At 62.7% G+C, this 56,429-nt stretch carries 53 protein-coding genes, 1 tRNA gene and 5 pseudogenes (2 of these 59 cut by a window edge); 19 read left to right on the forward strand and 40 right to left on the reverse strand.

Annotated features, from left to right (window positions below; all coding sequences use genetic code 11):
- From PD885_RS18915 to PD885_RS18925, 3 genes are all read right to left on the reverse strand, one after another.
- Positions 1-50, reverse strand: partial view of a DUF494 family protein gene (locus PD885_RS18915; RefSeq protein ID WP_002809362.1) — the 5' portion only. 424 nt of this gene lie to the left of the window's left edge; 50 of the gene's 474 nt are visible here — the first part of the coding sequence; its start codon is at positions 48-50; its stop codon lies beyond the left edge, outside the window.
- Between the two features lie 43 nt (positions 51-93).
- Complete coding sequence (gene dprA / locus PD885_RS18920; RefSeq protein ID WP_002809360.1) at positions 94-1,230, reverse strand: DNA-processing protein DprA; 1,137 nt, start codon at positions 1,228-1,230, stop codon at positions 94-96.
- A 74-nt stretch (positions 1,231-1,304) separates the two neighbouring features.
- Positions 1,305-2,441: a LysM peptidoglycan-binding domain-containing protein gene (locus PD885_RS18925; RefSeq protein ID WP_002809358.1), complete on the reverse strand. Its 1,137-nt coding sequence runs from the start codon at positions 2,439-2,441 to the stop codon at positions 1,305-1,307.
- Between the two features lie 131 nt (positions 2,442-2,572).
- On the opposite strand from PD885_RS18925, the gene def reads away from it, so the two are divergent.
- From def to PD885_RS18950, 5 genes are all read left to right on the forward strand, one after another.
- Positions 2,573-3,085, forward strand: a complete 513-nt coding sequence (gene def, locus PD885_RS18930; protein ID WP_002809356.1) for a peptide deformylase — start codon at positions 2,573-2,575, stop codon at positions 3,083-3,085.
- Between the two features lie 375 nt (positions 3,086-3,460).
- Positions 3,461-4,384, forward strand: coding sequence for a methionyl-tRNA formyltransferase (gene fmt / locus PD885_RS18935; protein WP_002809354.1), 924 nt, complete (start codon positions 3,461-3,463; stop codon positions 4,382-4,384).
- Entirely contained in the window at positions 4,384-5,694 is a 1,311-nt protein-coding gene (rsmB, locus tag PD885_RS18940; RefSeq protein ID WP_088057060.1) for a 16S rRNA (cytosine(967)-C(5))-methyltransferase RsmB, read from the forward strand. Before fmt ends, rsmB begins: the two co-directional genes overlap by 1 nt.
- A gap of 49 nt (positions 5,695-5,743) precedes the next feature.
- The gene (locus PD885_RS18945) at positions 5,744-7,465 is read left to right on the forward strand and encodes an ArnT family glycosyltransferase (protein WP_002809350.1); all 1,722 of its coding nucleotides are present in this window, start codon (positions 5,744-5,746) and stop codon (positions 7,463-7,465) included.
- 163 nt (positions 7,466-7,628) lie between these two features.
- Positions 7,629-8,906, forward strand: a complete 1,278-nt coding sequence (locus PD885_RS18950) for an O-antigen ligase family protein (RefSeq protein ID WP_002809348.1) — start codon at positions 7,629-7,631, stop codon at positions 8,904-8,906.
- Between the two features lie 109 nt (positions 8,907-9,015).
- Here the strand turns inward: PD885_RS18950 and PD885_RS18955 are convergent, their stop codons facing one another.
- Positions 9,016-9,840: a glycosyltransferase family 2 protein gene (locus PD885_RS18955; RefSeq protein ID WP_002809346.1), complete on the reverse strand. Its 825-nt coding sequence runs from the start codon at positions 9,838-9,840 to the stop codon at positions 9,016-9,018.
- Here PD885_RS18955 and PD885_RS18960 point away from each other — a divergent pair, their 5' ends adjacent.
- On the forward strand, positions 9,841-10,899 hold the full coding sequence (locus PD885_RS18960; RefSeq protein WP_087946464.1) for a CDP-glycerol glycerophosphotransferase family protein: 1,059 nt from the start codon (positions 9,841-9,843) through the stop codon (positions 10,897-10,899). It abuts the gene before it with no gap.
- Between the two features lie 72 nt (positions 10,900-10,971).
- On the opposite strand, the gene PD885_RS18965 is transcribed toward PD885_RS18960, so the two are convergent.
- From PD885_RS18965 to ribA, 3 genes are all read right to left on the reverse strand, one after another.
- Positions 10,972-12,474 (reverse strand): PH domain-containing protein, encoded by a 1,503-nt coding sequence (locus PD885_RS18965; protein WP_002809341.1) that lies wholly within the window; start codon positions 12,472-12,474, stop codon positions 10,972-10,974.
- Positions 12,471-12,947, reverse strand: coding sequence for a PH domain-containing protein (locus PD885_RS18970; protein ID WP_002809340.1), 477 nt, complete (start codon positions 12,945-12,947; stop codon positions 12,471-12,473). The genes PD885_RS18965 and PD885_RS18970 overlap by 4 nt, the downstream gene beginning before the upstream one ends.
- Before the next feature lie 371 nt (positions 12,948-13,318).
- Positions 13,319-14,452 (reverse strand): GTP cyclohydrolase II RibA, encoded by a 1,134-nt coding sequence (gene ribA, locus PD885_RS18975; RefSeq protein ID WP_002809338.1) that lies wholly within the window; start codon positions 14,450-14,452, stop codon positions 13,319-13,321.
- A gap of 233 nt (positions 14,453-14,685) precedes the next feature.
- Between ribA and PD885_RS18985 the strand changes: the two genes are divergently transcribed.
- Positions 14,686-15,207, forward strand: a complete 522-nt coding sequence (locus PD885_RS18985; RefSeq protein ID WP_002809337.1) for a GNAT family N-acetyltransferase — start codon at positions 14,686-14,688, stop codon at positions 15,205-15,207.
- A gap of 66 nt (positions 15,208-15,273) precedes the next feature.
- Here PD885_RS18985 and PD885_RS18990 read toward each other — a convergent pair whose 3' ends face one another.
- Positions 15,274-16,290 (reverse strand): lauroyl acyltransferase, encoded by a 1,017-nt coding sequence (locus PD885_RS18990; RefSeq protein ID WP_172404492.1) that lies wholly within the window; start codon positions 16,288-16,290, stop codon positions 15,274-15,276.
- Here PD885_RS18990 and dtd point away from each other — a divergent pair.
- The 3 genes and pseudogenes from dtd to PD885_RS19005 all read left to right on the forward strand — a co-directional run bounded on the left by dtd (position 16,289) and on the right by PD885_RS19005 (position 19,221).
- Positions 16,289-16,729 (forward strand): D-aminoacyl-tRNA deacylase, encoded by a 441-nt coding sequence (dtd, locus tag PD885_RS18995; RefSeq protein ID WP_002809334.1) that lies wholly within the window; start codon positions 16,289-16,291, stop codon positions 16,727-16,729. The two genes, PD885_RS18990 and dtd, sit on opposite strands and share 2 nt — an antisense overlap.
- Before the next feature lie 105 nt (positions 16,730-16,834).
- Positions 16,835-18,712, forward strand: a complete 1,878-nt coding sequence (rpoD, locus tag PD885_RS19000) for an RNA polymerase sigma factor RpoD (protein ID WP_002809332.1) — start codon at positions 16,835-16,837, stop codon at positions 18,710-18,712.
- A gap of 178 nt (positions 18,713-18,890) precedes the next feature.
- Positions 18,891-19,221 (forward strand): annotated as a pseudogene (locus PD885_RS19005) (DUF6566 family protein).
- A 353-nt stretch (positions 19,222-19,574) separates the two neighbouring features.
- Here the strand turns inward: PD885_RS19005 and PD885_RS19010 are convergent.
- Positions 19,575-20,285, reverse strand: a pseudogene (locus PD885_RS19010) (transposase domain-containing protein); the annotation flags it as partial.
- A gap of 228 nt (positions 20,286-20,513) precedes the next feature.
- On the opposite strand from PD885_RS19010, the gene PD885_RS19015 reads away from it, so the two are divergent.
- A tRNA-Ile gene (locus tag PD885_RS19015) sits at positions 20,514-20,589 on the forward strand.
- A 123-nt stretch (positions 20,590-20,712) separates the two neighbouring features.
- Positions 20,713-22,080 carry an IS5 family transposase gene (locus PD885_RS19020; RefSeq protein WP_088057061.1) on the forward strand — a complete coding sequence of 456 codons (1,368 nt, stop codon included), beginning with the start codon at positions 20,713-20,715 and terminating at the stop codon, positions 22,078-22,080.
- A gap of 134 nt (positions 22,081-22,214) precedes the next feature.
- On the opposite strand, the pseudogene PD885_RS19025 reads toward PD885_RS19020, so the two are convergent.
- From PD885_RS19025 to PD885_RS19155, 28 genes and pseudogenes are all read right to left on the reverse strand, one after another.
- Positions 22,215-23,495 (reverse strand): annotated as a pseudogene (locus PD885_RS19025) (IS5 family transposase); the annotation flags it as partial.
- 418 nt (positions 23,496-23,913) lie between these two features.
- Positions 23,914-24,852 carry a hypothetical protein gene (locus PD885_RS21130; RefSeq protein WP_145954035.1) on the reverse strand — a complete coding sequence of 313 codons (939 nt, stop codon included), beginning with the start codon at positions 24,850-24,852 and terminating at the stop codon, positions 23,914-23,916.
- Between the two features lie 550 nt (positions 24,853-25,402).
- Positions 25,403-26,371, reverse strand: a pseudogene (locus PD885_RS19035) (phage late control D family protein); the annotation flags it as partial.
- Positions 26,368-26,766 carry a phage tail protein gene (locus PD885_RS19040; RefSeq protein ID WP_002809207.1) on the reverse strand — a complete coding sequence of 133 codons (399 nt, stop codon included), beginning with the start codon at positions 26,764-26,766 and terminating at the stop codon, positions 26,368-26,370. The gene PD885_RS19040 and the pseudogene PD885_RS19035, both read right to left, overlap by 4 nt.
- A 12-nt stretch (positions 26,767-26,778) precedes the next feature.
- Positions 26,779-29,649: a phage tail tape measure protein gene (locus PD885_RS19045; RefSeq protein WP_088057063.1), complete on the reverse strand. Its 2,871-nt coding sequence runs from the start codon at positions 29,647-29,649 to the stop codon at positions 26,779-26,781.
- Between the two features lie 29 nt (positions 29,650-29,678).
- A complete protein-coding gene (locus tag PD885_RS19050) occupies positions 29,679-29,792 on the reverse strand; it encodes a GpE family phage tail protein (protein ID WP_002809201.1) in 114 nt (37 codons plus the stop codon).
- An 8-nt stretch (positions 29,793-29,800) separates the two neighbouring features.
- On the reverse strand, positions 29,801-30,103 hold the full coding sequence (locus tag PD885_RS19055) for a phage tail assembly protein (RefSeq protein WP_002809198.1): 303 nt from the start codon (positions 30,101-30,103) through the stop codon (positions 29,801-29,803).
- A 45-nt stretch (positions 30,104-30,148) separates the two neighbouring features.
- Positions 30,149-30,658 carry a phage major tail tube protein gene (locus tag PD885_RS19060; protein WP_002809195.1) on the reverse strand — a complete coding sequence of 170 codons (510 nt, stop codon included), beginning with the start codon at positions 30,656-30,658 and terminating at the stop codon, positions 30,149-30,151.
- A gap of 30 nt (positions 30,659-30,688) precedes the next feature.
- Complete coding sequence (locus PD885_RS19065) at positions 30,689-31,855, reverse strand: phage tail sheath protein (protein ID WP_002809193.1); 1,167 nt, start codon at positions 31,853-31,855, stop codon at positions 30,689-30,691.
- An 11-nt stretch (positions 31,856-31,866) separates the two neighbouring features.
- Positions 31,867-32,226, reverse strand: a complete 360-nt coding sequence (locus tag PD885_RS19070) for a GPW/gp25 family protein (protein ID WP_002809191.1) — start codon at positions 32,224-32,226, stop codon at positions 31,867-31,869.
- A complete protein-coding gene (locus tag PD885_RS19075; protein ID WP_002809189.1) occupies positions 32,223-32,786 on the reverse strand; it encodes a phage baseplate assembly protein V in 564 nt (187 codons plus the stop codon). The genes PD885_RS19070 and PD885_RS19075 overlap by 4 nt, the downstream gene beginning before the upstream one ends.
- A gap of 78 nt (positions 32,787-32,864) precedes the next feature.
- A complete protein-coding gene (locus tag PD885_RS19080) occupies positions 32,865-33,092 on the reverse strand; it encodes a hypothetical protein (RefSeq protein WP_002809187.1) in 228 nt (75 codons plus the stop codon).
- Between the two features lies 1 nt (position 33,093).
- Complete coding sequence (locus PD885_RS19085; RefSeq protein ID WP_231895757.1) at positions 33,094-34,218, reverse strand: glycine-rich domain-containing protein; 1,125 nt, start codon at positions 34,216-34,218, stop codon at positions 33,094-33,096.
- An 84-nt stretch (positions 34,219-34,302) separates the two neighbouring features.
- Positions 34,303-34,851 carry a phage tail protein I gene (locus tag PD885_RS19090; protein ID WP_082244268.1) on the reverse strand — a complete coding sequence of 183 codons (549 nt, stop codon included), beginning with the start codon at positions 34,849-34,851 and terminating at the stop codon, positions 34,303-34,305.
- The gene (locus tag PD885_RS19095; RefSeq protein ID WP_040762711.1) at positions 34,844-35,734 is read right to left on the reverse strand and encodes a baseplate assembly protein; all 891 of its coding nucleotides are present in this window, start codon (positions 35,732-35,734) and stop codon (positions 34,844-34,846) included. The genes PD885_RS19090 and PD885_RS19095 overlap by 8 nt, the downstream gene beginning before the upstream one ends.
- 157 nt (positions 35,735-35,891) lie before the next feature.
- Positions 35,892-36,578 (reverse strand): hypothetical protein, encoded by a 687-nt coding sequence (locus PD885_RS21135; RefSeq protein ID WP_145954034.1) that lies wholly within the window; start codon positions 36,576-36,578, stop codon positions 35,892-35,894.
- A 35-nt stretch (positions 36,579-36,613) separates the two neighbouring features.
- Positions 36,614-36,826 carry a hypothetical protein gene (locus PD885_RS19100; RefSeq protein WP_002809178.1) on the reverse strand — a complete coding sequence of 71 codons (213 nt, stop codon included), beginning with the start codon at positions 36,824-36,826 and terminating at the stop codon, positions 36,614-36,616.
- 39 nt (positions 36,827-36,865) lie between these two features.
- Positions 36,866-37,324: a phage virion morphogenesis protein gene (locus tag PD885_RS19105; protein WP_002809177.1), complete on the reverse strand. Its 459-nt coding sequence runs from the start codon at positions 37,322-37,324 to the stop codon at positions 36,866-36,868.
- The gene (locus PD885_RS19110; RefSeq protein ID WP_002809175.1) at positions 37,312-37,731 is read right to left on the reverse strand and encodes a phage tail protein; all 420 of its coding nucleotides are present in this window, start codon (positions 37,729-37,731) and stop codon (positions 37,312-37,314) included. The genes PD885_RS19105 and PD885_RS19110 overlap by 13 nt, the downstream gene beginning before the upstream one ends.
- Entirely contained in the window at positions 37,728-38,204 is a 477-nt protein-coding gene (locus tag PD885_RS19115; RefSeq protein ID WP_088057064.1) for a hypothetical protein, read from the reverse strand. Before PD885_RS19115 ends, PD885_RS19110 begins: the two co-directional genes overlap by 4 nt.
- A complete protein-coding gene (locus PD885_RS19120) occupies positions 38,204-38,842 on the reverse strand; it encodes a glycoside hydrolase family 19 protein (RefSeq protein ID WP_172404519.1) in 639 nt (212 codons plus the stop codon). The genes PD885_RS19115 and PD885_RS19120 overlap by 1 nt, the downstream gene beginning before the upstream one ends.
- Positions 38,842-39,117, reverse strand: coding sequence for a phage holin family protein (locus PD885_RS19125; RefSeq protein WP_002809171.1), 276 nt, complete (start codon positions 39,115-39,117; stop codon positions 38,842-38,844). Before PD885_RS19125 ends, PD885_RS19120 begins: the two co-directional genes overlap by 1 nt.
- Positions 39,110-39,466 (reverse strand): phage holin family protein, encoded by a 357-nt coding sequence (locus tag PD885_RS19130; RefSeq protein ID WP_002809170.1) that lies wholly within the window; start codon positions 39,464-39,466, stop codon positions 39,110-39,112. Before PD885_RS19130 ends, PD885_RS19125 begins: the two co-directional genes overlap by 8 nt.
- A 4-nt stretch (positions 39,467-39,470) precedes the next feature.
- Positions 39,471-39,680, reverse strand: coding sequence for a tail protein X (locus PD885_RS19135; RefSeq protein ID WP_088057066.1), 210 nt, complete (start codon positions 39,678-39,680; stop codon positions 39,471-39,473).
- On the reverse strand, positions 39,680-40,147 hold the full coding sequence (locus tag PD885_RS19140; protein ID WP_088057067.1) for a head completion/stabilization protein: 468 nt from the start codon (positions 40,145-40,147) through the stop codon (positions 39,680-39,682). The genes PD885_RS19135 and PD885_RS19140 overlap by 1 nt, the downstream gene beginning before the upstream one ends.
- A gap of 95 nt (positions 40,148-40,242) precedes the next feature.
- On the reverse strand, positions 40,243-40,962 hold the full coding sequence (gene gpM / locus PD885_RS19145) for a phage terminase small subunit (protein WP_002809148.1): 720 nt from the start codon (positions 40,960-40,962) through the stop codon (positions 40,243-40,245).
- A 3-nt stretch (positions 40,963-40,965) separates the two neighbouring features.
- A pseudogene (locus tag PD885_RS19150) lies at positions 40,966-41,983 on the reverse strand (phage major capsid protein, P2 family).
- Between the two features lie 58 nt (positions 41,984-42,041).
- Entirely contained in the window at positions 42,042-42,884 is an 843-nt protein-coding gene (locus tag PD885_RS19155) for a GPO family capsid scaffolding protein (protein ID WP_088057068.1), read from the reverse strand.
- Between the two features lie 142 nt (positions 42,885-43,026).
- On the opposite strand from PD885_RS19155, the gene PD885_RS19160 reads away from it, so the two are divergent.
- The 4 genes from PD885_RS19160 to PD885_RS19175 are packed head-to-tail and all read left to right on the forward strand — an operon-like array spanning position 43,027 to position 46,705.
- The gene (locus tag PD885_RS19160; RefSeq protein ID WP_172404491.1) at positions 43,027-44,790 is read left to right on the forward strand and encodes a terminase ATPase subunit family protein; all 1,764 of its coding nucleotides are present in this window, start codon (positions 43,027-43,029) and stop codon (positions 44,788-44,790) included.
- Positions 44,790-45,803, forward strand: coding sequence for a phage portal protein (locus tag PD885_RS19165; RefSeq protein ID WP_002809136.1), 1,014 nt, complete (start codon positions 44,790-44,792; stop codon positions 45,801-45,803). Before PD885_RS19160 ends, PD885_RS19165 begins: the two co-directional genes overlap by 1 nt.
- 25 nt (positions 45,804-45,828) lie before the next feature.
- The gene (locus PD885_RS19170; RefSeq protein WP_088057069.1) at positions 45,829-46,074 is read left to right on the forward strand and encodes a Com family DNA-binding transcriptional regulator; all 246 of its coding nucleotides are present in this window, start codon (positions 45,829-45,831) and stop codon (positions 46,072-46,074) included.
- Positions 45,992-46,705, forward strand: coding sequence for a DNA-methyltransferase (locus PD885_RS19175; RefSeq protein WP_088057070.1), 714 nt, complete (start codon positions 45,992-45,994; stop codon positions 46,703-46,705). The genes PD885_RS19170 and PD885_RS19175 overlap by 83 nt, the downstream gene beginning before the upstream one ends.
- A gap of 51 nt (positions 46,706-46,756) precedes the next feature.
- On the opposite strand, the gene PD885_RS21140 is transcribed toward PD885_RS19175, so the two are convergent.
- The 3 genes from PD885_RS21140 to PD885_RS19185 all read right to left on the reverse strand — a co-directional run bounded on the left by PD885_RS21140 (position 46,757) and on the right by PD885_RS19185 (position 50,323).
- Positions 46,757-47,743, reverse strand: a complete 987-nt coding sequence (locus tag PD885_RS21140) for a phosphoribosyltransferase (RefSeq protein ID WP_145954112.1) — start codon at positions 47,741-47,743, stop codon at positions 46,757-46,759.
- A gap of 237 nt (positions 47,744-47,980) precedes the next feature.
- A complete protein-coding gene (locus PD885_RS19180) occupies positions 47,981-48,910 on the reverse strand; it encodes a DNA-processing protein DprA (protein WP_088057071.1) in 930 nt (309 codons plus the stop codon).
- Between the two features lie 45 nt (positions 48,911-48,955).
- Positions 48,956-50,323, reverse strand: coding sequence for an IS5 family transposase (locus PD885_RS19185; protein WP_088057118.1), 1,368 nt, complete (start codon positions 50,321-50,323; stop codon positions 48,956-48,958).
- 766 nt (positions 50,324-51,089) lie between these two features.
- Between PD885_RS19185 and PD885_RS19190 the strand changes: the two genes are divergently transcribed.
- The 3 genes in view from PD885_RS19190 to PD885_RS19200 are tightly spaced (at most 5 nt apart) and all read left to right on the forward strand, a layout consistent with a single transcriptional unit that may run on beyond the window.
- Positions 51,090-53,831, forward strand: coding sequence for a type VI secretion system Vgr family protein (locus PD885_RS19190; protein WP_088057072.1), 2,742 nt, complete (start codon positions 51,090-51,092; stop codon positions 53,829-53,831).
- 5 nt (positions 53,832-53,836) lie between these two features.
- A complete protein-coding gene (locus PD885_RS19195) occupies positions 53,837-54,688 on the forward strand; it encodes a DUF4123 domain-containing protein (RefSeq protein ID WP_088057073.1) in 852 nt (283 codons plus the stop codon).
- Positions 54,678-56,429: the 5' portion of a T6SS effector BTH_I2691 family protein gene (locus PD885_RS19200; protein ID WP_172404520.1), read on the forward strand. The gene runs 957 nt beyond the window's last position; 1,752 of the gene's 2,709 nt are visible here — the first part of the coding sequence; the start codon lies at positions 54,678-54,680; its stop codon lies beyond the right edge, outside the window. Before PD885_RS19195 ends, PD885_RS19200 begins: the two co-directional genes overlap by 11 nt.

Here is a 56,429-nt window from a genome sequence, read left to right on the forward strand (position 1 = left end):
AAATAATGTTCAAACAGGTACAACAGTACATCGAGAATGCTCTCTTTCATTGCTCCTCGGCCTGCGTCGCGCGACGCTGTGGAGGTGAAGAAACTAGGGATTGCGGGTATAGCGACCGTGCTCGGTGACCACGTCTCCCTCCAGTTCCATGATCAGTAGCATGGAGGACAGCGCGGCAACCGTCAATCCGGTGCGTTGCACCAATGTATCCATAGGGATTGGGTCATAGCCCAGTGCCTGCCACAAGCGATGGTAGTCGGGGTCCGAACGCGAAGAAGTGGCTTTCGGCGTTGTTCTGGTCAACTCGGCGGGGGCGGCCAGGCGCTCGCGCAAGGCGGCGGCCAATTCGCCTGACAGCAGGCCCAGGCCGTCGATGATTTGGGCAGGTTCCTGTGCGAGGGTGGCGCCTTGCCGGATCAAGTGATGGCAGCCGCGCGCGAGCGGATTGTGCAGCGAACCGGGCAAGGCGAATACCTCGCGCCCAGCCTCGGCCGCCAGACGCGCGGTGATCAGCGCACCCGAGCGCATCGCCGCTTCGACTACCAAGGTGCCCAAGGCCAGCCCGGCGATGATCCGGTTGCGGGCCGGGAAGTGCGCCGCAACCGGCTTGGTCCCGGGCAGGTACTCGCTAACCACTACGCCGCGTGCAGCGATGCGGTCGCGCAAGCGGTGATGGTTAGGGGGATAGGCCACGTCGGCGCCGGTGCCGACCACCGCCACGGTGATGCCGTCAGGGCGAGAAAGTGCAGCCTCGTGTGCGATCGCATCCACGCCTGCCGCCATGCCGCTGACGATGCCCAGCCCGGCGCTCGCCAGACTGGAGGCGAACGCGCGGGTGTGGTCGCGACCTCCCGCCGTGGCCGTGCGGCTACCAACCACCGCGACGGCCGGATGCCACAGCGCGTTCGGGTCGCCGTCGACGAACAACGCTAGTGGTGGATTGGCGATATGGCGCAGCAGGGCCGGGTAGTCCGGATCGTGCCAACCGATCACGTGATGCTGTGGCTGCTCGCACCAGCGCAACGCTGTGTCCAGGGCTTGTTCTTCAGGTGTCTGCAGGTTCGCCGATTGGACCTCGTTGCAGCCAGCAGAGCGCCAGACATCAGGCCCGGCCTCCAGGATCCCGGCTGGTGAAGCGAAAGACGTCAGTAGCGCACGGCGTGGCAGGGTGCGGCCACCAGCCAGGAGCAGTATTAAAAGTGCACGCAAATCGGGAGCGGTCAGGGCCATGCATCCAGCCTAGGCTGCAAACGACGGCGGCGCCCTCAGGTGCCGTCGCGTTACCGCATCGGATTTTGCCGCGCTTACCGCGCGTCTGGATGCTTGACGAAATAACCCAGGCCGGTCGGCTTGACGCTTTCCATCACCAGCGCATAGCTGACCTTGTCGAAGGTGCGGAACACCATCGCATGCGAGGCGTATTCGTCGGGCAGGCCAACGGTGGAGCCGGCCGGGCCGCTGAAGTCATCGTCGGTTCGCGAGAAGCGCGAGTGCTTGATCCGGTCGCTGACCGTGCGGCCTTTGCGCCAGATCGAGAACACCGTGCCGTTGTTGATGCCTTCGCGTGCGCCACCGGAGATGGCGATCACATCGCGCGTACCGCCGACGGTGAACGCATCGGAGATGGCCAGCACGCGCAACTCGGTCTGCAACGCCTGTTCCGACGGTGGATGCGGAATGAACTGCAGATCGTACGGCTGCGCTTCGACTGCGACGATGCGATCGCCGGCCCGCACTTCGCGACCGCTGTCCTGCAACAGCAGCGTCGCCGCCTTGGAGTTGCCGCCCGCTGCGCTGCGAGTGATGGTGCCGACGTTGACCTGCGCCATTTCATAGCCGAGGAACTCACCGCGCGTGCTCGGCGCGATGTAGTTCTTCCAGATGTTGCCGGAGCCAGCAGTGATATTGCCGACCGCATCTAGGTCCTCGTTGTGTTTGGGCAGGCTGAACTTCACCGTCGGGCGTACCACTGCAAAGCGCTGACCCGGCTGTGCGCCTTCCAGACCGACCACGTAGGCAACCTGACCGGTGGTGGCACGCGAACGCCCGCCTTCCAGACCAACCACATACGGCAAGCGGTCGACGTTGTCGGTCACGCGCTGACTCTTCAAAAATGGCTCGACGTCTGCCAACGGAATCGCGTTGATAGGTGCTTCCTGACGCGGGCCGGGCTGAACAGTGCCCTTGGCGACGCGGTCCAGGTAGGCCAGGCTGATCACGTCACCCGGATAGATCAGATGCGGATTCTCGATCTGCGGATTGGCTTGCCAGATTTCCGGCCACAGCCACGGCTTTCGCAGAAAACGCCCAGCGATGTCCCAAAGGGTATCCCCCTTGCGGACCACGTAAGTATCTGGATGTTCGCCCACCGCTTGCGCCGCAGCGTAGGTCGCGACGGTCAGCATCGCCACAGCGACGACCGTACGAAGTCGGTTCAACATGAGTGCCTTCTTGCCTGATTCCCCAACAGGTCCTCCGACTATAGTCCAGAAACCGGGGTGCCACGCAAGCATTGCGCTAGAATGGCACCGTCTTGCCGGCGCTGCGCCGGTGTTTCCAGACGGGTAATCCCATGGCTTTGCTCCCTATTCTCGAATTTCCCGACCCGCGGCTGCGTACCAAGGCAGTGCAGGTCGATGCTGCCGAGGTTACCAGCCCGGCGTTTCAGACTTTGCTCGACGACATGTTCCAGACCATGTACGAGGCACCCGGCATCGGCCTGGCCGCCAGTCAGGTGGACGTGCATAAGCGTTTCATGGTGATCGACGTCAGCGACGAGAAAAACCTCCCGCAAGTGTTCATCAATCCGGAAATCGTGAGCAAGCAAGGCGAGCAGCTGAATCAGGAAGGCTGCCTCTCGGTGCCGGGTATCTATGCCGATGTCAGCCGCGCCGATGCAATCACGGTGCGTTATTTCGACCGTCAAGGACAGGCGCAAGAACTGAGCACCGACGGCCTGCTGGCGGTGTGCATCCAGCATGAAATGGACCATCTGGACGGCAAGTTGTTCGTGGATTATCTGTCGCCGCTCAAGCGCGAGATGGTGCGCAAGAAGCTGGCCAAACAGCGCAAGCATGTGGCCTGACGGCTGGGATTGGGGATTGGAAAAGCGGGTTTTCTGACCGGTTACCGACACCGTTGTTGCCAATCTCCAATCGGGAATCCCGGCTCAATGTTGCGCGTGTCTTGAGGGTATGGCGCATGTCTTCATTGCGACGCGCGGTCCGCGTGCACAGGTGGGTCTGAAAGCCGGCATTGATTCGGGATTGGACAAGCCATTTCCCGCAGAAAGCACCGAATCTTCAGGGGCTGGAAGCGCCTGGTCTGGCGCCAATCGCGCCGGATCCGCCCTTGCGAATCCCAACTCCCGAATCCCGGCCTTACCGTTACGCCGAGTCTCACCCCGGTCGCCGCATCTGCCGTTGCGAATCCCAAATCTTCACTTTCGAATCCCCGCCCAATGAAAATCGTATTTGCCGGTACGCCGGATTTCGCCGTCGCGTCGTTGCGCGCTGCCGCGCAGCGGCATGAAGTGGTTGCTGTCTATACCCAACCGGATCGGCCTGCTGGCCGCGGTCGTGGGCTGACGCCGTCGCCGGTCAAGATGGAAGCGATCGCGCGTGGCATTCCGGTGTTCCAACCGCAGACCCTGCGTTCGCCCGAGGCGTTGGCCACACTGCGTGCGCTCAATGCCGATTTGATGGTGGTGGTTGCCTACGGTTTGATCCTGCCCAAGGCCGTGCTGGCCGCGCCAACCCATGGCTGCTGGAACTTGCATGCTTCGCTCCTGCCGCGTTGGCGTGGCGCCGCGCCGATCCAGCGCGCGATCGAGGCCGGCGATACCGAAACCGGGGTGTGCCTGATGCAGATGGAAGCCGGTTTGGATACCGGCCCGGTGCTGCTGTCGCAACGGCTGGAAATCGGTGAGCAGGAAACCGGCGGGCAGCTGCACGATCGCCTGGCCGCGCTGGGCGCGCAGGTGCTATCCGATGGCCTGGGTTTGCTGCGTGCCGGCATTCGCCCGGTCGTGCAACCGCAGCCTGCCGAAGGCGTGACCTACGCGCACAAGTTGGACAAGGCGCAGGCACGCCTGGATTGGGCACAGCCGGCACAGGAACTGGCGCGGCGCGTGCGTGCATTCAATCCGTGGCCGGTGGCCGAGGCGATCCTGGCCGGCGAGCGCGTGCGCTTGCATGGCGCGGTGGCGCTGGATCTGGCCCACCAGCAGCCGCCGGGCAGGTTGCTCGCGGCCAGCAAGCAGGGCATCGACATCGCATGCGGTGAGGGCGCGCTGCGGGTGCGCGTGTTGCAGCGCGAGGGCGGTAAAGCGATCACTGCTGCCGATTACCTCAACGCGCGCCGCGATCTCCCGGCGCTGCGCTGATGTCGGCCGATACCGCGACCGCCGGCGTTGCCTCGCGCCTGGCTGCGGCACGGGTGCTGACGGCAGTGTTCGATCAGGGCCGCTCGTTGAAGGCCGAACTGGCTGTGACCTTGCCCGGCGTGAGCGATCCGCGCGACCGCGCGTTAGTGGAGGCGATCTGTTTTGCGGTGATACGCCGCCACCCAGCCTACGAGGCCGCATTGCGGCAGTGGCTGGAGCGCCCGTTGCCGCGACGCGATGCCGAACTCAAGGCGTTGCTGATGACCGGCTTCGCACAGCTCGATGTGCTGCAACTGCCGGCACATGCGTCACTGTCGGCTACCGTGGACGCGTGCCGCGCACTCGGCCGACCGCGTCAGGCCGGCATGGTCAACGCGGTCCTGCGGCGCGCGCAGCGCGAAGGGTTTCCGGCGGTATCGGCCGATGCCGGCTGGCCATCGTGGCTTCGCAAGCAACTGCGTGCGGACTGGGGCGATCGCGCAGAGACCATTTTTATAGCGAGCGCGCAGGTGGCGCCGATGTGGCTGCGTGTGCAGCGCTCGCGTACCGACCCCGTCACTTACGTTGCACGTCTGGCCGAACTGGGTATCGGCGCGCAGACCGATACAATGCTGCCCGACGCGGTGCGCCTGCACAGCGCGGTGCCGGTGAGCCATTTGCCGGGCTTTGCCGAAGGCGATGTCTCGGTGCAAGACGGCTCTGCGCAGCAGGTGGCCGATGCGCTGATGCTGGCCCCATCGGCGCGCGTGCTCGATGCCTGCGCTGCGCCCGGCGGCAAAGCGGCGCATCTGTTGGAACGCCATCCCGGTTTGCAGCTCACCGCGCTGGACGTGGATGCGCGCCGGCTGGAACGCGTGCAGCAGACCTTGCGGCGCACCGTACCGAGCGCGCAGGTGGCACTGCATGCCGCAGATACCACCGATACCGAAGCTTGGTGGAACGGGCAGCCGTTTGATGCGGTGTTGCTGGACGCTCCCTGTTCGGCCACCGGTGTGGTGCGGCGTCAGCCCGACGTGTTGCTACATCGCCGCGCCGACGATATCGGTGCCTTGTCTGGACTGCAGGCGCGCCTGCTCGATGCGACCTGGCGCACGCTGCGCCCGGGCGGGCAGTTGCTCTACACCACCTGCTCGCTGCTTGCGCGCGAAAACAAGGCGCAGGTCGAGTCGTTTCTGCAGCGCACCCCGGATGCGCAGGCGCAGCCGTTGGCTGCGCCGTTCGGTCATGCAGCAGGTCCGGGGCGTCAGCGGTTTCCAGGCGAGCAGCACTGCGACGGATTTTTCTACGCGCTTTTGCTAAAAGCCTCTTGATCGCGCGCTGAGTGTAGCGCTCCACCTTTTGCGTCCATTGCGGCCCGACATGCTCAAGACCCGTGCTTCCAAAAATTTCTGGCTGCTGGCCATCACCGCTGTGTTGGTGATCGGCGCCGGCCTGGGCTTGCGTGACCCGTGGCCGGCGGATGAGCCGCGCTTTGCGCTGGTCGCCAAGCAGATGGTGTTGAGTGGCGACTGGCTGTTCCCGCATCGCGGCAACGAGCTGTATTCGGACAAACCGCCGATGCTGATGTGGCTGCAGGCGCTGTGCTACACGCTGCTGGGCAATTGGCGGGTGGCCTTCCTGCTGCCGTCGCTGCTGGCCGCATTGGGCACGCTGGCCTGCGTTTATGACCTGGGGCGGCGGTTGTGGACCCGGCGCGTGGGTGCATATGCGGCCTGGATGCTGCTGTTTACGCTGCACTTCACCTTCCAGGCCAAGAAGGCGCAGATCGATCCGTTGGTGGTGTTCTGGATCACCCTGGCCAATTACGGGCTGCTGCGCCATCTGCTGATGGGGCCTGCCTGGCGCTGGTGGACGCTGGGATGGTTTGCCGCCGGGCTGGGCGTGATCACCAAAGGGGTGGGCGTGATCGCGCTGCTGATGCTGATTCCGGCCGGGATTGCCGCGGCGCGTCGCTGGCCAGGCGTGCGCGTGGATGTGCGCGATCGGCGCTTCTGGCTGGGGCCGCTGTTTTTCTTCGTCGCGATCGGGCTGTGGTTCGTGCCGATGATGGTGGCCGCGCTGACCGCAGGCCAGCCCGAATACCGCGTGTATCTCAACGACATCCTGCTGCGCCAGACCGCCAAGCGCTATGCCAGTTCCTGGGATCATGCGCAGCCGATCTGGTACCACCTGCAGAGCATGGCCACGCTGTGGCTGCCGACCATTTTGCTGCTGCCTTGGGCGATCCCGGCTTGGCGGCGCCGGCTGCGGCGGCGCGATCCGCGCTATCTGCTGCCGCTGGGGTGGTGGTTGTTGGTGCTGGTATTTTTCACCATTCCCAGCGGCAAGCGCGATGTCTATATCCTGCCGGCGCTGCCGATGTTCTGCCTGGCCCTGGCGCCGTTGGCGCCGGGCCTGCTGCGTCGGGTCGGCGTGCAGCGGCTGCTGTTCGGATTCGGATTGCTGCTGGCGGCGCTGTTCAGCGCCGGTGGCGCGGCGATGCTGATCGGGCATCCAGGCTTCGAGCAGAAGATCATGGATAGCCGCGGGGTCGGCAGCGAAGCGACCGGCCCGCTGGGTTGGCTGCTGCTGGCAGTCGGTCTGTGGGGTATCGCCAGCCTGCTGTTGTTGCGGGTGCGCCGCTCCGCGCTTGCGCTGGTCTCGCTGCTTGGCGCGTGGTGGGTGGCGTTCGGTCTGGTCTGCTACCCCATCTTCAACGACTCCAGCTCGGCGGGCGCGGTGATGCGCGAAGCCGGGCACCGCATCGGCCCGGATGCGCAGCTCGGGCTCGTGGCATGGAAGGAACAGAACCTGCTGATGGCCGACCGCCCTGCGCAGACCTTCGGCTTCAAGGTGCCATGGGAAAAACAATTGCAGCAGGGTGTGGCTTGGCAGGCAGCGCAACCTGACCGGCGCTGGTTGATGGCGCAGGAGACCGCATTGCTGGCCTGTGTGGATCGCAGTCGCAGCCAATTGGTGGGAGTTGCCAATCGCCGCCGGTGGTGGCTGGTGCCGGCCGATGCCGTTCACAGCGACTGCGTGGCTGGCTCCAATGAGCGCGCAGTTGAAGAGAAGGAGCAGGGCAACCTGGATTCCGAATGAGGCAGCGAACGAAGCGATCGAGCGCACATCCGTGGTGCCATCTGTACTGCGTCAATGCCCGTGCTGGTTGCTGTCTAGCAAGGATTCATGCGAAGCATCGTTATCTTGGTCCGCTGCCGATGCCTGTCGTCTGCTTTGCCTCCCTTTCTCCACCGATGTTTCGATGAATTCCTTGCGCACTCAGCCCGCTTCGCTCCCGCAGTCTGCCCCTATCGCATCGCGGGTAGGCGTGGGTATCGCCGAGCTGGGCGTGTTCGCGTTGACCGCACTGGTGGTCAGCATGCCGAGCGGGCTGCTGCCATTCGGCCTGTGCTTGTTGCTTGGCTCGCTGGTCGGTTGGCGCAGCCTGCGCGTGGGCATCGCCTCGTGTAGTTGGTCGTTACGCGCACTGTGCTGGCTGACGGCAGCGGTGATCGCGATGTCGCTGCTGTCGATTGCGTTGTTCGAACACGGGCTGCGCGATGTCGACAACCGCTCGCGCTTTCTGGTGCTGCCATGGGCGGCGTTGTGGGCTTACGCATTGCAGCCGCGCCAAGTCTGGCTATGGCGCGGCGCGCTGACCGGTGTGTTCGCGGCGATGCTGATTGCCATGCTGCAGGTGATGAACGGTGCCGACCGCGCGGAAGGTTGGACCAATGCGATTGTGTTTGCCGATATCGCGCTGATGTTGCTGGTGGTGGCGGTGTTCTGTCGCCCGGTCGGCAATGTGCGTTGGTTGGTGGGCGCCGCCATCGCCACGGTGATGGTGATCGTGCTCAGCGGCAGCCGCGGTGTGTGGCTGTCGTTGCTGGTGACTTTGGGCGTGTTGATCTGGGGGGCGCCGTGGCACAGCGCACGCATGCGCTTGCTGACTTTCGTCGGCAGCGCGGTACTGGGAGTGGGCGTGGTCGTCAGCGTGCCGGCGTTGACCGATCAGATGCGCCTTGGCGAGTTGCAAAGCGATTTGCAGCGTTACGAAGTCGGCGACAGCGATTCGTCTGCCGGTGCTCGTATCGAACGTTTGCATGTGGCGTGGGACACCTTGAGAGCGCATCCGTTGACCGGCGTCGGTGTCGGCCGTTTCGATGATGCGATGCGCGAACTGCCGGTATGCGCAGACGATACTTGGTTGCTGCGCTGTCATCTTGGTCACGCGCATAACGATCTGGCTGAGTGGGGGGCGACCCAGGGCATCCCCGGGGTGCTGCTGCTGATCGCGGTCTATGGCGTGCCGCTGTGGGTCTTTGTATGCCTGCATCGACGCAGCGGGCAGCGTCAGTTCCGTGGCCCGGCAGCGGCCGGTGTGATGATCGTGATGAGTTACGCATTGTGCGGATTGACCCAGTCGATGTTCGCGCACCAAGTATCGGCGAGTTTCTACACGGCGATGGTGGGTGTGCTGTCCGGCTTGGCGGCGCGCCAGGCGCAGCAGGCCGCGGCTGGCGCGGCTAACAAGGCCTAACTTCCGGTGGGTGCGGATCTCGCGCTGACAACCGGAATGTAGCCGAGCGCTGCGGATTCGAGGTGCCGATCGCAGCCTGGCGTGAGTGAGGTGGTGGTGTTAGTTGCTTTTAATCGCCGCGCTGATCGTCCGCCCGCGGCGGGTCCTGCACCGGTTGATCGTGCTGCAACAGCCACAGCACGATGGTCTTCTGGCGCACGTAGTTGGCGCGTACATAGGCGTAGATCAGCCCGTGCCAGCCGTCGCGAAACCCACCACGCAGCAGATAACCGCGCCAGAAACGCCAGGCCGGTGCCAGCACCAGCTTGCTCCAGGTCGCGCGTTTGCCGCGGGCGTACTCGTGCTCGGCCATCATTTGCGCGTAGCGCTGGGTCTTGGCCAATTGCTGCGCCAGGGAGCGATACGGATAGTGGATCAAGTCGCCCGCCAGCGTCACCACGGCCCCATCGACACTGGCCGCCTCATGGATCTGGCGATTGCCGCGCCAGCCGCCACGGCGTCGATCGAACAATCGCAGCACCCGATCCGGATAAGCATTGCCATGGCGCAGGAATCGGCCGAAATAATCCGATAACCGTGCGAACCGATAGCCGGCCGCATTGGCGAAGCCGGCATCGCGTGCGGCAACGATCGACGCGCGCAACGCGTCGCTCACGCGTTCGTCGGCATCCAGGCACAGCACCCAGTCGTAGCTGGCCTGCCCGACACAAAAAGCCTTCTGGCTGCGATAGCCGTCAAAGACGCACTGCAGTACGCGTGCGCCCTGCGCCGTCGCGATTGCCACAGTTGCATCGGTGGAGCCGGAGTCCACCACCACGATCTCGTCGCAGAACGCCAGCGAGGTCAGACAGTCGCGTAGGCGATCGGCCTCGTTGAACGCGATAATGCAGGCGGAAATGCAAGGCCGTTCGTCGGGTGCGGTCGAAGAGGACATGTGATGGCCGAATACCTGCTGTTCGCAACGGAGCGTTATGCGTTGCCTATTCTGGCGCCATTGGCTCAGGCATTACAGGCCTCCGGTCACGCGGTGTCGGCCTGGTTCGAGGGCGGTGCACGCGGGCTGGTGATGCCGGGTGTGCACGAGGTCGGCCTGCGCGATGTGCTGGCCTTGCGTCCGCGCGCGGTGTTCAGCGCGGCCAATTGGGTGCCGCCGTTTATTTCGGGCGCCAAGGTGCAGCTCTTCCACGGTTTCAACGTGCAAAAACGCCAAGACAATCGCGGGCATTTCCGCGTGCGCGGCTTATTCGATCTGTATTGCTCGCAAGGTCCGGCCACTACTGCGCCGTTCCGTGCGTTGGCGCAGCGCGAAGGGCATTTCGCGGTGGTTGAAACCGGCTGGCCCAAACTCGACCCGGTGTTCGGCGACGATGGCGGCCGTAGCGCCGCACTGCGCGCGCCAGCCAGCGGTCGCCCAGTGATCCTGTTCGGCTCGACCTTCACCGAGCGCTTGAGCGCTGCGCCGACGCTCTACGATGACATCGCCGCCGATATCGCACGCGGTGCGCATTACTGGCTGCTCACCTTGCACCCCAAGTGCGCACCGGAATTATTTGATCGCTATCGCGCGCTGGCCGGTGCCAACGCACGTTTTGTCGAGCCCGAACAAGTCATGGCCGCGCAACGTGCGGCCGATGTGCTGGTCTCGGACACCTCATCGATCGTGTCCGAGTTCGTGGTGCAGCACAAACCGGTGGTGACCTTCCGCAACCGGATGCCGCAGCCGCATATGCTCGACTTTCGACAGCCTGGGCATTTGCCGCAGCATCTGGCGCGCGCGCTGGCGCCAGATGCGGAGCTACGCAGCGCGCTGACCAGTTATGCCGACGCGATCCATCCGTATCGCGATGGGCAGTCTTCCGAGCGGGTGGTTGCAGCGACCGAGGATTTCATTGCCGGCAAACTCGGCATGCTGCGGCGCAAGCCGTTGGGTGCGCTATGGCGTGGTCTGCAGATTCGCCGCGAGCTTGGTTATTGGGGTCCGGCGCAGCGCTGAACGTGATCAGCGACAACGCGCGTGTCGATATGTTCGCCCCGTACTCATCGCCGACCTGATCATGAAAGCCGATCACCAACGCAGCTTGCGTCGCGCCAGCGCCGCGTCGAGTTGCGCCTGCAGCGCCTGGGCCTGGGCAAACGGCACAAAGCGCAGCCGCAAGTCTGGCCCGGTCGGGCTGGCGCCGGCAGTGTCCAGCCAGAGCGTGGCGGTGCCTGACAGGCGATCCAAGGGCGAACGTTGCAGTTGCAGCGCCTGTAATTTGTCCAGCTCGGCCAGCCGCCACCAGCGCTTCCACCAGCCGCCACGCACGGCCACGTAGCGCGCATCCACCGCATAGCCCATGTGCTGCATTTGGCGATGTGCCTTGAATGCACTCCACGGCAGCCACAGCAGCAACCACAACGCTTGACTGCCCCAGTGCCAGGCCAGGCCGGCCACCACCGGCGGCAGCAGCAACAGTGTTGGCAGACTCAATCGCCACCAGCAATGCGTGGCGATTGACTGCCACTGCGCGGGGGGCCAAGCAATGCCGGGCAGCAGGCGCTGCAACAAGGCATCGCAGCGTTGCGGATCGACGATCGGCGCGAGCTCTTTCAAGGCGCTGCCTTCGTTATCGCCAGAACCAACCACTGCGGTGTCCACACGCAATCGGCGACGGCCGAACAGGCGATGCAGGCGGCTTTCGTATAGCGTCCACGACTGGATACGCCGCAACGCAACGCTGCTACGAATACGCGTCAGCAGCCCGCGTTCCACGGTGAGGCGGCGCTCGGATTCGCTCAGACGAAAGCCGTAGTACTGCGCCGTCGCCAAGGCCACCGACAACGCGCGCATCGCGATCAACACAGCCAAAGAGCCGATTACCAGCAGCGCGGCGGTCACTGTGGCGCCCGGATGGATCTGGCTGACATAGCGATACGCCAGCTCGCCGTTGTGTTCGACGAAGTTGGATACCGCACGGCGCGGAATCATCTGGTAGCTCACACCGAAGCAGGCAGCCACCACCACCATACCGCGATTGGAAATCAGACCCAGCCGGATCACTTCGGCCATCGGCAAGCGCAGCAAGGTGCTGTCGTCTTCGATCTGCGGTGCAGTGGCATCGGCGTCATTGGCGCGGCGACGGATCAGATCTTCCAGCGCTAATGCCTGGTCCAGCCGCAGCACGCGCATTTGCGCTTCCGGCTTTCGGCCACCGGCCGATTCCAGCCGCACTTCGGCCACGCCAGCCAACCGATGCAGCAGCGATTGATGCACCACCACGTTGTGGATGCGGGCGAACGGAATATCGCGCCGGCTGCGTTCCAGCAGGCCGCTACGAATCGCCACGCCATCGGTGCCGATGCGGTAGCGATAGGTGAAGTAACGCAGCACCGAAATCGCCACCAGTAGCGCGATGACCACACAGGTGGCGATCTGATCGGCGAAATCGCGAGTGCCGTCGCGGCTGCCGAACAGGATCAATGCCGCCAGCGGAATCAGGAATTGGCGGATCTGCTGCAGCAACACGAACACCCACGACAACGGATGCAAGCGCTGCTCGTCGCCGCCGCAATGTTCGATGGCACTCACAGCGCATCGTCGTCGTGATCGAGCTGGCGGGCCAGGCGGTCGCGTAAGCGCTCGGCATCGCCCTGATCCAGCCCCGACAGCGCCACCGCGTTGAGCCGGCTGCCGGCGGTGTGCACCACCAGCGTGGTCAGCTGCGTGGCGCGTTCGATCGGGCCGCGGCGCAAATCCACGTGCTGCACGCGCGAGATCGGAATCCGTGTATCGCTTTGCCACAGGTGGCCGCGTTGCAGCGCTAGGCCGTGGGGGTCGAGTTTCCAATGGGTGAGCCGATGCCGTTTGACTGCGAACCAGGCACCCAGCAGCGCAGCGCCCAGGGTCAGGCCGAGCATCGCCGGCCAATAGTGCCAGGCGTGCAGCACCGTGACCGTCACGCCGGCCGCGAACAGGCTCATGCATCCGCCGCCGAGCGCGCCGTTGAGCGCCGCCACATAAGCGCCGCGTCTCGGTAGCGATTGCCACTGCGTGTGGTTCACAGCCTGCGCCTCTGCCGGAGCAGGGTGGACGATGACGTCGGGGGGCGGCGGTGGAGCGTCGTGCACAAGGCGGGCCTGCAGAAGCGGTTCGCAAGCATAGCCGGCTGCCAGGTGAGCGCGCATCCGGTGCAGGCAGCCTTACTCCACCGATGCCTGGGTGTCCTGGACGCACGCTGCTCGCTGTGCAGGCAGCGTAAGAAGCGGCGTAAGAAAACGCACGCGGGCAGGCGGTGAGCGGGCCTGACAGAGGCCGCGCCACCATTCGGCACGTGCACTCGGGCTGAACAATGGCAACTGCCACAGATACGCTGCAGGTTGTGCAACTGGTCCACGCTTATCGGCAAGGTGCTGACGACGATGCCGGAGCGAGCTTACCGAGCCGCCAAGAGCAGTGCGTCCACATCCAGCGCATGCCCGGCGCGCGCTGACTTTGTGCGCAGGTACTGTTCGTTTTCGGCGGTGACATCGCCGGTGATCGGGATGCGGTCTTCGACCGCGATGCCGGCCGCGCGCAGGCGTTCGGCTTTGGCGGGGTTGTTGGTCAATAAACGGATTCGGCTGATGCCCAGGCCACGCAACATCGCGACCGCGCTGCCGTAGCGGCGCTCGTCCGAGCCGAAACCCAGTTGCGCATCGGCATCGATGGTATCCAGGCCTGCATGCTGATAGCCGTAGGCACGCATCTTGGCGGCGATGCCGGTGCCGCGGCCTTCCTGGTCCAGATACAGCAGCACACCGCCGCCAAGCTCTTTTAACTTGGCCAGACCATGCCGTAGCTGGTCGCCGCAATCGCATTTGAGCGAGCCGAACAAATCGCCGGTCAGGCATGACGAGTGCACGCGCACCGGCACCGCGGCCTTCAGGTCCGGCTGGCCGACCACGATCGCTACCTGGTCGCGCTGCGCAACGCCGCCGCGGAACACCACAAATTCGCTCAAGCCCAGGCCGCGCAACGGCACCGATGTGCGGGTCACCAGTTCGTAGCCGGCCGCCGCGGATTTGGCGCAGCCGGTGCCTAGGTCGTCCAGCGCCAGCGATTGGCAGCCGGCGAAGGCGGCATGGTCGTCTGCGTCGCGCAGGTCAACGGCCAGCATCGCCGGCAGTAGCAATCCCAGCCGCGCGATCTCCACCGCGCCTGCGTCAAGCGCGTCGCCGGGCGTCCACTGCGTCGGTACCGGGGTATCGCGCAGATAGGCCAGCGCGGCAAGTTGCTCGTAGCTGTGCTCGACCAGGTCGACGCGCGCACCTTGCGGCGCGCTCAATCCCAGTACCTGGGCGCGGGTGGGTGTAACAAACAGGTAGTAGCAACCCTGCGCGGCGCGTGCGAATGCCGCAAACGACTGCGCCGTGCTGCTGTCTAACGCCAGCACCGCGCGCGCCTGCCCGTGAGCCGCGGTCAGCAGCACTGGGCGGCCGGCGCGCAGTTCAGAGGCGGCGCGCTCACAGCGGATTGCCGCCGGGTCGCCGAAGGCTTGTGCGTTGGGGGAGGGGACGGGGCTGCTCATGCACGACTCCAGATGGGGATTGCCACGGCCGCTTCAAGGCGGCCGCAGCCGCGGCCATGACGTGATCGCGCGTGCCATTGTCGCGTGGTTGGCAACAGGCAGTCGCCACGACCGGGTAGAACGCTGCATCCAGCGGCTGCAGATTGGGTGGCGGTACAGATTGGATGGCAGCCGCGTTGTTGATCGCCCGGCAATGCTTTTTAATCAAACGACTGCCATAGCTGATGGATCCCATGCATCTCATCGATTGCAGCGAAGCGCGTCATGCCAGTGCCATTCTGGACATCTTCAACGATGCCATCGCCCATTCGACCGCGCTCTACGACTACCGGCAGCGGCCGCCGGAGAGCATGGTCGGCTGGTTTGCTACCAAGCGCGCGGCTGGCTTTCCGGTGATCGGGGTCGAGGACGCCGACGGCACTTTGATGGGCTTCGCCAGCTACGGTACGTTTCGCGCCTGGCCGGCGTTCAAGTACAGCGTCGAGCATTCGATCTACATGCATCGCGATCATCGCGGCAAAGGGCTGGGGCGGACTTTGCTGCAGGGCTTGATCGCTGCGGCAGAAAAACATGGGGTGCACGTGCTGGTTGGCGGCATCGATACCAGCAATCAGGCGAGCATCGCCTTGCACGAACAGCTCGGCTTTACCCATGCCGGCACCTTGCGCGAGGCCGGTTTCAAGTTCGGTCGCTGGCTGGACCTGGCGTTTTATCAGCGGATTTTGACCACGCCGAGCGATCCGCACGACGATTGAATGTTCGGTGGTCGTTGCCGACGCCGACGCGGCGCGTTGCGTCATCGGACCTGCCTTCAGCCGGAGTCAGTGCGGGTGCCGCTCCGTTGCATAGGGATTGGCCTGGCCACTGCCCGGCGGGCGCAGCGTGTAGCGCTTGTAGGTCCACTGATATTGCGCCGGGTCGCGCCGGGCGATCTGCTCGATCCCCGCGTTAAGCGCACTGGCCGCGCGCACCGGGTCCGGGTCGGCTACCGCCGGGTCGGCCGGTTGTACATGTAGTGCGAACTGCAGGTCTGCATCGGCACGTTCGCACCAGCCGTACAGCACGATCGCGCCGGTACGTTCGGCGAGCCGGTTGACCAGCGTCATCGTCAGGGCCGGAATGCCGAAAAACGGCGCGAACACGCCATCGCCCATCTTGGGCTGCTGGTCGGGCAGAATGCCGACCGCGCCACCTTCTTTCAGCACTTTGAACAGCTGCCGCACCGCCGGGCCTTCGGCACGTACCTGGCGCACGTTGTCGCCACCGCGTGCCAGTTGCAGGAAGCCGTCCACCGCCTCGGACTCCGGCGGGCGGTACACGATCGCGATCGGCCCGCGCTCGGACAACCACTGATTGAGCAGTTCCCAATTGCCGAAGTGCGGCGCGGCCACGATCACCCCACGCCCGGAAGCCAGCGCCGCGTCGTAGAGCTCCTGGCCGTTGCGTTGCAGCCGCACCAGATTGTCGGCAGGCGGGCGGGTCCAGGTGCGCAGCACTTCCAGCGTCTGGCGCGCCGTCGATTGCAGGACTTGGGCATGCAACTGCGCGCGCTGTTCGGCGCTCAGTTCCGGATACGCCAACTTCAGATTGCGACGTGCCACGCGGGCCTCGCGTGCATTGAGCTTGCGCCAGCTCCAGGCCAGTGTGTCGGCCACGCGTTTGAGCAGCGGCCACGGCAGGCGGCCTACGATGGCGGCGGTGGCGTAAAGCAGACGAGCGCGAACATCAGGTTTCATCGGCGCAATTCTAAACAGCGCGGCCGGGGAAGGCCCGCGCGTGACAGCGCCAGGAGCGCTGGGCATGCTGCGCGGCACAGTTTGCTCACCAGGAATGTCGATGCTTGCACTGATCCAACGCGTCACCCGGGCCTCGGTCACGGTCGATGCGCAGACCGTCGGTCAGATCGGCCCCGGGCTGCTGGCTCTGGTCGGCGTCGAGCCCGGCGACAACGGCGCGCAGATCCGGCGCTTGGCCGAGCGCATGCTCGGCTACCGCGTGTTCGCTGACGACGCCGGCAAAATGAACCGCTCGCTCACCGACACCACTGGTGACCTGCTGTTGGTCAGTCAGTTCACGCTGGCCGCCGACACTAGCTCCGGCAACCGGCCTGGTTTCAGCACCGCCGCACCGCCGCAGGAGGCTGAACAGGCATTCAATCAATTGGTGGCGATTTGTCGCGAAATACATCGCGGCGGGGTGGAAACCGGGCGCTTCGGTGCCCATATGGTTATCGACCTAGCCAACGATGGCCCGGTGACCTTCCTTCTCAGACCCTAGCCAACGCTGCACCAGCGGTCTCGTCTTGAACCCGGCAGACGGGACTTCACGCTGGTATAATGCTAGGTCTTCTTTCCAATCTCAAAGCCGGTGGCGCGAGTACTCATGGCCAACGAACGTCCTGCCCAGCAATCCGACATCAAGCTACTGATCAGCAAGGGCCTGGAACAGGGCTATCTGACCTACGCCGAAGTCAATGACCATCTGCCCGACGACTTGGTCGACCCGGAGCAGATCGAAGACATCATCAGCATGATCAACGGCATGGGCATCGACGTCCATGAAGTTGCGCCTGATGCTGAAACTCTGTTGCTCAACGCTGGCAACAGCGGCAATCGCGAGGTTGACGACACCGCAGCCGAAGAAGCTGCCGCCGCGCTGACCGCGCTCGATACCGAAGGTGGCCGCACCACCGACCCGGTGCGCATGTACATGCGCGAGATGGGGACGGTCGAGCTGCTGACCCGCGAAGGCGAAATCGCCATCGCAAAGCGCATCGAAGAAGGCCTGAGCCAGGTCCAGGCAGCACTGGGCGTATTCCCGCTGTCGACCGAAATGCTGCTGGCCCATTACGAAGCGCATAAGGAAGGTAAGAAGCGTCTGGCCGAGATCGTGGTCGGCTTCAACGACCTGATCGAAGAAGCTGATGCGGCCGCCACCGCGCTGGCGGCTGCTGGCCCCGTCGCCGCTGCCGATGACGAAGCGGTAGAAGACGACGATGACGACGACGGCGATGACGACGCTGCCGAAGAAGAGGCCGGCCCGACCGGTCCGGACCCGGTGGAAGTCGCAACGCGCATGGAGAACTTGGCCAACGAATACGCCAAGTTCAAGAAGATCCATGCCAAGAACGGCACCGAGCACAAGCTGGTGGTCAAGGCGCGCGAAGACATGGCCGCCATTTTCACCACGCTCAAGCTGCCGCTGCCGTTGACCGACGCGCTGGTCACCCAGCTGCGTGGCGTGGTCAACGGCATCAAGGATCACGAGCGCAAGGTGCTACACCTGGCAACGACTGTGGCTCGCATGCCGCGCAAGGATTTCATTCGTTCCTGGGAAGGCAATCAGACCAACCTGGAATGGGTGGAGGACGCACTCAAGCGCAAGCAAAAGTGGTCGTCGGCACTGCGCGACGTCAAGGATCAGATCGTGTCCGACCAGCAGGGCTTGATCGAGATGGAGAAGGCTAGCTACTTGACCCTGGCCGAGATCAAAGAGATCAGCCGCGCGATGGCCTATGGCGAAGCCAAGGCACGCAAGGCCAAGAAGGAAATGATCGAAGCCAACCTGCGTCTGGTCATCTCGATCTCCAAGAAGTACACCAACCGCGGCCTGCAGTTCCTCGACCTCATCCAGGAAGGCAACATCGGCCTGATGAAAGCCGTGGACAAGTTCGATTACCTTCGCGGTTTCAAGTTCTCGACGTATGCAACGTGGTGGATCCGTCAGGCCATCACCCGTTCGATCGCCGATCAGGCGCGCACCATTCGTATTCCGGTGCACATGATCGAAACGATCAACAAATTGAACCGCATTTCCCGTCAGATGCTCCAGCAGTTCGGCCGCGAGGCCACGCCGGAGGAACTGGCCAAGGAAATGGACATGCCCGAGGACAAGATCCGCAAGGTGATGAAAATCGCCAAGGAGCCGATTTCGATGGAAACCCCGATCGGCGACGACGAGGATTCACATCTGGGCGACTTCATCGAGGACACCAATGTGGAGTCCCCGATCGACAACACTACCAACATCAATCTCTCCGAGACGGTGCGTGACGTGTTGGCTGGTCTGACCCCGCGCGAAGCCAAGGTGCTGCGGATGCGCTTCGGTATCGATATGAATACCGATCACACGCTGGAAGAAGTCGGCAAGCAGTTCGACGTTACTCGCGAGCGAATTCGTCAGATAGAGGCCAAGGCGTTGCGCAAGCTGCGCCACCCGAGCCGTTCAGAACAACTGCGCTCGTTCCTGGATATCGACTGACACCACAGTTTCAGTCGTGCTGCGATCACTCAACAGCCCCGCACTCGCTGGGTTGTTGGGTTATGGGCGAAGCGGTTAGCTGTGTTTGATCAGTCATCACAGTAGGGCACGACCGTCGGGGGTGGCATGGGTGCAGCGGACTTTACGCATCGGCGACGAACCAACACGGCGCCGCAGCATTGGACGGCGGTTTCTTCCAAGCTCACGTTGCGTTTTGGCCACGACTTCTAAGTTGGTGGACGAATGGAAACGGGATCGTCTTTATGAGTAGGCAAAGCCGCTTTGAAACCACCAAATACCGCGAGCATGAGATCCGCGTCCGCGCCGCGCAAGTAGCCCCGGACGCCAAGTGGACGCTATGGGTCGACGTCTATGCCCTCAGCGGCGAGCGCCAGCCGCGCATCGGCGGCCAGGAGCCGAGTTGGGAGACCTATCAAGATGCCATTGCGCATGGGTTTGGTGTAGGTAAGCGGTTGATCGATGCGCAGCTTGAGATGGCGAATGCGTGACGGGCTGCGATTTGAGATTTGTGGATTCAGGATTGCAGAGCTTAGGTTTCTTGGCAAACTCGGGCCATGCACCGCAGGCAATCCGATACGCGAGTCCGCTTCGTTCGATGCTTTAGTCAGCCATCAACTGATGGGTTGGTGTGTTGAGCGCTCAAAAAGTCCAGCCCATGCCGTAATGCTGTTCACTTAAGCGGGGCAGCCTTTCGATCCACCGGATAGCGGGGTTTCGAAATCTTCACCGTCCTTGGCCGCGCAGGCCTTGGACAGTTATTACGGAACAGGGCTGCGATGCCTGAGCGAAGCTGGGATAAGCGCCGGCCTGTGGTCGGGTCGAGGCTTGATTGGCTGCTGCACGCCGGTGTCAGCCAGTGGCGCGCAGCGCCGTTGCGCGAAAGAGCCAGCAGTAGATCAGCGCTTCAGAAGCTTTTGTCGAACAAGGTGACTGAACGGTCGGGAATCTTCTGCAAGAACGGTTCGGTCAGACGTCTCTCACTGCACGGTAGGGGCTCAGCTGGGCATCGAGCAAGACATGTGAGTGGACGTTCATTAGCGTAACCAGTGGCAGCATGGGAAACGGCGTTCGACGGTCTGTGCCGGCGTTGCCGGAGCCAAAGTGTTCGCACAGTTTTTCGGTGTCCGGTGTCCGCAGCAACGCACCATCCACGGCAAACAGCTGTGATCCCCACTCATCACCGCGGTAGCGCGCGCAGCCCCACTGCGTCCCTATCATTGCAAACAGGGATTTAAAGGGATTTAACCGGATCAGCGACTAGCTGGGCGCGTGCCTGACTGATGCCCCTTCGGGCCAGCAGATCTTCCGAAGCCAGCACCTACGCGCAGAGATTCAGACGGTGTGCGGCGGCGTGCACCGGCTCGTCGCGGAACAATGCCACGCCCAGCACAAGCCACCTGATCACTCGGAAGACGCCGACGCCGGATGCTGGTCTGAGACGACAGTTTCAGCGCACTGCCACCCATTCCACCAGAAGGTTCTGGGGAACGGTGTTCAGGTCGGAGAAGGGGAATAGGTCGCCAAGGTCGAACAGCTGGTGTTGAAAAGACACAAAAAAATCCGATGCCAGAGATCTGGCATCGGATTTTCCGTAACTCAATTGCTTAAGTGAACAGCATGACGGCATTGCCGGGCTTTTTACGCTCGCATAGTGGGAGCGTTACCGTAGGGCAGCGTGGCGACCTGATGCCACAGCAGACAACGATGCGCACAGACAGGTAAACTTTCCCGTCAGCTGGAAGGTCCGAGATGCCCCCCGCATCTCGCAACCAACCACGCCGGGCCTATAGCTCAACGGTTAGAGCAGAGGACTCATAATCCTTTGGTTGAAGGTTCGAATCCTTCTGGGCCCACCAATAAAAAGTCGCCCCTGAAAAACCCCAACCACCCAACGACCGCAAGGCCTTGATGTCTGCACCGGCGTGCCAAAACTACCAGTGTTCGCTACGCTGAAGGCTGGTTTCTTGCAATTTCCGCCCATGCGTACACGCCGTCCTGCTGCCGAAGACATGCCTGCCGATGAGTTGTTTCGATCGCGGCTGGAGAACCAGATCGATCTGCGTCATCCGCTGGCGCGGCTGAGCCAACGGATGCCGTGGACGGCGTTGGAGCAAGCACTTTCATCGCGCTTGCCGGCCACCCAGGCCGGTGGCGGTCGGCCGGCATTGCCGGTGCGGCTGATTGCCGGTTTGCTCTACCTCAAACACGCCTACGACCTGTCCGATGAAGCGGTGTGCGAGCGCTGGCTGGAGAATCCGTACTGGCAGTTCTTCACCGGTGAGGTCGTGTTCCAGACGCGCTTGCCGTGCGATGCCAGCTCGCTGACGCGCTGGCGGCAGCGCCTGGGTGAGGCCGGGATGGAAGAGCTGCTGGCGCACACCATCAACGCCGCACATGCGATGCAGGCGGTGGACGCACGCGAGTTGTCGCGGGTGATCGTGGACACCACGGTGCAAGAGAAGGCGATCGCCTATCCGACCGACAGCCGTTTGCTGGAGGTGGCACGCAAGAAGCTGGTTTTAGTGGCCAAGCGGCACGGCATCGGATTGCGGCAGAGCTACGCGCGGCAAGGCCCGGCCCTGAGCCGCAAGGCAGGTCGGTATGCGCATGCGCGCCAGTTCAAGCGGATGCGGCGCATCTTGCGACGTCAACGCACAGTGCTGGGACGGCTCATGCGCGACATCCAACGCAAACTCGATCAGGTAAACACCGGCGTGCGCGAGCGCATCGCTGTCTGGCTGGAACGTGCGCAACGGCTGTACACGCAGCGTCCGAAGGACAAACAAAAACTGTACGCATTGCATGCCCCGGAAGTGGAATGCATCGGCAAGGGCAAGGCGCGTCAAGCGTACGAATTTGGCGTCAAGGTCGGCATTGCAGTCACCGCCTGCAAGGGATTGGTCGTGGGTGCGCGCAGCTTCCCGGGCAACCCGTACGACGGCGATACCTTGGCCGAGCAGCTGGAGCAGACACGCGGGTTGCTGCAGGATGTGAGCGTAGAACCGACGGTGGCGATCGTGGACCTGGGCGATCGCGGGCGCGAGGTCGATGGCGTGCAGGTCCTGCATCGCGGCAAGGCCAAGACGCTGACGCGACGGCAATGGCGCTGGATCAAGCGACGGCAGGCGGTGGAGCCGGTGATCGGACATCTGAAAGACGACTGCCGGTTGCGTCGCTGCAGGCTGAAAGGTGCCCAAGGCGATGCGCTGCACGTGCTCGGCTGCGCCGCCGGCTACAACCTGCGTTGGCTGCTGCGCTGGATCGCGTTTTTGCGTGCCTGGATGCGGGCGATGGGATGGTCATCCTTGAGCGCCGTGCCGCTGTCACCGACGGCACTTTGCGCTTAAAGGGGATTTTTCAGGGACGACTAAAAACAGGCACTTGGACGCGAGTCGAAGTGCCTGTTTTGTGGGCTTGGGAAAATTGTTGGGAAAATTCAGCGCCGTCGTGGAGGTTTCACGACCGGCAACTCGTGGTCGTACAAAAACGCGATGCAGCGCAGGTTGTAGCCGGCGGCGCAGCCGAGCACGTGCAGCGCATCGCCTTGGGCACCTTTCAGCCTGCAGCGACGCAACCTGCAGTCGTCTTTCAGATGTCCGATCACCGGCTCCACCGCCTGCCGTCGCTTGATCCAGCGCCATTGCCGTCGCGTCAGCGTCTTGGCCTTGCCGCGATGCAGGACCTGCACGCCATCGACCTCGCGCCCGCGATCGCCCAGGTCCACGATCGCCACCGTCGGTTCTACGCTCACATCCTGCAGCAACCCGCGTGTCTGCTCCAGCTGCTCGGCCAAGGTATCGCCGTCGTACGGGTTGCCCGGGAAGCTGCGCGCACCCACGACCAATCCCTTGCAGGCGGTGACTGCAATGCCGACCTTGACGCAGAATTCGTACGCTTGACGCGCCTTGCCCTTGCCGATGCATTCCACTTCCGGGGCATGCAATGCGTACAGTTTTTGTTTGTCCTTCGGACGCTGCGTGTACAGCCGTTGCGCACGTTCCAGCCAGACAGCGATGCGCTCGCGCACGCCGGTGTTTACCTGATCGAGTTTGCGTTGGATGTCGCGCACGAGCCGTCCCAGCACTGTGCGTTGACGTCGCAGCACGCGCTGCATGCGCTTGAACTGGCGCGCATGCGCATACCGACCTGCCTTGCGGCTCAGGGCCGGGCCTTGCCGCGCGTAGCTCTGCCGCAATCCGATGCCGTGCCGCTTGGCCAGTAACACCAGCTTCTTGCGTGCCACCTCCAGCAAACGGCTGTCGGTCGGATAGGCGATCGCCTTTTCCTGCACCGTGGTGTCCACGATCACCCGCGACAACTCGCGTGCGTCCACCGCCTGCATCGCATGTGCGGCGTTGATGGTGTGCGCCAGCAGCTCTTCCATCCCGGCCTCACCCAGGCGCTGCCGCCAGCGCGTCAGCGAGCTGGCATCGCACGGCAAGCGCGTCTGGAACACGACCTCACCGGTGAAGAACTGCCAGTACGGATTCTCCAGCCAGCGCTCGCACACCGCTTCATCGGACAGGTCGTAGGCGTGTTTGAGGTAGAGCAAACCGGCAATCAGCCGCACCGGCAATGCCGGCCGACCGCCACCGGCCTGGGTGGCCGGCAAGCGCGATGAAAGTGCTTGCTCCAACGCCGTCCACGGCATCCGTTGGCTCAGCCGCGCCAGCGGATGACGCAGATCGATCTGGTTCTCCAGCCGCGAACGAAACAACTCGTCGGCAGGCATGTCTTCGGCAGCAGGACGGCGTGTACGCATGGGCGGAAATTGCAAGAAACCAGCCTTCAGCGTAGCGAACACTGGTAGTTCTGGCACGCCGGTGCAGACATCAAGGCCTTGCGGTCGTTGGGTGGTTGGGGTTTTTCAGGGGCGACTATTTATGGCGATCCATTCAATGAGTGCAGCAGCATTGCAGCCAATCCGCTACTTACTGCTAGCAGACTCATAATCAACAAAAACTTGGCGTAACTATAATTAACGAAAGGCTTTAACTTATCCAAAGACCTTAGATAAAAAAATACACAGGCACCATAGGCGGCAACCATACAGGCATACACTGCGAATTCCTGCCAATCAATCTGGCTGGTTGACTGCCACCCAATCCATGCTAGAGCTATGGCAAAAAACAAAAACAGGAATGATCGAAGCAAAGGTATGTTGCCAGTAGGCATTGTACTCATCTTATCAGGGTCTCAATTGTGCAACGAATGCCGGACGGCGTGGAGGCGCATGCGATTATAAAACCATTGTTGACTGGAACGCCAGGCGGCGTCGTCCAGCCCACATTTAAACCGGTTAAGTGATCAACCATTTCTCCTCCCGCCGCTATTCCCGTCGCGGTGTTCGGGTAAACATAGTTGATCTTACCCCCGGCGCCGCCGCCTGCGTCAACGCTAGTCTCAGGGATGAAGTTTCCAGCGGCGTCACGGGCAGAACCCTTAAGGTAGGTATATGCCCTAGCCTGGTAATCCCAGCCTACCTTAAAATTGGAACCATCAGGGAACTGGATGGTATTAACTAAGTTAAACGGGGTTTTCAGAAAGGTTATTGATACGAAGTTGGTGAGGGTTGCCAGCGCCACGCGAGTTATATCTTGTGCCCAATAAAACGGGCCTAAATTATTTAGATTGAACACCAATTTAATTACAGACGTCTGGTAGACGGGTGTATTTACCATATCAAATGCCGTGGCTTGGTGTGTCGCAGCTGCTGCCATCACGAATTTGGCTTGCGCTGCATTTGCAGGGATGATGTAGTCAGTTGCGAAAACGTGTGTTATTTCGGTAGTTCCGGTTGAGTCGTAAAGATCCAGTCCGTAGCTAAAAAGTTGCGTTTCGTCGGATGTTAACGGGATAAGTTGGATTGACCCAGTGCTTGAGGGTACACGGTCCGTCTTGAAACTTGCAGGAGGGATATTTTGTCCCTGTGTGAGGTAGTGTGTCAGCCTGCGTGTAGTGAAATCCCAAAAAAAATGATGTCCATTGCCCAAGTCTCTCGCTTTGAATCTCATGGCTTGGTCAGCGCATCCGTTACATACGGTGACTGTATCATTTGCGCTGACTTTAAAGGAGAGGGCGATGAGTAGTAGAGCTGCACATCCAAGTGACTTATTCATTATTTTTCTTTATTTCTCTAATGATTGTTTAATTGATTTTTAGTGTGCGCAGGTTCGCACTATTTAGATCGGCTTTCGCCAACCCTAGGCTAGTTGAGCTCTACCCAAAGAGCCAAAATTTTCTTATTGAAGGGATAAATGTATACTTTTTATTGATACAAAGGAGGTTGCGTAGCAAGTGGGGCATCTGCCATCATAAAGAATAAATTTATCTAAAGATGCAATTTACATTTGCGTATCTTATTTCTCTTTCTTGAGACTTGCTTCCGACCAGTCAGCAGAGGGGGCGTTGACGCGGTGCGAACAATCTGTAGCGCTTCTGGTTAGCGCTCCTGATACCCCTGCTCGCAATGATGAAGGCCAACTTCCTCCTTCTGAAATCGCATCGCAAGTAGTAATAAAAAAGCGGATGCGGGCCTGCGGGCCGATTGCAGCGATGAATCGCCGGTGGCGCGCTGCGCTGCAATAGTTGCGTTCGGGTTGATGGATAGCTCGGCCGTGGCTTAAACGGCTGTGCAAAGGGGCAACGGTGCTTATGTCGCGGTCTCCAGTCAAGCGCGGTGTTGAAGCCGCTGGAGCTGTTGATCGCATGAGTAACCTTTGCAATCAGACAAGAGTGCCTGTCAATCTCAGGTTTGAAGCCGCTGACGGTGATGCGTTGCTCTGGGAACAGCTCAGCCCGTCCGATCGCTAGAGTGTAGTCGAGCTTGGCCAAGCCGCGCTTGATCCTCCCAAGCTCCGCGTGCGCATGCTGGCGTGCAGTTGCCTGGTCCGCGTAGGACTCGCGCAGACGCTTGGGCTTTTCGTCTGTTCCCACCAGCACCGATTGCCGGCGCGCTTTGCCTTTGTCCACCCAGTAAGCGCGCACACCGGTATACGCATCGCGGTCTGCGACTGCGTAGCGGTGTTGGTCGCCATCGCGCCGCGTCAGCGTGGCAGTCGGCAGCGGTTTGCCGGTTGCCGTGGTACCGGCGCCAATCGGAGTGAACATCAGCGCGCCGGCTTTCACCGTGGCGACAGCGTCAAAACGCTGCCCCAGTCGTGTCAGCAGATTCATATCACTCTCGTTGGCCTGGTCCAGATGCGGCAGCTTGGTGCGTGCCAGCGCCTCGGCGACACGTGGTGTCAGGCCATGCTCGCCTGCCAGCGTATTGAGTACGGCGCCCAGCGTGGTGTTGTGCCAGCTGCGCTCGCGCCGCGTGCGCATGTCGGCAGTGAGGTCTGCACTGCGCGCACGTACGGTGATGATGTCCGGCGCGCCGCTGTATTCCACCTCGTCTACGGTAAAGGTGCCTTTGCCGACCAGGCCTGTGGCTTTTCATCCAAGCGACACGGCCAAGCTGACGCCACGCTTGGGCAGCGCCATCTTGCCGTCGTGGTCATGGATGCGTAGATCCAGCTGATCGGCTTCGCCGCCACGGCATTCTGTCAAGGTGAGATCGAGCAGGCGAGGTGCGATACGCTCGGTGAGGTCGACACCATCGAGCACCACGCGCCACTGCGGAATCGGATAGCTCATTCGGCTGCCTCCTGTACGATGTCGTCGGCGCGGCGCAAGCTGAGCTGGAATTCGATCCAGCGCGGGGTACCGTCTTCAAAAAACAGCGATGCGGTCTCGTTGACTGACAGGAGCAGGTACGGCCCGTAGACCACGCCGGCACCATCCACCAGCGGCAACGGCTCGCCATCTGCCGCCAGCTCGCGCAGCGTGTCCAGTGAGGCGCGCGTGCCGGTGAGTTCGGGCGCGATCAGGCCTGAGAGTTCGACGGTCTCATCGCCCGGACCCAGGAACTGGCTGGCCGCTCGCGCACCGACACGCTCGCTGGTGGGGTGGCGCCAACTCATCTGCCGCTGCAGCTGCAGATACGCGGCGCTGTCGAGGGCAAACACAAACGTGCCGTAGGACATCATCATTCGGGTGGATCCTCAGTCGTCGTGCAGGCTGGAGCGGCGGGTCGCCGCTGCGCGCCGGTCGCGCTCTTCGATCTGGCGAGCGACTTCGCGCGCCAGTGCGTTGGCATCCATGTTCGGTGCGGCGTGGACGTGGATGACGTAGCTGTTGCCGGCTGCCGGCGCGCTGGCGGCGCGCGCAGGGGCCGAGAGCGGTGCCCGGCCGTCGATCGCCGCCACGGGCGCTGTGGCCGTTGCCAGCGCCAGGCCTGCGCCCACCGCGCGCATGCGGTTGCCGAGCGCGGTCACGGCCTGCACAGGCGCGCCCTGGCCGTGCTGCAGGCCCACGGTGAGGCCTTGCAGGGTGAAGTCGCCCAGCTGCGCAAACACGCGTGAGGGGCTGTGGATGCCCAGCAGGCCCTTGAAGCGATCGACCACTCCGGTGCCGACGCTGGCGATCGCATTGCTGGCGGCGCCGAGCTTGGAGCGGATGCCCTGCACAAGTCCGCTGATCATGTCGGCGCCGGCCTGCAGCATCCTGGCCGGCCAGTTGGCCAACTGCAGGTTGATGCCGGCCCACAGCTGCAGCAGCCCCTGGCGGATGCGATCGCCGTTGCCGGTGAACACGCCCACGATCAGCGACCAGGTGCCCTGGACGGTTTGCCACACCCCGCCGAGGATCTGCTTGATCACCGGCAGCACGAACACAAACGCCTGCACCAGCCAGCCGATCGCCTTGACCGCTAACTGCAGCTGGGTGACCAGCACCGCGCCCAGGATCTGCCCAAACCCGCGCCCGGCATCAGTTGCACCGTGCAACTGCGCGGTGGTGGCCTCGAACGGCGTCAGCAGCTGCTTGACCCACGCCCAGGCCTGGCCCATCGCGGTGGCCACGGTGTCCCACACCGGCGCCAATGGCGCGAGCGCGGCTTGCAGCTCGGCGAGGACCGGTGCGGCCACATCGACGATGCCTTGCCAGACGCCGATGGCGAAGGCCTTGATCGGCCCCCAGTACTTCCACACCAGCAGCGCCACCGCAGCGACGGCCGCACCAATCGCCAGCACCGGCAGGCTGACTGCGCCGAGCAGCGGCAGCAGCAGGCGCGCGCCATTGGCGAGCATCGGCAGCACACGGTCGCCGAACGCCAGCCCCTGCCGCAGCAGCACCCCGAAGCCACCGCCGCCCGACAGCAGCGCCACGGCGCCGTGGATCTGCGAAAACGTCATCGCGGCCACGCCGCCAGCGACCAGCAGCCCGCCCAGGATGGTCAGCAATGCCGCGCCGCCGATTGCGACCTTGGCGATCGCACCCACCAGCACCGGATTGGCGCGGATCCACGTCATGATCTGGCCGACCACCGCAGTCGTGCGCTCGGTCAATTGCTTGAACTGCGGCAGCAGGGTCTGGCCGATCGATTGCGACACCACCACGGCGGTGTTCTTCAGCAGCTGCAGCGAGTTGGCCGAGGTGGCCACCCGCGATGCGTACTCGGCCGACATCGAGCCGCCATAGCGCTGTGCATCAGCGACCTTGGCGAAGTTGCCCTGCAGCAGCTCCAGATTGGTCAGCAGCGGTGCGATCGCACCGATCGACTCGCGGCCGAACAGCTGCGTCATGGTGGCGGCCTGCTCGGCCTTGGGCAGTGCGCGCAGCTTCTGCAGCACCGACATGATGGCGCCGCCGGCATCCTTCTGCATGACCTCGGCCATGGCGGTGGCCTTGATGCCCAGCTTATCGAAGGCCTCGCGCTGGCTCTTGGTGGCCGACTCGCCCGAGGCCAGGGTGAGCAGCATGTTCTTGATGCCGGTGGCCGAGACTTCCGACTCGATGCCCATGCCGGCAACCGTGGCGCCCAGCGCAGCCAGTGGGCCGCTCTGCAGACCGGCCACTTCGCCCAGGGCACCGATGCGGTTGACCACCGCGCTGATCTTGTTGACGCCGGCCGGGCCGGTGTTGCCGAGATAGTTGATCTTGTCGGCCAGCACGACCACTTCGGCCTGGCCCATGCGAAACGCGGTGCGCCAGGTGGCCATGGTCTGGCCTGCCTCTTCTGCGCTGCTGTCGAAGGCCACGCCCATCTTGGCCGCATCCTCGGCAAAGCGCACCAGCTCCTGGCGCGGGATGGCGGCCTGGCCGGCGGCCGCCACGATCTTGGCGATGTCAGCCGGCAGCATGGGCAGGCGCATCGAGAGGTTCTCGACATCGCGGCCCATCTGCGCGAACTGCTGCGGGGTCTTGAAGTCCACGACCTTGCGCACGTTCGCCATTGCCGACTCGAACTCCATCGCATCGCTGATCGGCAGCACCGAGGCGCCTAGTGCGCGCTGGCCGGCGAAGGCCATGCCGGCGCCGTAGGCGCTCGCCTGCAGGCCAGCGCTTTGGATGCGGGCGCTTCGACGCTGGGCAGCGTCGATCGCCGCCAGGCGCTGCTGCTGGGCGTGCATGGCGGTGTTGGTGCTCTCGATCTCGCTGCGCAGGCGACGCTCATGCGTGACCAGCTCGCGCGTGCTGATCCCAGCGGTTTCCAGCCTGCCGCGCAGGCGTTGCAAGCCCGCCTCCTGCGCGCCGTGTGCTGCCTTGAGTTCGCGTGCGGTGCGCACGGCGCGCTCGAACTCGGTGTTCATGGCAGCGGTGGGCGTGCCGGTGGACTTGATCTGCTGGGCAAGCGTGCGCACCGATTGCCGCTGCGCATCGAGTGCGGCCTTGGCACGCTGTGCCAGGGCGACCTGATCGCGATAGGCGCCGATGTCGCGGTGCTGGCTGTTGAGCTGACGCAGCACGTCGCGCTGATTGCGCAGTGCGGAGGCAACGCCACGGCTGCCATTGAGCACGCGCCGGAACGGACCTGTGGCGCGATCGACGGCGGCCAGGATGACCTGCAAGCGCAGATTGTCGGAGGCCGCCATTTAGGCGGCCTCGTTCGTTGGGTGGGGCATCATTCGGCTCCGCTTCGTCGGCGGGCACGCTCGCGCCACGCCGTGAGTTCGTGCAACGACCAGCGCGCCATTTCAGATGGCGGCCAGTGGAAGATGGCCGCGATGTCGGCCATCGCCTCCTCTACGCAGTCGGGAAATCCGCTTCCCTCTGTGCCTTCGGCAAGAAAAAAACCTGCACCTCCTGGCCGACCGCCAGCAGGTCGGCCGGATCCATTGCATTAACGTCGGCGGTGGTCAGCGTGGGCGAGGAGATGCGCGGCAGCAGCGTCGCCAACGCGGTGACATCCAGCTGCAAGACATCTGTCAGTTTGAGGCCACGCAACTCACCGGCGCCGGGCTTGCGCACCTTGAGCTCGCTGATGGTCTGCTCGCCGCGCACGATGGGCTGGTCGAGAGGAATGGCGGGGGAAAAGGTCGGGGTCATCGGAAGGTCTCAAGGCTGTGGCCTGGCGGCGCCAGGCCGGAAGGGTCAGGCGCCGATGGCGCGGCGGTGAGGCGCAAGCAGATCCACACCGTTGACGATCTCGATCATGTTCATCAGATCGATCTCGATCACGGTGGAGCCGTTGATCATCAGCTTGTAATAGCTGGCAGCGGTCTTGACGGAAAACTCGGTGTCGTCGCCAGACTTGCCGGTGCCCGGATCGATGTCGCTGTGGCGGCCGCGCACCACAAATTCGACCGCATCCACCGCGCCGTTGTCATCGCGCTGGTAGGCGCCGGCAAAGCGCAGCTGCACCGCGTTGTGCGAGATAGCGCCGTACTGATTGAGCACGCTGCGCATCATGCCGCCGCACTTCCATTCGACTTCGATTTTCTCCTGGCCGAAGTCGATGTTGACCGGGCCATTCATACCGCCGCCGCGATATTCCTCCATCTTGCGCGTGAGCGTGGGCAGCTTCACTTTGACCACTTGGCCGAGATAGCTCTCACCGTCGTTGAACAGGTTGAGCGCTTTGAGTTTCTTGGGTAACGCCATGGGGGTCTCCGGGAATCTAAGGTGGCTGCGTTACGCGTTGACGCGTTCGGCGAAGTCGGCCAGGTAGCTGGTGGTGATCTTCTGGTACAGCTGCAGGTTCTCCAGCGGCGGCACCGGCGTGTAGTCGTAGTCGATGCGCAGCGCGCCATCGGCCAGCGTGGTGGCGCTGTTGACCGTACCGTCGAACCAGGCGGTGGCATCGATCAGATAGCCGGACGCCTTCAGGTCGCGGAACTTGGCGTTGATCGTCTCGATGACGTCTTTGACCAGCGAGGGATGCATCGGCTTGTCGACGTAGAACGCCACGCTCTCGGCGATGGTGTCGGCCAGGATCTGCGCGGTGCGCGTGGCCGTCTCAAACGCGAACATGTTGTCCTCCGCGCACGTGCGCGATCCCCAGAAGCGTTGCCCGTTGAAGTTGACCAGCGTGGTGATGTCGCCCTCGTTGAGCACACCCGCATCGGTGGCCGGATCCTGCAGATCCCAATGCACATCCTTGGAGATGCCGGTGACGCCCGCCACGGGCACGTTGGACAGGCTCTTGTGCCAGCCCTGCTCGGCGTCGATTTTGGCGCGCAGGCCGAGCGCACGTGCAGTGGCATACGCCGCCGTCGTGGTGCTGGTGGCGGTATCGAAGGCCAGGAAGTCCGGCCAGATCAGCATCAACTCGCGATCGCCGAATTGCCCACGGTAGGTGATGGCATCGGCGACGGTATCGGCGACCGGCCGCACATAGGCCATGGCGCGCAGCTTCTTGGCGATGGTCGCCAGCGCCTTGGCCACCGGCAGTGTGTCCAGACCCGGAGCGCCCAGGATGCGCGGACGCACGCCCAACTGTGCTTGCGCCGCGAGCAGCGCATACAGGCCGGTGTAGCCGCTGGACTTGGCCTCGCCGATAACGTTGGTCGAGGTCTTGGCTGCATCTGCGTCCTCGGCCACACGCACCACGATGGTCACCGGGTTGGTCTGGTCGGCGATGCCCTGCAGCGTGGCGCGCAAGGTGCCCTTGATGCCGGCACTGGCGATCGCACCGAGTACATCGGTGAGCAGCACGGGCTTGTTGAGTGGGAAGATTTTCTCATCCGCATCGGACGCCGTGGCGACCAGGCCGACAATGGCGGTGGAGACGGTGCGGATGACGCGCGCACCTGCGCTGACTTCGATGACGCGAACGCCGTGGTGGTAGGCAGTGGACATAGGTTCCTCGATCAGGACGAGCGGAAGCGGAGCGGGATGGTCAGGCGCGAGCGCGCATTGGCGGGAGCAACGTCGGTGCGTTCGCCTTCGATGGTCAGCACGAAGCAGCCAGGCGCATTGCCGACGACCAGGTCGACGCGGGTCAGGCGCAGGCGCGGCTCCCAGCGCATCAACGCGGTGGCCGTGGCGCCGTAGAGCAGCGTGCGGGTGGCGCCGTTGAACGGCTGGTCGATCAGTTCGGGCAGCAGCGAGCCAAAGTCGCGGCGCTGCTCGCGCGTGCCGATGGGTGTAGTGAGGATGCAGGCGATCGACTGGGCCAGGTGCTGCTCGCCCTCGATCACACGCCCGGTGGTGGCATCGACGCCGATCACTGCGGGCCACCGCTGAGCGCGCTGCCGGCAGTCACGCCGGTGGTCTTGTGGTGCTTGAGGCTGATCCCGCCGCCGAGTACGTCGGTGGTTGCCGTCGCGGTACCGGTGATGGTGGCATCACCATTGATCTGGGTGGTGCCGTTGACGGTCAGCGGGCCGTTGAGCGTGATGCCGCCATCGGCAGTGATGGATGCAGTGCCGCCGCTAGGCAGCGTGGCCTGCAGCGCATGCGCGTCGGTGTCGTAGTGGATCTGCGCGCCATCGGCAAAGCGCAGCACGTGCAACGTATCGGACGCAGCAGGCGCTGCGAATTGGTCGGAGTACAGGCCGCGTAGCACCAGGCCATCGGCCAGGTCGCCAGCAGGCGACAGCACCACGACTTGCTCGCCGATCGACGGCGCCGACCAGATGATGGTGGTGCCGGCCAGTGTGACCACCCAGGGCAGATAGTCGGTCAGCATCTCGCCGACCTGCACGCGGCATCGCGCGGTGGCGAGATTCACCTCGGCAACAGTGCCGAGGCGAATGGCGTTACTCAGTGCGGAGGATGCGTTGCCCATGCAGTCATGGTCGTCGCGCGCGTGCAGGATGACACCGCAGTTGTGCTGTAGCTGCGCGATCTACGCAGCGCAGCAGCGCTACAAGCTCGCAGGCGGTTCCGGTGCGATCAACTCGCGCTGCGTGAATTGCGCATCGAAGTAGTACAGCCCGTCGCGGCGATTGAAGTACATGCCTGGCTCGCACACGGTTGTGTCCTGGAGTGCGCGGAACTCGAAGCCGTCAATGGTGAAGCCGCTCTCGGAAACGATGATGTTAATCACCACGTCGTTGCCGGTCTGGATCATCGCGTAACGTCCAATCGTCATCTCAGCACCACTCAATGAAAACGAAGCCGGGGCACCCGGCCGATCCGTCTTTGCCGAACGTGGCGGCCGAGGCGACATTCGAGACACCGCCGCCCCCTCCGCCGCCAGCACCAAAGCCATAACCCTTACGACTGGCCGACGTCGTTTCGCCAGCACTCCGTCCGCCAGGCCCGCCGCCGCCGAATGCACAGGAGCCACCCGTGCCAGCAGGGCCGTATGGCGCATTGACTGAGATCGTTGCCGAATCGCCGCCGGCCGGGTAGCCATCTCCACCGGTTGCACCGCCGACTTGGGTTGTACCGGCAAACCCGCCGCCGCCGCCCTGACCGGCAGCCAGAGTGGTGAGGTTGCCGATGACGGTCGCCCCACCAGCACTGCCGGCTGCGCCATGTGTGCCGTCCGTTCTTGAACCTGCGCCAGCAGATCCACCGGCACCGATGATGATCGGGACACTGGCGCCAGGCGCAACCGCGAAGCGCACGCGCTGCATCGATTGCCCAGCGCCGCCACCGCCGCCTCCGGTCGCGGTGTAGCTCGCTGACCCAAGGACTTTCTCGGCGCGCGTTCCACCGCCCCCACCGCCACCGCCGCCGGCACAGGCGCTGACGTAGATCGCCGTCACCCCTGCCGGAACCACGAAGGTGCCAGATGCCTCAAAGCGCGCACAACCACTGCGGCTGTCGATCGCGGCTTTCACTGCGTCCGGTGTGACGGCACGTTGCGCGTCTACGCCTGAGATCGCCTCTGCGCGCGTGGCAAGTTCGACGATGCCTTCCTTCTCGGTGGTCGCGGCCGGGTTGGTGAAGTTGGCATTGCCAAACGTCACCGAGGACACGGTGACTCCGGAAAACAGGATATCGGCAGACATCAGCAGGTCAGAGGCGGCCGCTTTCTCCATGATCAGCTCGGGCTGGGAATAGCTGCCCAGCAGCGTGCCGTTTTCCAAGTAAAGACCGAATCCCCGAACCTCATAGGTGGCCCGGCTCGTGTCGCTGACAGTGACGTGGATGGTGGTGGACGACGTGGTGCCGCCGGAGATGCTGGAGAGCGTCAGGTGCTGGCCTGGAACTGCCTTCAGGTCATCGGTTGCAGCGAATGCCGCCGCAGTGAAACCGATGCTGGCCACCTTGGTAGAGGTGGTGCCGTTCTTCTCGGCGTTGATCAGCGCTGCGCGACCAGCGGTGGTGAGGACCAGTTGTAATGCCATGGCTTATCCCTGCGCCGTCATCGACAGACGGCGGTAGTTGATGATGCGAATACCAGTCGCCAGCGAGACGTTGCCGGTGGCTTGTAGCCCCTGCAAGAAGCCGAAGTGCGAGCGAACCGGCTTGGTGCGCTCGACCTCGGCGATGACCTCATCGACGAATCGCGCGCTTGCAGCCTTCCCATCGGAACCGTTGAGCGTGAGCGTCAGCTCGAAGGTGTGCGGTTGTCCGGGCGGCTGTTGCTGCCACCACTCGCGGATGGCCACCGCGCCGCCGAACGACTCGACGACCATCCGCACGCTGTTGGCGGTGCCCTTGCGGCGTTGGATTGCCATAGCGCTGCGCAGGCGCGAGCGCTTGACCGCATCGCTCCAGTCGGCCTTCCAGTCGTCCACCGATAGCGTCCACGCCAGCCACGGCAGATGGCCGGCCGGGCAGGTGTCTGGATTCCACAGATCCGGGTACGGCAGCGGGATCGCTTCCAGCCGCTGCGCAATGGACGCTAGGGCGCGTTCCATTGGTGTGGCATTGGGCGGCAGCGGTGAACTACTCATCGCTGCCGGCGTGCACGATGTCGATCGAGGTGCAGTAAGCGGCCTGCGTGCGGCTAATCCGGATGTCGGCTGCCGGCGCGTCCAGCTCAACACGCTGCACGCCGTCGGCGAACAGCTTGGCCTTGATGGCCGACTCGGGCACATCGCGACCGATGCGGTGTGCCTCGTCCAGATATGCCTGCAGGCTGCGCATTGCCTCGCGCATGACCACCGCAGAGTCCGGGCCAGCGTAGGTGTAGACGCGCCCACCAATGGCATACGGGACGATCTGGACGCTTTGAACCGTGACGTTGTCTGTCAGTGGGCGCACGTCATCGTTGGTGAGGATCGCAGCGACTTGGTCCAGCAGCGCCTGCGGAGCCGTGCCATCACCGGTGCGCGATTGGACCGTGACCAGCACTTGCCCAGGCGCGGGGCTGGTGGCGCTGGCGTCCATGACATCGGCTGCCGCACTGAGCGCGTGATAGATGTACGCGCCCTCGGGGCCGGCAACGCTGAAGCCCTCGGGTGCCAGCTGGATGCGGCGGCGGAAGTCCACGTCCGACTCGTAGGTCGGTGGGATGCCGGTCTCGGGTTGACCCGGATCGAGAACCAGGCGTGCGACACCGAATAACGCGCCCAGGTGATCGAGGTTGGTACCGGTGGCGAAGGCCAGCATGGTCTGCTGGGCTTTGTCGTTGGCGCGTTGTCGGATCAGTAGCTCGCGGGCTGCGAACAGCTGCAGGAGCTTGTAGATCGGGTCGGCTTCCGTGAGCGCGGAGAACTCCGGCAGCAGCCGACGAAACTGCGCAAGCGCTTCGGCGAATATCTTTTCGAAGTCCAGAGCGTCGATCAAATCTGGCGCTTGGAGCTTAGATAGGTCAACTGCCGTAAAAGAAGCCATGGCCGCTTGCTGCAAGGAACATGCATCAAGCATCAATGTGACCGCATGCCGCTTCCAGTGAATCAGCTAGTCTTAGCTGGTTTTACAAGGTGAATTTGTGCTTCGGAAATCGTTGCATCCGTTTTCCCTTCATAAATTCGAAAGGTAAAATTGTCGCTCACTGGGTTTTTTTGTCGCCAGACCCATTCCGTAATTTCTCAAACAAAGCTTCTCGTTCTTTTGCACAGTAATCACTCATAGGTTCAGATTGGCTGGATTCGGATCCGTTCGGATGTCTAGCTATCCGAACTGGAGCGGGAAGCACCTGCAAAAACATAGCCCCGGCAATCACATCCATAACAGGGCCGTTACGCCGCAATTGTATATAGCCAAGATCCAATCTTTTCCCGCCAACATGATCGTATACTTTAATGTCCGCTCTGCCGCCAAGCGCAGAAACATTCCCTTCTAGTAAATTAAAATTAAATAAAGGCATGGCTCGACAAACAGATTTACTAGCCACAGTGCCACTTAAACATCCTTTTGACGAAGACAATGTAATTATAAGGTCAGTATCAGATAGGCGCATTTCTTCAAAATCAACATATCCTTCAGGTGTGGCAGACCATGTTCCAGTCCATTCTTCATCCTCATGAAGCCAGCTGCTGAAGGCATTCCATGTTTTATTTACTTCGTCTGGAAGTATTCGCGAGTTCTGAAGTGCAGTTGGTCCACTTATGAGAATCCAGCCGAAGAAAATAAAAATCGGGGCAAGCAATGACCAGAAAGTTATTTTCTTCATGTACCAAGGCGCCATCTTGTGCACGCCTTGGTTAGGTTGTGGGGCCTCTTCTTCGCTGGGCATTTTAAAGTTAGCTCCAGTAGATTATTGATAATTTATTAATCTGGCTCTGCGGGTGTATCGCAAAAATGGCATTCCTCACCATACGAAGAGTCGTAATCGCCAGTGATTTGAACGATTTCTTGGTCCTCAGCACGCTTGCTATCTTTTTCGATGCAATCTGCGCAAGCCGTGACCTCCGGATATTGCTCGGAGGCGCTATCTGAACTTAGATTCCCATAGATCATGGCCGTCTTGAATTCGAGACTCATTTCTATTTCTTTGCGTGAGTGGTGAAGTATGCACCGCGATCATAGACGATAATCATCAAGAGCCCAAATTATTAGATTCCGAATTTCTTTGCTGTCGTGCTCGCTTATTCCAATCAATCCACGTTTGGCATAGCGCGCTTTGGGTCCGCCCGCCCGGACACGTTCCGTTAGCCCCTCTTGATGCACACGGGCAATGCGCGACACGCGCCCCACAAACCCAACGCTGACAGCGTTGGGACTGGCGCTGACCTTGAAGTACTTGGCCTGCCGCAGCTTGGCAAACATCTTCGCTCGCTTGACGCGTCCGGACTTCTGCCGCAGTTGCTGCTTGCGCGGTGCGTACGGTGTGCCATCGGGCGCTTGCTGCTTGCCGATGCGCTGGCTCTGCGAGCGCCTCAGTTCCGTTCCGATCTTGCGGGCCAGCGTGCGGCGTTCGCCGGGCTGCAGGCGGGCCAGTAGCGGAGCGGCCCAATTCTCCAGCGCGGTCAGCTCATCCATGTTGGATCGAGCACCGGCTCAGGCGCATGCGTCATGTCATAGCCGCCGCCATCTTTCGCCGTCACGACCACGCGTTCGGTCAGCGGCAGCTTGATCGACAGATCCACCGCGTCGTTGGCGAGGATGTCGGCCTCGAAGGCGATCTCGCCACGGCGCGCCGGATTGGACAGCAGCTCCGACTGATTGACTTGCACCCATTGCAGCAGCGGCAGCATCACGCTGTCCGGGTGACCGGCGTAGTCGGTCACGATCAGGTTGAGCGTGTATTGGTACTCGAACGACAGCCCCGGTTGGAACGTGCTGACCAAGCTGCCGGCGTCGATAAACACAAGCAGCCGGTCGGCATCGCGTGCCAGGTCCGGCAAGGCCGCGACCAGATGCGCGCGCAGGCTGGCGGGCTTGATCATGGCGCCGCTGCCGGCAGATGCAGATAGATCCAGTCCTGCAGCGCACTCAGCTGCGCGGCGGTGGCGTGGCAGCTGGTGTAGTTGTTGGCGACGGCAGAGAGCGTAATGCCGGCGGCCGGCGCATCAGGATCTCCGGCGGTCGGCCCGGCAGGGTTGCCCGAGGCGGCGGCGTCGTGCAGCCGCACAAAGCCAGCAGGGATAGCGCAAGCAGCATCGGCTTTCTGGGTGACATCGATCGGGATCTCGCGGGTGATGGTGGCGCCGGCTTCGCGCACGATCTGCACGCGGTCGACATACCCGACAACGACTTTGGTTGAAGCCTTTGCGCTGTCGCGTTCGGCGATGGCGGCAGCGTTTGCGTCTAGTGCTTGCTTGCGCTCCGTGCGTGCAGTGCTGACGCGCTGCTCCTGCGACACGCAGCCGCCAACGAGCGCTGCGATCAGTGCGAGCAGGATGATCAAGCGCGTGACCATCAGCTCACGCCCAGGAGTTGCAGGGCGCGCCGCGTGCGCGTGACGCGATCATCGTGGCCTTCCGGCAAGCGCTTGGCGCGCACGTTGCCCAGGTTGATCTTGCGGCCCAGGCCAAGCACATCGCCGGCATCGGCCAGCACGTTCAGGCCGTTGTCGTGCCAATACGCCGCCGCACCCAGTGCGCTGGGCTCGATCTGCAGCAGCAGGTCCGGCTGCTCTTCCACCGGCAAGCTGATCAGCACACCGATGCGGCGGTAGTTGCCCCGGCAGGTGTGCTGCATCGGACCCCGGCCACGGTGGCGATAGCCATCGCCGCTGGCTTCGTTGCCGTTGCCCAGGCGGTCGGCATAGACGAAGTTGGCCAGGCCCACGGGGTTGCGCAGGAACTTGGGCGCCAGAGCCGGCATGATGCGCTCGCCAAACACCTCCAGCAGTCGGGCGCTGGTGGTGTAGGTCAGCCCTTCTTCCATGCGCGACAGGCTCAGACTTTCGTGGCCGACCTGGCCCAGCCAGTGCGCGGCGCGGCGCTTGGTGGTGATGCCGAAGCGGTTGGCGGCGGCAAGCAGTGGGCCGTGCCAGCGCTGTGCGCGTTGCGCCGAGCACTGCATGAGCGAGGCGAGCTGGGTATCGGTGAACATCAATCGACCTTCAGGATGCGCGCCACATTGCCCTGGGCGCGGTAGGTGAGCACCGCAAGCACGATCAACGTGCCCAGGTGCCAGAGACTGACTTGCGAGCCGGCGCCGGCCAGCAAGATGTGCAGCGCTTGGCCGCCGGTGCTGGCGATCAGCAACCAGGCGCACCAGCCAGCGCTGCGCCGATGCCGCGCATGGTCTGGCCGGCGGTAGGTAAGCAGACGGACGCAGATGGCGAGCGAGGCCATCAACGTCAGGACGGTGACCAGGCTATGCACTGGGCGGACCTCCACGGCGTAGGAAGGAAAAGTTGAACGACTTGCTCTTTTCGATCAGCCCCAGCGTGACCGTGATGGCGCATGCCGCGCTCGCAAAAGCGGCCACACCGCTGGACTTGATCGGCAACCAGCGCAGGATTTCTGGCGCCAGCTGGTAGCCGGCGATCACGCTCACCGGGAAGTAAATCAATCGCGCCAACAGCGGCTGCTTGGCGGCAGACACCACGAACAAGGCGCCGCCGGCGAACGCGCCGATCAACGCATCGCCATCGATGCCAGGCAGCACCGAGGCAAGGCCCACACCGGTGGCGATCAAAAAGCCGCTCGAGACGGAGGTGGGTTCGGTCATCAGGTCAGTCCCATAGCTGCACGAGTGGCGTCATCGCCGCTGTGGTGGTGGTTACCTCGGGCAACTCCACCGGCGTGCCATGCGGTAGCACGGCGCCCAGTTCGGCCAGGCCGGGAGTGAGGAGATAGGTGCGCTCGACCAGGCCGGTCGTGCTGCCCAGGTGACGCCAGCACAGCAGGTCGACGGTGTCGCCTTGCATGGCATGCACGCGCATCAGATGAGCTCCACCGTGCTGCGCGGCAGGTGTTGCAGATCGCGCACGGCCCAGCGCTGGTCGCGGCGTAGTTCGGTGATGCTGGGTGATAGGTCATCGGCGCGCTGGTTGGCGCTGTCGGTGGCATCGAAGCTGCGGTAACGCTCTGCCACCTCGACGGCGGTGGCACACGCCACCGCGCGCAGGTACAGCTGCACGCGGCGCGAGATGCCATCGACGGTGGTGCTGGGCACGTCAGCCAACGCGGCGTAGCCGGCCGCCTGCTGCGTTTGCATCCAGGTCTGCAGCGCATCGTTGACTGCGAGCATGGCGGCGACGATGGCGTGGCGCAGACGCGCATCGGTCACGGTGCCATCCAGGCGCATGCTCGCCCGCACGCTGGCCGGTGCGATCGCCGGCCAGAACGGCGCATTGGCGATCGCATCCGGCGCGGCGCTGGTGGTGCCGGTGGCAGTGAATCCGCTCATGGATGGCTCGAAGAGATCGCCGGTGGTCGGGGCGTCACCGCAGCGAAGGTGCTGTGGATCAGCCCCGAGCCGGCGAGGGTTGCGGGGACGCTCGGTTATGCGCTGGTGCCGGCAGGCTCAACGCTGAACTTCTTCAAGAGCCGCTCGGCGCGCTCCAGATCCTTCTTGCCGCCGCAGCTGCCATGCAGGGCGATGGCGCGCTGCAGGTCGGCGACAGCGGCGGAGGCGATGGGGTGCGCCTGGTCGGCAGGCCTCTCATCGGTGATGCCCGCCAGCGATGCGCGGGCCAGTGCCAGGTGCAGCTTGGCGCGCACCTCGTCGGGCATGTCCTGCTCGGCGGTCAGCGCGGCGGTGTCGGCCAGGACGGCCGCGTCGAAGCTCTGGCCGGTCTTCTGCGCCGACAGCGCCGCTTCGGCGATTTCCTCGGCCAGCACGCAGCCCACGGTGCGGGAGAAGCGGTCGGGCATCTGCAGGTTGTGCTTGAGCACATAGGCGCCCAGCTCCAGCGCGCCGGCATAGTCGCCGGCATCGATGCGCCACACCATGCAGGTCATGACGATCTCGTCCTGCGCGCCCTGGCCACCGGCCAGCACGCCGGCCAGATACGGCACGTAGGTCGGCAGCAGCTGCACCTTGAGCGCAGCCTTGCCTTGGGTGGACTGGATCTGCTTCAGCCGCAGGCGATCGCTCTGCAGCTGGGCCATGTGCTGCTCGTAGGCGGTGGCGCCGGCCATCAGCTGGTGCGGGGCACGCTGCGCCGCTTCCAGCTCGGCGAGCACGCGGCTGTGGTGACGCTTGGCGGGACTGTCGGCCATGGCTTAGGCCTCGATCTCGATGTGCTCGACCACGCAGCCCAGGCCGTAGTCCTCGACCACGTAGGCATCGTTGGAGGACTCGTAGTTCTCGATGCGATCGCGTGCGGGCACTTCCTGGATATAACGGCGACGGCCGCCGGTCTGGTAGTAGATCGACAGGTTCGCCAGCGAGGTGACCATCAGCGCGCCGTCCGGCAGGTACGGCACCTCGGCCACCTGCAGGCCGCCAACGCGGCGCTGGCTCAAGATCAGATCGGTGGCGATCTTCTCGCTGGCCGGCTGGTCCTTGTTGACCATCGGAAAATACTTGTCGTGCATCAGGTCGCGGCCCAAGCACCACCACCAGGCTCGGATCCTTGCGGTGCCACGGATCGAGCAGGTTGCTCACCACATCGAACACCAGCGCGTCGAGGTTGCGGTAGTCCGCGCCATCGCCGGCGCCGATGACCATCTTGCCGGCCGTCTTGCCGCTGCCCAGCACGCGCTGGGCCGCGTTGGTGCGGTACTGCTGCAGCCAGCCGATGTTGACGTCTTCCAGCAGCGGGAACGCGGCGCGATCGGTGTCGGCAGCGGCGTGCGTGCCGTTGAAGCCGATCTGCAAACGGTCCAGCGCCTGACGCTTGACGATGGCATCGCGCAGGCGTGCCTGAAAGTCCGGGAACTTGGCCCACGCATCGAGCAGCGCATACGGAATGGCGGTATCGAAGTCGGTCTTCTTGGCGAGGTATTCGTTCTTGTCGAGCGCGGCGACGTTGCGCGGCGTACGCGTCTTGCCGGCGCCGGTGTCGGTGCGGCTGGCGATGCTGCCGGTGACGCCGATGCCCACCTTCTGGCCGGACAGTTCGTCCACCGGGATGATGTTGATCTTGGACAGGAACTCGCTGGATTCCTGCATGCGCGTTTCCAGCTTCTGCTGCACGGTCGGCTCGACGGTGAAGGAGTGGAACGCATTGCTGACGCCGTTGAGCTTGGCGATCTGCTCGGCGAACTGGTTGAACTGCAGGCGGGTGGCGTTTTGCATGGTGGCTCCGAAGGTCAGGCGCTGGCGGCGTGTGTGTGGTGTGCGAAAGGCGCAGGGATCAGCAATCGGTCAGCACAACCGCGCCGCCGCCGGTAACCACCGGGCGTGTGGGCTGTGCGGGGTCGGCCTGCTGCGATAGCGACTCGCGTAACTGCGTCAGGTCGTTCGCCAGCTGCGCGTGCTGGGTCTTCTGCGCGGCGTGCTCGGCCTGCAGGCGGTTGAAGCGTTCGTCCTGGCCGCGCACGTGCTCGGCGATCTCTTCGATGCCTTCGCCGAGCTCTGCGAACTGCTCGGCGGTGATGCTGGTGGCGTCCTCGCTCTTGAGCGCGGCGCGGATCCGGTTGAGCAGGCCGGCGACTGGGCCTTCGCTGACCTCGCTGAATTCCAGCGCGGTTTCTTCGGCGACGGTGAACAGGTTGCCCGGTGACTGCTTGCGATCGGCCAGCGGATTGGCGTCGGGGTTCTGGCTGGCGAAGCTCAGCATGGAGGTGCCCAGGCTCGCCGGCGAATCGGTCACCGCCAGGCCGACCAGATACGCCTTGCCGGTGTTGGCGAACTTCTCCTGCACCTCGATGCTGGTGTAGAGCTTCTGCTTGGACTTGTTGATGGTGATCAGGTCGGCGGTCGGCTCGATCTGGGCGAACAGCGCCAGGCGCTTGCTGCCATCGATCTCCACCTCTTCGGCCTTGACGGCGGTGACATCGCCATACGCGCGGAACGGCGAGTCCGGCAGCAGGCTGCGCATGTGCTCGATCCAGATGCGGGCGTTGTAGGTCTCGCGGTTGTAGGTGCTGGCCATGTCGTCGATCCAGCTGCGCTGAATCGTGCGGCCATCGGTGGTGGCACCTTCGACGGCCACGCGGAACCAGTTGGAACGGAACTTCTTGGCCTTGGCCGACATGGGTGTCCTCTGCGCTGGATGCGTTTGCGATGACCCATGGTCAAACGCGAGGCACAGCGCAGCAACGCAATCACCGTGTAAACACGATGATTACGCGTCGTTCAACTGTCGGGATGAAGAGGTGGGCCGCACCCTGGTCGGCATGCACAGCGTTGCCACCCAGCTCCCGATGGACACCCGCAGACAGGCCAAGTTCCTGTACTGGATGGGATGGCGCGTGACCGAAATTGCGCAGGCCATCGGCGAGAACGAGAAGACTGTACACAGCTGGAAGTCGCGTGACGAGTGGGATCGTGCAGACAACGTCGAGCGCATCGGTGGCGCGCTCGAAGCACGCCTGGTCGTGCTGATCATGAAGCCGGAAAAATCCGGCGGCGACTTCAAGGAAATCGATCTACTGCATCGGCAGTTGGAGCGCCAGGCGCGCATCCAGCGCTACCAGGGCGGCGGCAACGAAGCCGACCTGAATCCGGCTGTGGCGAACCGCAACGCAGCGCCCAAGAAAAAACCCAAGCGCAACGACTTCACCGAAGAACAGGTCGAGCAGCTGACCACCGCGTTCGTCGACGGCTGCTTCGATTACCAGCGCGACTGGTACCGGGCCAGCAACGAGCGCACCCGCATCATCCTGAAATCGCGCCAGATCGGTGCCACGTATTACTTCGCACGCGAAGCGTTGATCGATGCACTTACCACCGGGCGTAATCAGATTTTCTTGAGCGCCTCCAAGGCGCAGGCGCATCTGTTTCGCGGCTACATGCAGCAGTTCGTGCGCGAGACGATCGACGAGACGCTCTCCGGCGGCGACAGCATCGTGTTCCCCAATGGCGCCGAGTTGTTCTTCCTGGGCACCAATGCGCGCACTGCGCAGGGCTATCACGGCAATTTCTATTTCGACGAGTTCTTCTGGACCTACGGGTTCAACGAATTGAACAAGGTCGCCAGCGGCATGGCGATGCACAAGAAATGGCGCAAGACCTACTTCAGCACGCCATCGAGCATGGCGCACGAGGCCTACACGTTCTGGACCGGTGAGCGCCGCAACAAGGGCAAGCCGGCCGCGCAGCGGATCCAGATCGATGTCTCGCACGACGCCCTGGCTGGCGGTCGTCGCTGCCAGGATCGCGCCTGGCGGCAGATCGTCAACCTCCTCGACGCCCAGCGCCGTGGCTGCGATCTGTTCGACATCGACGAGCTGCGCGAGGAATACAGCCCGGACGCGTTCGCCAACCTGTTGATGTGCGAGTTCGTCGACGACGGCGCCAGCATCTTCCCGCTGGCGATGCTGCAGCCGTGCATGGTCGACAGTTGGGTCGAGTGGGGCCAGGACTACAAACCGTTCGCCGCGCGCCCTTATGGCGATCGCGCGGTGTGGATCGGCTACGACCCGGCCGAGACCGGCGACACCGCCGGCCTGGTCGTGCTGGCACCACCGCAGCAGCCCGGCGGCAAGTTCAGGCTGCTGGAGCGCATCCAGTTCCGGGGCATGGATTTTGCCAAGCAGGCCGCCGAGATCGAGCGCATCACGCGTCGCTACTGGGTGACCTACATCGGCATCGACACCACCGCCATGGGCAGCGGCGTGGCGCAACTGGTGAAGCAGTTCTTCCCGAATCTGGTCACCTTCAGCTACTCGCCCGAGGTCAAAACCCGCCTGGTGCTCAAGGCGTTCGACGTCATCCATAACGGCCGGCTGGAGTTCGACGCCGGCTGGACCGACGTGGCGCAGTCCTTGATGGCCATCCGCAAGACCATGACGGCCAGTGGCCGGCAGTCCACCTTCACCGCCGGCCGCTCCGAAGAGACCGGCCACGCCGACCTGGCGTGGGCACTGTTTCACGCGCTGCAGAACGAACCGCTGGAAGGGCGCACCGCGCGCAACTCCGGCTTCATGGAGATCTCTTGATGTTGACCCACCAGCTGCCCGCCACCGCGCCTGCAGCGCCCACACGCACCGAGGCGTTCACCTTCGGCGACCCGACGCCGGTGCTCGATGGGCGCGGCGTGCTGGACTATCTGGAGTGCTGGCAGAACGGGCGCTGGTACGAGCCACCGGTGGCGCTGGATGGCCTGTCCAAGACCACCCGCAGCAATCCGTTCCTGCAGTCCGGGCTGATCTTCAAGCGCAACATGCTGGCGCGCACCTTCAAGCCGCACCGGTTGCTGACGCGCGAGGCGTTCGAGCAGCTGTCGCTGGACTGGATCACGCTCGGCAATGGCTACCTCGAACGCCGTCGCAACCGCTTGGGCAATGCGCTGTCGCTGACTGCGCCGCTGTCCAAATACATGCGGCGCGGCATCACCGAGGGCGCGTATTTCCAAGTGCGCACCTGGCACGACGAGCACGTGTTCGAGCCGGGCAGCGTGTTCCAACTGCGCGAAGCCGATGTCGATCAGGAACTCTACGGTCTGCCCGAGTGGATGCCGGCGATGCAGTCGGCGCTGCTCAACGAGTCGGCCACGCTGTTCCGGCGCAAGTACTACAACAACGGCTCGCACGCCGGTTTCATCCTGTACCTGACCGACCCCCAGCAGAGCCAGGAAGATGTCGACGCGCTGCGCAACGCCATGAAGGGCGCCAAGGGGCCGGGCAATTTCCGCAATCTGTTCCTGTACTCGCCAGGCGGCAACAAGGATGGACTGAAGCTGATCCCGGTCAGCGAGGTAGCGGCCAAGGACGAGTTCAGCGGCATCAAGGGCATCACCCGAGACGACATGCTGGCCGCGCTGCGCATCCCGCCGCAACTCATGGGCATCGTGCCGCAGAACGCAGGCGGCTTCGGCTCGATCCGCGAGGCCGCTGCCGTCTGGGCCGCCAACGAACTGGAACCGCTGCAGGCGCGCCTGTTGAAAATCAACGACTGGGTGGGTGATGAGGTGATCGCCTTCACCCCGTACGCGCCGCCAGCGGCCGCGTAATCCTTTCCCACCGTAAGACCACGCAATGCTCGAGAACCTCCGTTGTGGCGACTGCGCTCGCCTGCTGTGCAAGGCCGGCGCCTTCGATGAAATCCAGATCAAGTGCCCGCGCTGCGGCACGCTCAATCACCTGAAGGCCGAGAGCCTCACCTCCGATCGCCGCGAGCGAATCCAAGAAGGCGCTCACCATGAAAAACCAGCTGCTCCAGGGCGACGCCCTGACCATCCTGCCCACGCTCGAAGCGAACGCGTTCGACGCGCTGATCACTGATCCGCCGTATGCGAGCGGCGGCCTCACTGCTGCGGCACGCGCCAGGCCACCGTCGACCAAGTACGTGCAGGGCGGCGGCGCGCAACTGCATGCCGACTTCGTCGGCGACGAACGCGACCAACGCTCGCACCTGAAGTGGATGCATCTGTGGCTGTCCGAGTGCGCGCGCGTGCTCAAGGACGGCGCACCGGTCCTACTGTTCACCGACTGGCGGCAGCTGCCGCTGACCACCGACGCGCTGCAGATCGCTGGCTTCACCTGGCGCGGCATCACCGTCTGGGACAAGACCGAGGGCGTGCGGCCGCAGCTGGGCCGGTTCCGCAACCAGGCCGAGTACATCGTATGGGGTAGCAAGGGCAACATGCCGCTGGATCGTCGCGCGCCGGTGCTGCCTGGTGTTATCCGTGAGTCGGTGCGCAAAGCCGACAAGCATCATCTGACTGGCAAGCCCACCGAATTAATGCGTCAGCTGGTGCGGATTTGCGAGTCAGGTGGGCGCGTGCTTGATCCGTTCGCCGGCAGCGGCACTACATTGCTTGCCGCTGATTTAGAAGGCTTCAGCTGGACTGGGATCGAAATGACGCAGCTCTACCACCAAGTCGCTACAGAGCGTGTTGAGTCAAAGTTGTGATACCCACGGGTCGTCTATTGGCGACCCGTCTCTAACTATGACTAAAGCACGCTATGGGCCGTTTAATTTGACATATTCCCGCAAAGCGGAATCCAGCTCTGTCGGTGCTTTTGGGTCAACCACGCCAGAATCGTATCCAAAGTTCGCATGACTTGGCTCGGCGACTATCGCATTGGGTTTGTATGGCGATAATTCCGGTGCATTCATTCTCGTGTAGCTGGTATGGATGGTCTTGAGCCACGAGAAAAGTCGGGCTTTTCCGCCAGCAGCTTCGATATATGCACGTGCTGTGTCCAGGCTCTTGCCTGAAGTGGTTATATCATCAACCACGAGTATAAGCTTGTCCCTGAGAGAGATCGTAGTTTTCCTGGCGTCAACCGAAAGATTGCGTCTCGGCTTCTTGTTCAGGTGGATTGTGTTTAATTGGTTTAAAAATGATCTATTTAGTGCCGGAATTGGCTGGCTCTTATTTGAGTCTAAATGTCGAAGGATTAGGTCATGATAATAGCTTATATTTAGGCATTGCCCTAGGCGTGCAAGCACGGCCGCTTGGCTATTTGGCGCGGGCTGTGTATAGCCCGCTTTATGGCCTGGGTAACTGCATATATAGTCAACTCCAACTAGGCTGCCCGAGAAGTACGCCGATGAAGCTACAATAAGAAACCAGAAATCAGGATGTCCAGCACCATATTTAGCGGCATCGCGCGCGTCGCCACCGAACAATGCATAGTCTGGCCTTTTAGTGGAGTATGGGCCGGCTGCCGAAATGTCTAAGCTATTGTCAAGGTGCTTCCAATAAATGCTATGCTGCCGCAGTGCAAAGACTAGACAAAATCGTCTAAGCGCTGAAACATCTGGCACTGCCAGCCCGTATTTGCACTGCTGCCCATACCAATCGCAGCGGATATGTAAGAGTTTGTTATGTACCCCGGCGATCATGTCCTCCTTAGTCGCGCCAAGAAGCACGGTTTCATGAGGCTTTACTTGGTGCTGCGTGAAGATGGCTGCTGCGGAATCACCGACTTTCCTGGGCGGCATTCCGTCATTTGCTAAGCCATGCGCTTTTATCTCGAAGCCCGCATGTTGAGAAATGTACTGATCAAGTGGAACGCCCCCCGCATGTCCACTTGCGGGTAGACCACAGCGCAACTGTTACGCCTTTAGCTCGAAGCTCACCAGCTAAACTGCCTAGCTGCTTAACGATTGCTACGTCAATCTTATTGTCTGGTCCGACAATTGTGCCTTCGACAGCGATTAGAAGTAGTTTGAATGCCATTATCCAAATAGCCTGCGCTGAGTGAGTGCCGGGAGTATGTCGTAGTCGATCAAGCATTTATTTAAAAATGCGCTGAGCTCTTGGTACTGCGAAGGCACTTCAAAGGTGCGATCTGCTATTCCATGGTCCGATTCAGGCAGGACGCCGTCCAGCGACAAGTTAACTGTAGGGCGTCCGAATCTTTTCGCAAACCTAATGGTATGGGCTGTTCCTGACGAACGTTTCCATTCGGGTGCGACGACGCAAGCTGCCGCCGCAGCCTGCAGACGATTTCGCCAAACAAATGACTCTGCATTCGGAGAGGCATCGGGCAAATACTCGCTCACGAGGAGCCCTCCCTCGCTGACAATATGATCAGCCAGCTCCGTATTCTTTGCAGGATACGTTCGAAGGATTCCAGTGCCCAATATGGAGATGTTGGGTGTGAAGGTCTGAAGCGACCACTCATGAGCAGTGGAATCAACGCCGATCGCTAGCCCACTGATTAGCGGACACATGAGCTCGCGAACAACGCTTGAAGCAAACTGCGTGAGGAAAGTTCCCTTTGGCGTAGGCGAGCGAGTGCCGACTACTGCAATTCCTGGCCGTTCGAGAAGGCTAAGGTTGCCCTTTGCAAAGAACCACTGGGGGCGGAGAGCATCCGGCATCGACGCAAACACGCTCGGATAGCCAAGATCATCCTCGCCTACAAGAAAGCACCCTCTGACATCCAGGTCTTCGTAAAGGCGAATTCCGGCCTCCAGGATGTCCCCCAGATCCTCGCCACCGATCACCCGTCCAGGCGACACCTCTAACGTTCCTCCGCCGTCGGTTTCAAGTTGACGTGCGATGCCTCTCGGCCCGCCCAGCTTTCGCAGCGTGTCAAAGCCTATGCCGCGCTGGGAGCACAGGCCTAGGAAGAAGAGATGGGCAGTTGTAGGCGGGGGCATTTGCAAATCCTACCTGAGTCCTTAGTCGTCCCTGAAAAATCCCCTTCAAGCGCCAAGTGCCGTCGGTGACAGCGGCGCGGTACTCAAGGATGACCATCCCATCGCCCGCATCCAGGCACGCAAAAACGCGATCCAGCGCAGCAGCCAGCGCAGGTTGTAGCCGGCGGCGCAGCCGAGCACGTGCAGCGCATCGCCTTGGGCACCTTTCAGCCTGCAGCGACGCAACCGGCAGTCGTCTTTCAGATGTCCGATCACCGGCTCCACCGCCTGCCGTCGCTTGATCCAGCGCCATTGCCGTCGCGTCAGGGTCTTGGCCTTGCCGCGATGCAGGACCTGCACGCCATCGACCGCGCGCCCGCGATAGCCCAGGTCCACGATCGCCACCGTCGGTTCTACGCTCACATCCTGCAGCAACCCGCGTGTCTGCTCCAGCTGCTCGGCCAAGGTATCGCCGTCGTACGGGTTGCCCGGGAAGCTGCGCGCACCCACGACCAATCCCTTGCAGGCGGTGACCGCAATGCCGACCTTGACGCCGAATTCGTACGCTTGACGCGCCTTGCCCTTGCCGATGCATTCCACTTCCGGGGCATGCAATGCGTAGAGTTTTTGTTTGTCCTTCGGACGCTGCGTGTACAGCCGTTGCGCACGTTCCAGCCAGACAGCGATGCGCTCGCGCACGCCGGGTTCCACCTGGTCCAGCTTGCGCTCGATATCGCGCAACACCCGCCCCAATACCGTGCGTTGACGTCGCAGCACGCGCTGCATGCGCTTGAACTGGCGCGCATGCGCATACCGACCTGCCTTGCGGCTCAGGGCCGGGCCTTGCCGCGCGTAGCTCTGCCGCAATCCGATGCCGTGCCGCCTGGCCACTAAAACCAGCTTCTTGCGTGCCACCTCCAGCAAACGGCTGTCGGTCGGATAGGCGATCGCCTTCTCTTGCACCGTGGTGTCCACGATCACCCGCGACAACTCGCGTGCGTCCACCGCCTGCATCGCATGCGCGGCGTTGATGGTGTGCGCCAGCAGCTCTTCCATCCCGGCCTCACCCAGGCGCTGCCGCCAGCGCGTCAGCGAGCTGGCATCGCACGGCAAACGCGTCTGGAACACGACCTCACCGGTGAAGAACTGCCAGTACGGATTCTCCAGCCAGCGCTCGCACACCGCTTCATCGGACAGGTCGTAGGCGTGTTTGAGGTAGAGCAAACCGGCAATCAGCCGCACCGGCAATGCCGGCCGACCGCCACCGGCCTGGGTGGCCGGCAAGCGCGATGAAAGTGCTTGCTCCAACGCCGTCCACGGCATCCGTTGGCTCAGCCGCGCCAGCGGATGACGCAGATCGATCTGGTTCTCCAGCCGCGATCGAAACAACTCATCGGCAGGCATGTCTTCGGCAGCAGGACGGCGTGTACGCATGGGCGGAAATTGCCAGAAACCAGCCTTCAGCGTAGCGAACACTGGTAGTTTTGGCACGCCGGTGCAGACATCAAGGCATTGCGGTCGTTGGGTGGTTGGGGTTTTTCAGGGGCGACTCCTTAGACCTCCATGGAGGCTGCGCGCGCAATCGTCGCCCCGCCACGCCTGCGGTCTTCATGGGCGCATTTCGCTGCGCCCCTGCGGACCAGCGCCGGCCGCGCCTGATGTGGCCGCAGGGCCGTTCGGCGGCGTTGCCCATCCCTGCGGAACCCTGCCCGTGAGGGGCGTGCCAGCCCCTGCTGTCAGCGATCTGGCGTGCGGATCGTCCAAGCGGAAATCTCGAGGTGACCATCGGAAACAGGTAATTGGTAATCAATGGCCTGCATCGTCTCCAAGTATCTGATTTTTAAAAACTTTTTTGATTACCTTCCAGGGTGATCCCAGGTAATTTGCCGGCTCCAAGAAGGTAATGTCATTGATGTATAAGGAATTTTTTCAATGGTCCAATTACCTGCCAAAAAGTAATCACATTACCTGCGCATTACCCTCTTATTACCTTTGAAAAATTGAAATAAGTATTTGATATAGTTGGAGATATCGCACTTCACAATGCCGCATTACCTCAATTACCTCTTCCCGGTGGTCACCTCAAAATTTGGGCGATAGATGCCTGTCGGGGGCCTGTCCCACCGCGCCCGCCTTGCTAGACTCGGCCGCATCGTCCAGTCCGCCGTGTTGCGACTGGCGTCACCTGCAAGGAGCTTATATGGACCCAGTCGCCACCGTTCTTTCCGCCCTGGCTGCGCCGGGCCAGCAAGAACGCCTGCTACGGCTGCACACCCCGCTGGGCCCCGACGTGCTGGTCGCCGAGACCCTGGACGGCCGCGAGTCGGTCGACGGCGGCGGCTTCCATTTCGAAGTGAGCGCGCTATCGGCCAACGCCGGCCTGCCGCTGGACGACCTGCTCTGCCAGCCGGTGCTGCTGGAACTGCTCACCGCCGAATCGCGCACCGCGCTGCGCCCGTTCCACGGCCACGTCACCGCGTTTGAGCGGCTCGGCAGCAACGGCGGGCTGGCGCGTTACCGGCTGACGATCGAGCCGTGGCTGGCGCTGCTGGGCCAGCGTGTGGACAGCTACGTGTTCCAGGACCTGAGCGTGGTGGAGATTGTCGAGAGCGTGTTCGCCGACTACGCCGAGCAGGGCGCGCTGGCGCCGGCCTGGCGCTGGGAGCTGGCCGACCGCCGCGTGTACGCCAAGCGCAGCCTGACCACGCAGTATGAGGAGACCGACCTGGCCTTCGTGCAGCGGCTGCTGGCCGAAGAAGGGATCTATGTCTGGTTCGCGCATGCCGGCGATGCCGGCAGCGAGCGCCTGGGCAGCCACACGCTGGTGCTGTCGGACCACAACCACGCCTTCGCCGAGCTGGGCACGGTGCGCTATCACCGCACCGACGTGACCGAGCATCAGGACAGCGTGCAGCAGTGGGTGCGGTCGTGTCGCTGGCGCCCGACCACGCTGTCGCGGGCCAGCTGGGACTACCGCAGCCGCAGCCTGCGCCCGGCCGGCGCCGAGGGCACGCCGCTGGGCGACATCGGCGCCGAGGACGTGGACACCGCCGGCCCGCACGGTTGGCAGGACAGCACGCGCGGCCAGCGCCGCGCGCAGCAGCAACTCGATGCGCAGCAGGTGGCGGCGCAGACCATCGAGGGCCAGGGCAGCTGGCGCCAGCTGGCCCCGGGCACGCGCTTTGGCCTGCGCCAGCATGCGGGCGTGGCGGCCGATGCGGCGTTCCTGTGCCTGCAGGTGCGGCACCAGGCACGCAACAACCTGGGTGCGGAGGTGTTCGACGCGCTGGAGCAATCGCTGGGCGCGGTGACCGTGGCCGGCGCACCGCTGCCATCGGCGCTGGCGGGCCTGGGCGCCGGCGATGCGCCGCCGCAAGACGATGCGTCGGTGGAGTTCTACCGCAACCAGTTCACCGCGCTGCCGGCCACGGCGACCTACCGGCCGCAGACCGAGGACGGCCATGGCGTGCGCCTGCATCCCAAGCCGACGGTGGCCGGCACGCTGAGCGCGATCGTGGTCAGCGACGGCGACCCGGTGCAGTCCGACCGCGACCACCGGATCAAGGTGCAGTTCCCGTTCCAGCGCGGTGCCGACGCCAGCAGCGCGCTGGCGCATCCGGGGGGCGAGGACAACGCGCCGGGCAGCGCGTCGGCGTGGACCTGGGTGCGGGTGATGACGCCATGGGCCGGCGACAACTGGGGCGGGGTGGTGCTGCCGCGCAAGGGCCAGGAAGTGCTGGTGGGGTTCCTGGAAGGGGACATCGACCGGCCGGTGGTGATCGGCAGCGTCTACAACGGGCGCGGCCAGGCCGATGCGGCGCACAACCAGGTCGGTGGCGGCGGGGCCGGGGCCACCGGCAATGCGCCGGCGTGGTTCCAGGGCAACGCGCACGGCGCGGTGTTCACCGGGTTCAAGAGCCAGGCGCTGGCGCAGAGCCAGGACGGCACCGGCGGTTACCAGCAGCTGCGGCTGGACGACACCCCCGGCCAGGGCCGCGCGCAGCTGTCGACCACCCAGCACGCCAGCACCTTGACCCTGGGCCACCTGAAGGGCGGCAGCGACAACCTGCGCGAAGGCGAGCGCGGCTACGGGGTGGAACTGTCCACCCAGGCCTACGGCGCGGTGCGCGCCGGCCAGGGCCTGCTGCTGAGCAGCGCGGCGGGCCAGCAGCAGCTGGCGGCGAGCGAGGCGCTGGCGCAGCTGGCACAGGGCGAGCAGCTGCTGCAGGGGCTGGCCGAGGCGGCCCGGCAACAGCAGGCGCAGCTGCCTAATGACCCGGACCGCCTCCCCGCCCAGGAAGGACTCAAGACCCTGCAGGCCAGCCTGAAGGCGACGCAGGGTGGCAGCGCCGACGGCCAGGCGCCGGGCTGGAGCCGCCCGGCGCTGCTGGGCAGCGGCAGCGCGGGCGTGATGAGCCTGACCCCGGCCGACCAGGTGTGGGTGTCGGGCACGCAGACCACACTGCTGGCCGGCACCGCACTGAACTGGGCCAGCCAGGCGCAGCTGGTGCTGGCGGTGGCCGGCGGGCTGGTGCTGTACACCCAGGGCAGCGCCCCGGTCGCGGGCAGTCCCAACCAGGAGCGCGGCATCGCCCTGCACGCCGCGCAAGGCACGCTCAGCGCCCGCGCGCACAAGAACCTGGCCAAGCTCGCCGCCAAGACCCAGGTCCGCATCGTCAGCACCACCGCCGACGTCCAGCTCGCCGCCCCGACCAAGCACCTGCTGGCCACGGCGGCCGGCGCCTACATCAAGCTGGACGGCGACGACATCGAACTGGGCGCGCCGGGGACGGTCGAGTTCAAGGGCGGGCAGCAGGTGTGGACGGGGCCGCAGGGGGTAAGTGCGGGGGCAAGCGCTCCCTCAAGTGCGCTCAAATTGTGCGATTTCAAAACGCGGACCGCGGATGCTGGCGGGGATGCGATCGTCCTAATTCAGGGCTGAATACCATGCATCATCGATTTTACACGAATCATCGCTACGGAATAATCAATCCGTTGCAAATTGAAGTTGATGCTTGGATCAACTGGCCTTCTGTGTCGATAGCTCCCAAAGAGCTTCGCGGGCAATCCGATATATTGCCGAGGCTAATAAATTTCAGCACATTGAGCCATTCCCACCAAATTGAGTTGCTGGACCATATGCAGGAGTGGGAAAAGTCTAACCCTAGGATGACGTATTTCAGTGCGCTTCTAACAAGCGACGCTGACGAGAGAAAAGTGGTTAATCATTTGGCTAGGCAGATGTTGCAAAAAACCTCAGATAGGGAGTGCATGCTCCTGCGCTTCTATGACCCTCGCGTGTTTGGTCATCTGCAGTGGATTCTGGATGAGCGCCAGATCAACTATCTCTTAGGGCCGATAGAGAAATGGTCATGGCGCCTGCTAGATGGTTCATGGGCTTATCAACCACGCTCAGCGGACACCGGCGGACTTGGACTGAAATTGACCGAATCCCAATGGGGGGTACTAAGCCGAATTGGGGTTCTGAATCGTACAAGCGTTCATCTTACAAGCGCGGGAATCCCAGTTGGCGACATTCGCTTTGTAGCGAGTGTGATAGAACAGACCTATGAACGCTGGGGCATGGAAGATGAATCTGACATCTTTTTGTTTGTTGAACAAGTGCTGCTCACGCATCTTGGCATCCATGACCATCCTGAGCTCTCACGACGATTGGAACAAGTTCAGATGGGTCAAGTTAGCTATGTAGGCGCATGCCTTGATCTGGACATTACGAAACTGAGTAAGGACGTAATTGGCGCTGCAAGTAACAAGACATGGAGTGTATATGGCCTGTGATCCGTCCAAGAAGTGCCCAATCTGCGATCAAAAGGGATTGCCTATCCTGCCGGTGCGTTACGAGGTGTCGCGAGTGCAGTCTGTCAAGCGGCTGCCCATGGAATTGAGCGCTCCTTTTTCTGCGTCCCAAATTAAGCTGCCGCCCGACTACGCGCGATATACATTGCGGTTATTGCGAGCAGGCTATCTGTATGTTTTTAACGAAAGGCGTCAGCAATGGAGTGGCTATGTAGTCAGCGACGATGCGCATCTGGTTGAATATGATCTGCGAGCCCCTGCGCCCAAGTTGGGTGATGCTCAGCCGTGTTCGCGAATGGCGGCTAGCCAGACCGGGCGCTATTTGGTGATACCAGATGCGAATCACCCTGAACTGTTAGGTAAAATTTGGCTGTCGTTTTCGTCAGCGGCCTGGACAGATGAAATATTGAAGCAACATCAATCGGCGGACTATCGCCGTCGTCATATGCGAAGTATCGACGTCGCCGCCTGGGCAAAAGGTGGTGGTGCGCAGCCGCATATGGACACGATATATGCTGCGAAAGACAAAGTGGCAGAGTTTCATTTAGCATCTGATTATTCAATTGCGAACAAGAGTGGCCTTTTGGGGCCACAGACGTTACCTGCGATCACTGTTTCTGCATCAGGCCCAGCATTTTCTCATAGCCTCACGGATATGTTGAGTTTTGACAAGGACAGAGTGGACGCGCTTGTCGCCACCATGCGGCAAGTAGCAGGCCAGCTTTCTCCTGATAGCAAAGGCGTCGACCCCGCCGTCGTGGCGATAGACGACCCAGTTGGCCTAATGGCTGATCTGAATCAGCTTATCTTGGAAGAAGCGATTGTATGGGCCGAGCAGCCAGAAAGAAAAGAAAAGCGTGAGTCGGCGCTCGCAATTACGGCCCTGCGTGAGGCAATTAAGAATGGCGCTGTAGAAAGCGAGGAAACTGCTCGAAAAGATCGCGCGATGATCGGACAGTCCGTGATGCAGACGCTATTTGGCCGTGCACATACCAGTCAATTTACTCGCCCCGTTCAAGAATGGGATGATGATTGGTTTAAGGTCGAAGATGAAGATGAGATATTGCGCTTGGGCGCCGAATCATGGGAGAAGTATCAAAAGCACCTAAAGGGCGGCAACGCTTACGAGGATTATCTTAAAAATACATATACCAACGAGCTGAAACAGCTTGGCGAGCAATTAATCACTCCGTTAGACGAGGCATATGTGGCTTGGCTGGAATGTGATACTTTCAAGCAGCACATGATCTGCAGTTTCGACGCGGCTAACACTCGCAGTGGAATGCAATATCAAGAATCGGTTGTGGCGATCATCAGTGACGCGCTAGGCCGCAGGAAGGTATTCGACTATGCCACAAGCGCCTTGCAACAAGACCCTGCAAAGCAGGAGTCGATTCTTTCACGTGCCATGGTTTGGAATTTGGACGGCGCGATAAAACAATGGAAGGCTATCGCTTCGAAGCAGGCCGATTCACCAGATTGGCTAGGTTTCTCGGGTGCGCTTTATAGTGGCCTGAAGGAGGCACTTGAAAAAGGCGCGAACAACGAATTGGAAGGCGCGTTTAGTGGGTTGGCCAAATATATCTATCAACTGTCAGGCCCATTAGCGCGCATGGTGGGCGGCGCTATGGATCTGATGGCGCAAGGCAGCGCCCTGCTGCTGCCTCACAAGATGCAGCTGGGCCTGATGTCAGCGGTGGCGCGGGCGGGCTCTCCAAATATG

This window comes from Xanthomonas fragariae (assembly GCF_900183975.1).
Taxonomy (GTDB): domain Bacteria; phylum Pseudomonadota; class Gammaproteobacteria; order Xanthomonadales; family Xanthomonadaceae; genus Xanthomonas; species Xanthomonas fragariae.

Bases quoted from the DNA above. Each gene is read 5' to 3' on its own strand.
- PD885_RS19110 (WP_002809175.1), bottom strand. From the start codon at position 37,731: ATGATCAAGCCCGCCAGCCTGCGCGCGCATCTGGTCGCGGCCTTGCCG.
- PD885_RS19115 (WP_088057064.1), bottom strand. From the start codon at position 38,204: ATGGTCACGCGCTTGATCATCCTGCTCGCACTGATCGCAGCGCTCGTT.
- PD885_RS21130 (WP_145954035.1), bottom strand. From the start codon at position 24,852: ATGAATAAGTCACTTGGATGTGCAGCTCTACTACTCATCGCCCTCTCC.
- PD885_RS19075 (WP_002809189.1), bottom strand. From the start codon at position 32,786: ATGGGCAACGCATCCTCCGCACTGAGTAACGCCATTCGCCTCGGCACT.
- PD885_RS19175 (WP_088057070.1), top strand. From the start codon at position 45,992: ATGAAAAACCAGCTGCTCCAGGGCGACGCCCTGACCATCCTGCCCACG.
- PD885_RS19065 (WP_002809193.1), bottom strand. From the start codon at position 31,855: ATGTCCACTGCCTACCACCACGGCGTTCGCGTCATCGAAGTCAGCGCA.
- PD885_RS19160 (WP_172404491.1), top strand. From the start codon at position 43,027: ATGCACAGCGTTGCCACCCAGCTCCCGATGGACACCCGCAGACAGGCC.
- PD885_RS19045 (WP_088057063.1), bottom strand. From the start codon at position 29,649: ATGGCGGCCTCCGACAATCTGCGCTTGCAGGTCATCCTGGCCGCCGTC.
- PD885_RS19195 (WP_088057073.1), top strand. From the start codon at position 53,837: ATGCATCATCGATTTTACACGAATCATCGCTACGGAATAATCAATCCG.
- PD885_RS19135 (WP_088057066.1), bottom strand. From the start codon at position 39,680: ATGCGCGTGCATGCCATGCAAGGCGACACCGTCGACCTGCTGTGCTGG.
- PD885_RS19105 (WP_002809177.1), bottom strand. From the start codon at position 37,324: ATGGATGAGCTGACCGCGCTGGAGAATTGGGCCGCTCCGCTACTGGCC.
- PD885_RS19180 (WP_088057071.1), bottom strand. From the start codon at position 48,910: ATGCCCCCGCCTACAACTGCCCATCTCTTCTTCCTAGGCCTGTGCTCC.
- ribA (WP_002809338.1), bottom strand. From the start codon at position 14,452: ATGAGCAGCCCCGTCCCCTCCCCCAACGCACAAGCCTTCGGCGACCCG.
- fmt (WP_002809354.1), top strand. From the start codon at position 3,461: ATGAAAATCGTATTTGCCGGTACGCCGGATTTCGCCGTCGCGTCGTTG.
- rpoD (WP_002809332.1), top strand. From the start codon at position 16,835: ATGGCCAACGAACGTCCTGCCCAGCAATCCGACATCAAGCTACTGATC.
- PD885_RS18950 (WP_002809348.1), top strand. From the start codon at position 7,629: ATGAATTCCTTGCGCACTCAGCCCGCTTCGCTCCCGCAGTCTGCCCCT.
- PD885_RS19140 (WP_088057067.1), bottom strand. From the start codon at position 40,147: ATGAGCGGATTCACTGCCACCGGCACCACCAGCGCCGCGCCGGATGCG.
- PD885_RS19190 (WP_088057072.1), top strand. From the start codon at position 51,090: ATGGACCCAGTCGCCACCGTTCTTTCCGCCCTGGCTGCGCCGGGCCAG.
- dtd (WP_002809334.1), top strand. From the start codon at position 16,289: ATGCTTGCACTGATCCAACGCGTCACCCGGGCCTCGGTCACGGTCGAT.
- PD885_RS18955 (WP_002809346.1), bottom strand. From the start codon at position 9,840: ATGTCCTCTTCGACCGCACCCGACGAACGGCCTTGCATTTCCGCCTGC.
- PD885_RS21135 (WP_145954034.1), bottom strand. From the start codon at position 36,578: ATGCCCAGCGAAGAAGAGGCCCCACAACCTAACCAAGGCGTGCACAAG.
- gpM (WP_002809148.1), bottom strand. From the start codon at position 40,962: ATGGCCGACAGTCCCGCCAAGCGTCACCACAGCCGCGTGCTCGCCGAG.
- rsmB (WP_088057060.1), top strand. From the start codon at position 4,384: ATGTCGGCCGATACCGCGACCGCCGGCGTTGCCTCGCGCCTGGCTGCG.
- PD885_RS19055 (WP_002809198.1), bottom strand. From the start codon at position 30,103: ATGACCCCGACCTTTTCCCCCGCCATTCCTCTCGACCAGCCCATCGTG.
- dprA (WP_002809360.1), bottom strand. From the start codon at position 1,230: ATGGCCCTGACCGCTCCCGATTTGCGTGCACTTTTAATACTGCTCCTG.
- PD885_RS19020 (WP_088057061.1), top strand. From the start codon at position 20,713: ATGCGTACACGCCGTCCTGCTGCCGAAGACATGCCTGCCGATGAGTTG.
- PD885_RS19170 (WP_088057069.1), top strand. From the start codon at position 45,829: ATGCTCGAGAACCTCCGTTGTGGCGACTGCGCTCGCCTGCTGTGCAAG.
- PD885_RS19185 (WP_088057118.1), bottom strand. From the start codon at position 50,323: ATGCGTACACGCCGTCCTGCTGCCGAAGACATGCCTGCCGATGAGTTG.
- PD885_RS18945 (WP_002809350.1), top strand. From the start codon at position 5,744: ATGCTCAAGACCCGTGCTTCCAAAAATTTCTGGCTGCTGGCCATCACC.
- PD885_RS19100 (WP_002809178.1), bottom strand. From the start codon at position 36,826: ATGAGTCTCGAATTCAAGACGGCCATGATCTATGGGAATCTAAGTTCA.
- PD885_RS19090 (WP_082244268.1), bottom strand. From the start codon at position 34,851: ATGAGTAGTTCACCGCTGCCGCCCAATGCCACACCAATGGAACGCGCC.
- PD885_RS19060 (WP_002809195.1), bottom strand. From the start codon at position 30,658: ATGGCGTTACCCAAGAAACTCAAAGCGCTCAACCTGTTCAACGACGGT.
- PD885_RS19130 (WP_002809170.1), bottom strand. From the start codon at position 39,466: ATGACCGAACCCACCTCCGTCTCGAGCGGCTTTTTGATCGCCACCGGT.
- PD885_RS21140 (WP_145954112.1), bottom strand. From the start codon at position 47,743: ATGCCGCCCAGGAAAGTCGGTGATTCCGCAGCAGCCATCTTCACGCAG.
- PD885_RS19095 (WP_040762711.1), bottom strand. From the start codon at position 35,734: ATGGCTTCTTTTACGGCAGTTGACCTATCTAAGCTCCAAGCGCCAGAT.
- PD885_RS19165 (WP_002809136.1), top strand. From the start codon at position 44,790: ATGTTGACCCACCAGCTGCCCGCCACCGCGCCTGCAGCGCCCACACGC.
- PD885_RS19155 (WP_088057068.1), bottom strand. From the start codon at position 42,884: ATGTCGGCCAAGGCCAAGAAGTTCCGTTCCAACTGGTTCCGCGTGGCC.
- PD885_RS19080 (WP_002809187.1), bottom strand. From the start codon at position 33,092: ATGACGATTGGACGTTACGCGATGATCCAGACCGGCAACGACGTGGTG.
- PD885_RS18925 (WP_002809358.1), bottom strand. From the start codon at position 2,441: ATGTTGAACCGACTTCGTACGGTCGTCGCTGTGGCGATGCTGACCGTC.
- PD885_RS19050 (WP_002809201.1), bottom strand. From the start codon at position 29,792: ATGGCCGACATCGCGGCCATCTTCCACTGGCCGCCATCTGAAATGGCG.
- def (WP_002809356.1), top strand. From the start codon at position 2,573: ATGGCTTTGCTCCCTATTCTCGAATTTCCCGACCCGCGGCTGCGTACC.
- PD885_RS19040 (WP_002809207.1), bottom strand. From the start codon at position 26,766: ATGATGATGTCCTACGGCACGTTTGTGTTTGCCCTCGACAGCGCCGCG.
- PD885_RS18985 (WP_002809337.1), top strand. From the start codon at position 14,686: ATGCATCTCATCGATTGCAGCGAAGCGCGTCATGCCAGTGCCATTCTG.
- PD885_RS19120 (WP_172404519.1), bottom strand. From the start codon at position 38,842: ATGTTCACCGATACCCAGCTCGCCTCGCTCATGCAGTGCTCGGCGCAA.